Below are 44,413 nucleotides of genomic sequence, written 5' to 3' on the forward strand. Positions count from 1 at the left end.
GACCCGGGTCCTGGAGCAGGCGCCCAGCGCTGCCCTGGCCGGCTTTGCCTCGGGCCTGTGGCGCTGGCCGAGCAAAATCCGCCAGGCCCTGACCCTGGCCACCCCGGCCTATCGCAGCAACGCCCATGTCCTGGAAGCCCTGGGCGAGCAACGGCTGGAAGCGGTGCGCATCCGCCAGGGCCAGCGCACCCTTGAACTGCCTTGCGAGCGCCTGGCCTGCGGCTTTGGCCTGGTGCCCAACACCCAGCTCGCCAGCCACCTGGGCTGCCAGCTGCAAGGGCAGGCCATCGCTGTCGATCACCAGCAACGCACCACGGTCCCCGGGGTCCTGGCGGCAGGTGAATGCACCGGGGTCGGCGGCAGCGAGCTGGCGCTGATCGAAGGCGAAATCGCCGGGCTGGTCGCCAGCGGCCAGGACGCCGCCGCAGCCGAGCTCAGTCAGCGGCGCCGGCATTGGCAGGCGTTTGCAGATCAGGTTCGCAACACCTTCACCTTGCGGCCCGAGGTGCTGCAACTGGCGCGTCCGGACACCCTGTTGTGTCGCTGCGAAGACGTGGCCTTTTCCGCCATCGCCGAGCAACCCGGCTGGACCGCCGCCAAGCTGCAATCGCGTTGCGGCATGGGGGCCTGCCAGGGCCGGGTCTGCGCCACGGCGGCGCAAGCCCTGTTCGGTTGGGAGCCGCCCCGGCCCCGCACGCCCCTGGTGCCGGCGCGTATCGGGACGCTGCTCAAGCGCTAAGCGAGCGGCACGCGGGTCGCCGCCCTTGCCACAGCCCGGTGCCTCGCCATAATGAGCAGCGGCTGAGAGCCAGGTCATTCAAGGAACGGCAGCATGATCGAACCCGCCACCCTGCACCGGCTGCCCGCAGCCCTGGCGCGCCAGCGCCCCGAAGACATCGAGAGCCTGCTGGGCAGCATGGCGCTGATTGCGCCGCTGCTCGACACCATTGCCAACGCGGTGTTTTTCATCAAGGACCTGCAGGCCCGCTACCTGATCGCCAACCTGACCCTGGCCCAGCGCTGCGGCTTCAAGAACATCGAGCCGCTGCTGGGCAAGACGTCCGCCGAGGTATTCCCGGCGGTGCTCGGCCCGGTCTATACCGAACAGGACCAACGGGTGCTGCGCCACGGCATCAGCATCAAGGGCCAACTGGAACTGCACCTGTACGGCAGCCGCGAACCCGGCTGGTGCCTGACCCATAAATTGCCACTGCACGGGCGCGCGGGGCAGATCATCGGCATGGCCGGCATCTCCCTCGACCTGCAGGCGGCCCACGACACCCACCCGGCCTATGAACGCCTGGCGGCAGTGGACCGCTACATCCGTGAGCACTACAGCGAAGCGATCCGCCTCGAGCAGTTGACCGAGATTGCCGACCTGTCGATTGCCCAGCTGGAACGCTACTGCAAGCGCATCTTCCACCTCACGCCACGGCAGATGATTCACAAGGCACGCCTGGAACACGCCTCGCGCCTGCTGCTGGGCCAGTTGCCCATCACCGAGGTGGCGCTGCAATGCGGCTACACCGACCACAGCGCGTTCAGCCGCCAGTTCAAGGCCCTGACCGGCATCAGCCCACGGCAGTTTCGCCACAACGCCACACGCTAGCCACCTGGCCCGAGTGACCTGTCACTCGCGGCAAAAGGTGGTGTATTCAAACAGGGTGGCAAAGCCTGCCCGACGATAGATCGACAAGCCGTCGATCGAAGCCTCAAGCACGCAACACCGCGCGCCCTCGACCTTGGCATACGCCAGGGCGTGCTGGATCAATGCACTGGCATAACCCCGATGCTGGTACTCGCGCTGGGTACCGATGTCGTCGAGCCGGGCCACCCCAGGCCCCAGGGACAAGGTCAGCGAACACACCGGCACTTGCTCGACATACAGGCTGAAATGGCGCAGTGAGCGACCCGCCGCCAGCGCCGCCCGATGCCGTGCCAGGTATTGGCCAATGCCCTCCTCGCCCGACTCGAAGGCACTCGCCACCGGCCGCGACCAATCCTCCAGGTGCTGGTCGGTGCAACGGATATCGACCTGGCCGGGCGCCGTCCCCGCCGCCTGCCAGGTCGTGAGGTCCAGGTGCATGCAGGTGGTCTGGTCGCTCGCCAGCAACTGCTGTTGCTGCAACTGCTCATGCACCTGCGCCACCAGCGTGTCACGCACCACCACGCAAAATGGCATCTGCGTGCGTTGCAGAAAGTCGATGCCCTGGGCCAACTGCGAGGCCAGCTCGGGGTCGGCCTGCTTCACCAGCAGCAGGTTCAGGCTGCTGGCCTCGACCCCCGTGCAGTAAGCGCTGAGGCTGCTGCCGAACTGTCGATACAACTGGGAAATGGCGACGAAGAAATCATCCTCCGCCTGGTGATAAAGCTCGATAACCGACGTATCCGCGCTGGACCTCATGCCTGCCTCCCTGAAACCGTCGCCCCATCAGCGGCGCGACAGGCCACACGGTAAGCCCGCAGCCAGCACGGTTCCAGCCTTGCCCTGTTTTATTGTGCGAAGAAGTATTTTCATCTGTAAGCGCAGTTCAACGCTGAACCCGAGAGTTGCCAATAGCCACCCGCCTCACCCCTGACGCCCGTTGCAGGCGTCAGGAGCAATGCCGGCGTTATTCGTAATAGCCGATGGTCTTTTTCAGGGAGTCCGAATACTCGTAGATATCATCGATGGAGTTGAGCGGATGGCGGGTTTCATTTTTGTCTTGGTCGAAGATCCCGATGTACTTTTGTGAGCGATTGAAGTGCAGGCGGCAGATGGGTTTGCGGTTGTTGTCATCGAGCAATATGCCGAAGTAGCTCTGGGTATCTCGCTGCACAATACGCTTGGCATCGACCACTGAACGCACGACCGCACGCACGATGTGGTAACCCTCCAGTTCCTCCAAGGTGGTAAATACCTTGTCCTCGATCTGGTCGAGCTCCTCTTCCTCCGTGCCCCCAGCAGCCTTCCCGGTAGTGGTCATAACAGCAATCGGCGGCTGAATCGCGCCACTCATTGCCGACTTGAGCCGATCATTGATCTGGTCATTGAGAAATTGCCCCAGGGCCTTTCTCGTCAGCTCATAAAACTGCTCGCGAACCTTCTGGGTGATCACCCCGTCATAGACTCGCGAAGCAAAGACTTTGACAAAGTCGTCGTCGGGTTTGCTGACCTGCGAAGCGATGACCTTTTTAATCTGACTGACATACTTCAACTCACCCGCTGCATTGATGATCGACTCGACATCAAAGGCTGACTTGGTGAGTTTTGTCAGCTCCGGCACCGCGTATTCATCGATATCCAGAAGGTCGAGTTCGAGGAAAGGTTTCTCGTCCATCTTGTTCGGCGCATCCAGGTCCGTAAAAAACTTGTAGACCTGGCCGTTGGTCAAAATGGATATCCGCGCACTGGTCACGTGAAAGTAGCGAAAGAGTTGCGAGGCATGATTGATATGCAACGGCTCGCCGATTTTTTTGCACTCGATCAGGATCTGGACTTCGCCTTCCTTCATAACGGCGTAATCGATTTTTTCGCCTTTTTTGGTCCCGATGTCACACACGAACTCAGGGGTCACTTCCGTAGGATCGAATACGTCATACCCCAGCACCGTACTGATGAAAGGCATGACAAAGGCATTTTTTGTCGCCTCCTCAGTTTGAATGGCGGCTGCTTGCAAACGCACCTTGGCAGCGAGACTGGCTAACTTTTCGAAGAATTCCATGGGCGACCTCTTACCTTTTCCGATCCGTGTATGAACATGCTGGCAATTCGCCGGCCAATTGATACTAGACACAAACCATCACAAAGAAAGATTTCCCCTCATATAGCGCTGCACCTCACGGCTCGCTCGGCCTCGCACCGTTAAAAGAAATTCCACCACCGCGCTGCGGTCAGAAGCTCAGGTCCACTCTGATCATTCTGATAAGGAATCCGCTCATGAAGTTTTCCAAGATCTCGCAATCGTTATCGATGTGGGCCGGGAGCCCGAAGACGTTTCTGGTGGCGGTCGGCCTGATTGTGCTGTGGGGGTTGAGTGGGCCGATTTTCCATTTCAATGACACCTGGCAGCTGATCATCAACACCTCGACCACCATCATCACCTTCCTGATGGTGTTCCTGATCCAGAACACCCAGAACCGCGACAACGACATTTTGCATATCAAGATCGATGAGTTGCTGCGCGCCACCCAGGATGCGCACAACGCGGTGCTGAGCCTGGATGGGCTGGACCTCAAGCAGTTGGAGAAACTGCGCAGCCAGTACAAGGAAATCGGCCGTGGCGATTCCCTGAACCTCGACGCCTCGGGCGCCGAAGACGGGCGCAAGACCGATTTGAATCAGTGCTGAATTCGCCCCGGGGCTGGCCAGCGGCCGGCCCCGAAGCGCTTGGGCTCAGGGCAGTGGATTGCTGCCGGTGACGCCGAACACCTTAGCGGTGATGGTGATGTAGCTCGACTCCTGGGACGCCAGCGGCCCGTAGAGCGGCGCGCACTCTGCCGGTTGGCCGGGGCGTCATGCCCTGGTCGATGCCGGAGGCGGTTTGTGGCTGATCGGGGAATTTGCACTGGGGGCCTGGAACAGGCCGCGGGTGAGCAACTGGCGCGGCTCACCCGCAGGGCTCAGGAAATCAACGGCTGGCTTGCAGGGCCCGGGCCATTTGCAGGTGGTTTTCCAGCTTGGGCAGGGTTTCCTCGGCAAACGCCTGGAGCTCGGGCACCTCGCTGGTCTGAGCCTGTTGCTGGATCTGCTCGATGGCTTCTTCAGTGGCCTTGACCTGGCTGGCAGCGTAGGCGGCATCGAAGGCCTCGCCCTCGGGAACCTGCGGCATCATGGTTTTGGCCTTGCTCAGCACTTCTTCGCGGGGCGCCACCGGCAGGTCCAGTTGCTTGGCGATCTTGGCCAGGTGCTGGTTGGCCGTGGTGCGGTCGTTGATCACCACGATGGTGTAGTCCTTGACCTCCTTGGACGAGGTCTTCTGGTGCGCCATGCGGCTGGCTTCAATGTCGGCGATGCCCTTGGCCGAGGCGTCGTCGATAAATGCGGCTGGCGACTGCGCGAAGGCGCTGGTCGCGCCCAGGCTCAGCAGCAGTGCCAGGCTGGCAGTGCGTAATGGGTTGGCCATGCGGCTCATGGTTTCGCCCTCCTTACTCAGGGATGAACACCTCAGGGTGTGATAACGCGACTCGGTAGTGCCGCCTGTAGGCATATGAAAATTCGCAGCGACAAAGGTTTAGAAAAATCCCCCTGCCGCGACGAACGGTGCCTGGCCACGCCAGCCAATACCCGCCGAATACCGCGCGAAACGCGGACGCAGGGTGGGCCTCAGGCGTAGATGCCTGCCACCTCGGGTAGAGAGCAATCACGCCCGGGAGTGGGCCTTGCGCGCCCGTTTGGCCCGGTACATCGCGTCGTCGGCGTGCTTGAACAGTGGCTGCTCTTCCAGGCCGTGCTCGGGGTACAGGCCGATGCCGATGCTGGGGCGGATGCTCAGCGAGTGGCCGTCCAGGCGCAGTGGGTCGCCCAGCACCTGGCAGATCTTGTCGGCCACGGTGTCGGCGTCTGTGGCCGCCTGCATGCTTTCCAGCAGAATCACGAACTCGTCGCCGCCGATCCGCGCCACGGTATCGCACTCACGCACGCAGCCCTTGAGCCGGCTGGCAACGGCCTGCAGCAGCATGTCGCCGACGGCATGGCCGTAGGTGTCGTTGACCTGCTTGAACTGGTCGAGGTCGATGTACAGCAGGGCCATGCGCCCCGATTCGCGCCGGGCCCGGGCCAGTGAATGGCGCAGGCGCTCCTTGAGCAGCTCGCGGTTCGGCAACTGGGTCAACTGGTCGTACTCGGCCATGTATTGCAGGCGGGCCTGCAACTGCTGGCGTTCGATGGCGGTGGTCAGTTGGGCGCAGACGTACTGCAGCAGCTCCTGGTCCTGCTCGGTATAGCGTTCGCCCGGCGCGCTCCTGACCACCAGCGCGCCGATGGTGCCTTTCTGCGAGTTGAGCGGCACCCCGAGCCAGCACGGGCTGTCCGGCCCTGGCATGGGCGGGAAAGACGCCGGCAGCGGCTCGCCGGAGTCCGGGGTCAGGCGCAACGGCAGGCCGCTGCGGATCACTTCGGCACACACCAGGCCGATGAAACTGCCCGTGCGTTCCGGCTGCTGCTCGCTGGGGTCGACATGGTAGGCAAAGCTCATGGCCTGGGAATGCGGGTCCTGCAGGGCCACTGAAAAATTCAGTGCCGGCAGCCATTCACCAATGATCCGATGCACCCGCTGGAACAGGCCGAGCAGGTCTTCGGCGCCCTGAGCCGCTTCGGAAATCGCATACAGCGCCGCCTGCCTGGACTCGGCCAGCTTGCGCTCGGTGATATCCCGGGCCACGGCAATGCGCAGTTGATCGACCTCCGACCAGCGCGCCGACCAGAGAATATGGGCGATGCGCCCATCCTTGCGCAGGTAGCGGTTTTCGAAATTGGGCATCGGCACCCCGGCCATGATCTCCCGCGCGGCCTGCAGGGTGCGCGCGCGATCCGCCGGGTGCACCAGTTCGATCATGGCCGTGCCGACCAGCTCTTCGGGGGTGTAGCCGAAAATCCGCTCGCAGGCGGCACTGACAAAGACGAAGCGGCCGTTGCTGTCCACCGCACATACGGCATCCAGCAACAGGTCGATAAAGCTGGCCAGAGGCGCTGAATTCTTGGTTGCCATCAGGGAAAGAGACTGCCTTGCAAATGAAACGCCGAGTATCAATCCCTGGGCCTGGTCAAACGGCATCGGCCGCTGACGCCTCGCTGCTGCAGCCTTGCAGCGCGGTTATCCCTTGTTGCTGATCAGCCCCGGCACCGCATGCACCAGGGCATTGATCGCGAAGCCGATGAACATTACTCCGCAAACCCGCGTAATAGCCAGCTCATGGCGCTGGTACAGGGTGCGTATCTGACGGGCGCCGACCACCCCGATCAGGATCGCGTAGGCCACCACACCGCCCAGGAAACTCAGCAGAATCAGCCACGGCAGCATCGACCAGGTCAAGAGCTCGGCGCGGCTGGAGAGCAGCGCGGTAAAGGTCGCCACGGCCACCGGGTAGGCCTTGGGGTTGGTCAGGCCGAATAGAATGCCGTGCCAGAACGGTTGCCGCGCCGCGCCCTGGGGCGCGTCGCTGCCGGCGCTGCGGGTGCGGATCGCACGCAGGCCGAGCCAGAACAGGTACAGGCCGCTGAGCACGCCCAGTACGTCAAAGGCACTGCTGCCGATCTCACGGGCACCGACAATGGCGACCAGCGCGGTGCTGCACCAGACCACATCCCCCAGCAGATGACCGCAGAGAAACCCGGCCCCGGCCCGTCGCCCGCGGGCGGCGCCAATGCCGAACACCGCCAGCACGCCCGGGCCGGGGGTGATGCCATAGATAAAGCCGGAAGCGAGTACGGCCAGCAACAGTGATGCAGTCATCGACAAAACTCCACAATGTGCCCCACAGACAATGCCTGGCACAGAATCAAGGGGGGATTCTGCACGAAGCCTGGCGCTGATCACCAGCCGGTTCGATCAAAAGACCCGCTCCGTCCAGCAGAGCGCAACGCCCTCCTCCGCGACGCGGGCTGGGGGCATCAACCCGGCCTCGGCGTCGAGCACCAGCACGGCCGCGAACTGGTCGCGGATCGGGCAGGCATCGCTCATGGGTTCACCGCAGCCCTCAGCGCCAGGCCTTCAGCCCCGGGGGCACGCGGTAGCGCTGGCCGTCATAACGCAAGGTGGTGCTGGCGGTGCGGGTGTGGCTGGAGGCCGTGGTGCAGTCGTCGCCCTGCTCAAGGGCTTCGCTGTCGGTGGTCACGGTGGTGACGATCAGGTCGGCGTACCCCTGGCTGCGGGTCTGGGCCACGGCCACGGTACTTTTGCTGTCGGAGAAATGGCCGTTGCAGCGGGTATCCCATTCGCCACTGGAAGACTCCACCACCAGCTTCTCCAGGACCGGGCGCAGGGTCTTGCCCTCGCGCACGTACAGGCTCAGCCAGGTTTCGCCATCGGGGTTGGCGCGGGAGGTGCCATTGAAGAAACTGCGGATGCCAAAGGCCCGCACCTGCTCGCTCAAGCGGTAGCGCGCCGTGTCGATGCCCAGGCCACGGAAGGTGCTGGTGTCGGAAAGAATCGCCCCAGGCAGGGAGTAAGACGCCTGGACGCTGCCGTCGCTGCTGGACACCAGCGCCAGCTGCAGCTCATAGCGGCCGGGCTCTTCGGGCGGCAAGGCCTGTTGCGGATGCTCCAACCGCGCCTGCCCGGTGATCCGGGTGCCGGGATAGGCCGGCCAGTCCTTGCACACCTCGTACAGCACCTCGGCCCCGGAATAGACACTGGCGCTGCATTCGGCGGCAGCCTGGACGGCGACGCCCCACAAGCCCAGGGCGATCACGCCACGCAGGCAAAACCGCTTCATGTGCATCCACGCTTCCCGAGAGTGTTCATTCATCACGCAGGCCCTGGGGCACTACGTAGCGTTGGCCGTCGTAACGCAAGGTGACCTGGCTGACCTGCGGCGGGCTGTTTTGTTCCAGGCACTGCTCACCGCGCTGGGTGGCCTGGCGCTTGACCAGCGTGGTCTTGACGATCAGGTCGGCGAAACCGTGGCTGCGGGTGGTGGCCATGGCCAGGGTGCGTTTGCGGGTGCTGAATTGGCCCTGGCAGCGACCTTCGCTTTCACCGCCGTACTGATACACGTTGAGGTCGCTTAGCAGCGGGCGCAGGGCTTGTCCCTGGACCACGAACAACGAGAGGTTTTCGCTGGCGAACGGGTTGTACATCGATTCGTGGCTGAAGTGGCTGCGAATACCGAAGGCGCGAACGCCTTCGCCCACCTGATAACGCGCGGTGTCCACGGCCAACCCATCGAAGGCCACGGCATCGGAGCTGATGGCCTGTTGCTGCGTGTATGAGGCCTTGACCTGCTGGCTGCCGGTATCGACCAGGGTCACGAGCAGGTCGAACATCCCGGCCTGCGCATCGCCCGTGGCGTTATCGGGCGCGCTGGCCAGGGCGCGGATCTGCACCCCGGCCTGGGCCGGCCAGTCCTTGCACGCCGCATACCCCAGGGTGCCCGGTGGCAGCGCTGGTTCCTGGCATTGCGCGTGACTCTGGCCGGCCAACAGCAGCAGGCCGCTGGCGACCAGGCCTGTCAGTAAAGGGGGGTTGAAGATCATTGCCTGCTCCCTGCGTTAACCCAAAAAAGCCCGTTTCGGCGGCGCACTATCGCCGCTCAGCCGGTTGCTTTCAATGGTGCGAGCCAGGGAGTGTGAGGGCAGGCCGGCCCCTGAGGTTCAGGGGCCGGCCCGGGGTGCAGGGTCAGCGGGTCAGAAGGCGCTGCGGAAGATCTCTTCGATCTGCCGTTGGTCCGCCGCCCGTGGGTTGGTCAGGCCGCAGGCGTCTTTCAGGGCGTTGGCGGCGAGGATCGGGATGTCCGGCAGCTTGGCCCCCAACTCACGCAGACCGGCCGGGATCTCCACGTCGCGGGCCAGGCTGCGAATCGCGGCGATGGCCGCCTGGGCGCCCTCTTCCGGGCTGAAACCGCGAATGTCGGCGCCCATGGCGTGGGCCACATCGGTCAGGCGTTCGGCACAGACCGAGGCGTTGAAACTCTGCACATGGGGCAGCAACACCGCATTGCACACACCGTGAGGCAGGTCATAGAAACCGCCCAACTGGTGCGCCATGGCATGCACGAAACCCAGGGAGGCATTGTTGAAGGCCATGCCGGCGAGGAACTGGGCGTACGCCATGTTCTCCCGGGCCGTGAGGTCGGAGCCGTCGTGCACCGCCTGGCGCAGGTTGTTGCTGATCATGTCGATGGCTTTCAACGCGCAGGCGTCGGTGATCGGGTTGGCCGCGGTCGACACATAGGCTTCGATCGCGTGGGTCAGGGCGTCCATGCCGGTGGCGGCAGTCAGGCCCTTGGGCATGGCGACCATCAGCGCCGGGTCGTTGACCGACAGCAGCGGCGTGACGTTGCGGTCGACGATGGCCATTTTCACGTGGCGCGCTTCGTCGGTGATGATGCAGAAGCGCGTCATCTCGCTGGCAGTGCCGGCGGTGGTGTTGATGGCGATCAGCGGCAGCTGCGGCTTGGCCGACTGGTCGACGCCCTCGTAGTCGCGGATATGCCCGCCGTTGGTGGCGCACAGGGCAATGCCCTTGGCGCAGTCATGGGGCGAACCGCCGCCCAGGGAAATCACGAAATCGCAGTTGCCTTCGCGCAGGCGCAGCAGGCCCTGCTCGACGTTATCAATGCTCGGGTTGGGCTTGGCGCCGTCGAACACCAGCGAGTCGATGTCCTGCATCGCCAGCTTCTCGGCGATCATGCTCGCCACCCCGGCTTTGGCCAGGCCGGCATCGGTGACGATCAGTGCCTTGCGAAAGCCGTAGTTGCGAATCGCGTTCATGGCCTCGTCGAGACAGCCAATGCCCATGATGTTGACCGCTGGAATAAAAAACGTGCTGCTCATGGAAAATCCTCTTGGCTGGGCCGAACCGCGAAACGCCAATTCAGCAAATGCCTACAGGATCGACCCATCGGTCACTGTCGATCTTGACCTGGCTCAACAGTCGGTCGTGATAAAGTCGGCGCCCTGTGCCTTGAGACGACGAACCGCGATGATGGATTTCCAGGAATTTGACGCCAACCTTGAAGACTGGGAGGCCTTGCGCGCCAGCACGCCGATTGCCGGGCTGCTGATCGGCAATGGTGCCAGCCGTGCGGTCTGGGAAGATTTCGCCTATGACTCGCTGTTCGAAAACGCGCGCACCGTCGAAGAAAAACCCCTGAGCCAGTCCGAACTGAGTGTGTTCGACGCCCTGCAGACCCGCAGCTTCGAACAGGTGCTCGGTGCCCTGAAGACCACCAGCCGGGTCAACAAGGCCCTGGCCGTGAGTTCGGCAGCGCCGCGCAATCGCTACTACGCGATCAAGGAAGCGCTGATCAACACCGTGCACGCGGTGCACATCCCCTGGCGCCTGGTGCAGCCGGCGAGCCTGGCCTTGATCAACCAGGAACTGCGCCGCTACCGCACGGTGTTCACCACCAATTACGACCTGCTCAACTACTGGGCGATCCAGCATGACCACCCGGGTATCGACGACCTGTTCCACGGCAGCGAACCGATGTTCGATGTGCGCGATACCGCCAGCAGCGACACGCGCTTTTTGTACCTGCACGGCGGCCTGCACCTGGTGCGCAACGTCGATGGCAGCGCACGCAAACTGACCTCCACCGAGGGCACGCTGCTGGGCAGCTTCGCCATCAACAACACCATCAAGACCCTGGATGACGTGCCGCTGTTCGTTACCGAAGGGCCGCTGGCCGACAAGCTCAAGACCATTCGCAGCAGCGATTACCTGTCGTTCTGCTACGAGCAACTGCTGGGCCACGGCGACGCGTTGTGCATCTTCGGCCACAACCTCGGCCCCCAGGACAACCACCTGGTGCAAGCCATCCGCCAATCCGGAAGCAAGACCCTGGCGATCTCGATCCACCCGCGCAGCAAGGCCTTTATCCAGCACCAGAAACGCCACTACGCCACGCTGTTCGACGGCATGGACGTGACGCTGCGTTTCTTCGATGCCAAGAGCCATGCACTGGGCAATCCGAAACTGTCGGTGCCTGTCGAACGTTGATTGCGTAACCCGCGGATAACCCTGTAGCCGCTGCCGCAGGCTCGGGCCGCGTTCGGACGCTAGCCCTCACAGACGCCACGGGGTGTCAGGCGAATGGAGGTCGTTGCGGATGGCCAGCGCAGCCTTGCAGGCTCGGCAGCGGGCAGCGGCTACAGCTCTCATTGACGGTGTTGTGTGTGTGATGCGGATGGCTACTGCTCGCCGCTGTGCACCACCACCAGCAACTGCGCCTGGACCTCGCCCACCGAGCGGATGCGGTGGGGTTTTTGGGCGTTGAAGTGCAGGGCGTCGCCGCGATTGAGCAGCACCCGTTCGTTCATGAAATCGACTTCGACCTGGCCTTCGTGGACGAACAGAAACTCCTCCCCCAGGTGCTCCTTGAAGGTCTTGTCGCTGAATTCCCTGGCCGGGTAAATGATGAACGGCAGCAGGCTGCGCTCGCTGACCTGATGGGCCAGCACCGCGTACCCCGGCTGGTCGCCGGCCGCCAGGGACTGGCGCTGGTCGCTGCGTACCAGGCTGTAGCTGTCGAGGCTGACGGCGTCTTCGGCGAACAGTTCCTCGACCTTGACGTTCAACGCCTTGGCCAATTTCAGCGCCGCGGCAATCGATGGAGTGTTCAGCCCGCGCTCGACCTTGGACAGGTAACTCTTGGTCATCCCGGATTTTTCAGCCAGGGCCTCCAGGGTTACGCCAAGTTTTTTTCTGAGTAATTTCAAACGGATAGACATGTAGAGCGGTTAATCCATTGAGGAGGCGACGATTTGTGCTTGCCAATGACACAAAGTGTCATATAGCCTCTTTAGTGTCATTTGCTTTAACCCAACGACCTTGCGAGCAGCGGGGGCTGGCAAATCCGACGTCCAATAGACTCAGTAAAGGACACCGATATGGCCAAGACATTAGCACTACCCAAAGAGCAACTGGTCAAGCAGGCACTGACCCAGATGCAAAACACCCTGGCGGATAATACGTGGACCGACCGGCAAAAGCTGGCCCTGACCTGCCGCATCCTGTTCGAGAACGGCCACGACTCCGGCCTGGCCGGGCAGATCACCGCCCGCGGCCCGCAACCCGGGACCTACTACACCCAGCAATTGGGCCTGGGTTTCGACGAAATCACCGCCAGTAACCTGTTGCTGGTCAACGAAGACCTGGAAGTCCTCGAAGGCCACGGCATGCCCAACCCGGCCAACCGCTTCCACAGCTGGGTGTACCGAGCGCGGCCGGATGTGAACTGCATCATCCACACGCACCCGACCCACGTCGCGGCGCTGTCGATGCTGGAAGTGCCGCTCGAGGTGTCGCACATGGACCTCTGCCCGCTGTATGAAGATTGCGCGTTTCTCGAAGCCTGGCCGGGGGTGCCGGTGGGCAACGAGGAAGGCGAAATCATCGCCTCGGCCCTGGGCGACAAGCGCGCCATCCTGCTCTCGCACCATGGCCAGCTGTCCAGCGGCGCGAGCATCGAGGAGGCCTGTGTGATCGCTCAGTTGATCGAGCGTGCGGCCAAATTGCAGCTGCTGGCCATGGCCGCCGGCAGCATCAAGCCGATCCTTCCGGAACTGGGGCGCGAAGCCCATGACTGGATTTCCCGGCCCAAACGCCACGCCGCCGCCTTCAACTATTACGCTCGGCAGAACCTCAAGCAGCACGCCGATTGCCTGAACTGAAACCACCCGGACACTCAAGGAGCGACCCCATGTCGACCCCACGCATTCACGGCATCATCGGCTACACCATCACCCCCTTCAGCGCCAACGGCGAGCAACTGGACCTGGACGCCCTGGGGCGCTCCATCGACCGCCTGATCGACAGCGGCGTGCACGCCATCGCGCCCCTGGGCAGCACCGGCGAAGGCGCCTACCTGAGCGACGCCGAGTGGGACCAGGTCAGCGAGTTCAGCATCCGCCACGTGGCCAAGCGCGTCCCGACCATCGTCAGCGTGTCCGACCTGACCACCGCCAAGGCCGTGCGTCGCGCGCGCTTTGCCGAGCGCCACGGTGCCGATGTGGTGATGGTGCTGCCGGCGTCGTACTGGAAGCTCAGCGCGGCGGAAATCCTCGCCCACTACCAGGCCATCGGCGCCAGCATCGGCGTGCCGATCATGCTCTACAACAACCCGGCCACCAGCGGCACCGACCTGCCGGTGGAGCTGATCCTGAAAATCTTCCACGCCGTGGAAAACGTGACCATGGTCAAGGAGAGCACCGGCGACATCCAGCGCATGCACCAGTTGCACTTGCTCGGTGAAGGCCAGGTGCCGTTCTACAACGGTTGCAACCCCCTGGCCCTGGAAGCCTTCGCCGCCGGTGCCGCCGGCTGGTGCACCGCCGCGCCAAACCTGATCCCCGAGCTCAACCTGGCGCTGTACCAGGCGGTGCTGGCCAACGACCTGAACCAGGCCCGCGCGCTGTTTTACCGTCAGTTGCCGTTGCTCGACTTCATCCTCAAGGGCGGCCTGCCGACCACCATCAAGGCCGGCCTGGACCTGACCGGGCTGCCCGTCGGCGAGCCGCGCCGGCCGCTGTTTGCCCTGGACGATGCCGGGCGCCACCAGTTGCAGCAGTTGCTCAATACCCTGGGTTGAACCCAGGCCAAAAAAAGCCCGGGCGCATCATGCGCTCGGGCTTTTGCCTGGGCGATGGCCAGCCAGGGCTCAGTGGCTGTTCAACGCCGCCGCGGGCTTCGGCTTGAAGATCGGGTCCTTGAGCATCTGCGCGATAAAGTCATCGGTGATGCGCTGCACGTGCGGGTACTGCCCGCCATCGAGGTTGACCCAGCCGCGCCAGGAGCTGGTGTGATTGCTGATCTGGTATCTGGCCAGCGGCTGGTCGCCACGGCTGACATGGAAAACCACCTGGCTGTCCCAGGTGGCCGGGGCCGGCACGATAAACAGGGTCAGGGCACTGAGCAGGCCCAGGGGGATATTCTGCCAGCCGAAGTAATCACTGTTGGCCGCCACGATCACGTTGTAGCCCTCGGCGCTGTGGCCATCGAGCACTTGCTCGAAGGTGCCACGGCGCCGCAGCTCATTGCGGATCAGCGCACCGGGGATGGGGCCGATCACGCTGACATTGATCGGCGGCAGCGACTGGCGATAATCGACCTCGGCCGGCTTGAGGCTATGAGTGGTCTGGCAACCGCCGAGGGCCAGCATCAGCCCCCCCCACAAGCAAAACGTACGGCGCATCACAGGTCTCCCGACAGCATGGCTTTAAGCATCGAGGCCTTGGGCCCCTGCTCCTTGACGATCAACGGCGTGGCTGCTTCCATTTTCTCCAGGTCGACCCGTTGCAGGCTCGGCACCTGCGGGTACTTGGCGCGCACCAGGGCGGCGTCGCGCTCCAGATGATCGCTGTGCAGGAAGATGCATTTGGCGCCACCGGCCGACAGGCACCCGGCGCGGAAATCACCGACGTAATAGGCCTTGCCGGCTTCCAGCTCCAGGGGAATGGAGAAGTCTTCACGGCTCCAGGAGGTGGCGTTGCCGCGGTCGAAATGCAGGTTGTAGATCTCATAGCGCCCGGGCTTGAGCGGCATCACGAACAGGCTGCCGATGCCGTGCCAGGTCTCGCGCACATCACGTGGGGTGCGGGCGTAGAACTGGTTGTACAGACGCGCGGTGGCGAAACCGTCGCCACCCCGTGGGCGGATCAGCAGCATCTGCTCGTTGGCGGTGTACACCGCCTGCGGCCAGATACCGACCACCCCCACCACATAAGCCACGCCCGACTGCGGGTCGGGGCTCATGCTGTCGGCAATTTTGGTGGGAGACAGGCTGTAGCAGCCGCTCAGGGCCAGCAGCGCGGCGAGTAAGACGAGAGGGCGAATCATGAGGTCGCAGGTCCCTTGGACGATGATCGATAACGTCAGCCAGGGCACCAGGCATCCCCACTTCCCTGTGACGGGCGCGGAGGATAAAGCAAGCGATAGCATTTCGCCATAATTCGGTCGTCAAACCCCTGACGGTTTATCCCGAAGAGGGCCAGGCTGCGCCGCCCCAGGGAGCGGCGAGCCTATACGGACGCGGCCTACAGCGCCGGCGCGGTCTTGTCCTTGATCGGCCCGACGGGGCCATTGGCCTTGACGCTGGCAATGCCTTTTTCCAGCGCCGCGCTGGAGGAATAGGCCTCGCCGTTGCCGATGACCTGGTGGTTGGCGGCCTTGAGGTTGAAGTACGGATGGCCATCCTTGGTGGTCTTGCGTTCGTAGCGTTCATCCAGTGCGCTGTTGGTGCGTACCGCAGCGATGCCATTTTCGGCGGCACTGCGGGTGGTATACAGCTCGCTGGTGAGCAGGGTTTCGGCATTGGCCGCCTTCAAGACAAAACGGAACTGGCCATTGCTGCTTTTGCTCAACTCGTACCATCCGGACATAAACGTGCTCCTTGGGTGTGATAGGCAGTGAAGGTGCCTTGAGAGTAAAGACCCTGGCCAAACTTTAGCCACCCGCCCTCAACCACCGCTCGCGCCCTCCTCCACCACGCCCAGGCCCTGGGGTTGACGCTGGCGCAGCAGCACACTGACCGCCGCCCACACCGCCAGGGTCACGCCGGCCAGAAACAGCATCACCGCGCGGTAGCCGTTGAGAAAGGCAGCGTGCCCATCGTCCACCGGGGTCGCGGAGAAGTGGTGATACAGGCCCACCCCCAACGCCAGGCCCAGGCCGCCGCCGACGTTGTGCAGGGTCATCAGCGAACCCATGGCCACTGAGCCGACCTCCTGGGGCACCGAGGAAATCCCCAGTACCGTCGACGGCCCGAGGATGCTCGCCCAGCCCAGGCCCATGATCACAAAGGCGGCCAACAGGTACGGCAGCGAGGTCTGGCCATCGAAACCGGCCTGCAACAGCGCCGACAGCACAAACAACAGCAACCCGGTCTTGATCAGCAGCGCCGGGCCCTTGCGGTCCACCAGGCGCCCCACCAGGGGCGAGAGCACGGCCACGCCGAGGGTGGTGGGCAGCAACAGCCAGCCGCTGGCCTGCACGCTTTCGCCACGGATCAGCGCCAGGTACAGCGGCATCACAAAGAACGCCACGCAATAGAACACCGCCAGGCCAAAGCTCGCCAGGACCCCGGCAACAAAGCGCCGGTTGGCGAACAATTTGAGGTCGATGATCGGCGCCGCGACCCGTTGTTCCACCGCCACAAAGGCCGCCAGGGCCAACACGGCAACGGCGATCAGCGCCAGGGTGGTCGACGAGCCCCAGCCCCAGGCCGCGCCCTGGACGATCACCAGCACCAGGCTCGGCAAGCCGATCAGCAACAGCAGCGCCCCCAGCCAATCCAGGCGAGCCCCGCTGGCGGGTGCCCGCGATTCGTCGACGCTGACGCTGCAAATGGCCAGGCTCAGGAGCACGAACGGCACGTTGATCAGGAAGATCCACTGCCAGCCAAAGGCGCTGGTGATGACGCCGCCCAGCACCGGCCCGATGGCCAGGCCCACGCCGTTGACCCCGAACAGCACGCCAAACGCCTTGCCCTGCTCGGCGCTGTCGAAGGTGCTGGAGACAATCGCCCCCGAGGCGGTGTAAAGCACCGCGCAAGCCAGGCCCTGGACGATCCGGGCGACGATCAGGCCGTCGATCCGGCTGGCCAACCCGGCCGCCAATGACGCCAGGCCAAACACTGTGAGGCCGATAAACAGCACGCGCTTGCGCCCATGCAGATCAGCCAGGCGCCCCACCAGCACCATGAAACTGGAGAGGGCGAGGATAAAACCGTTGATCACCCATTGCAGGCTGTCGACCGAGGCACCGAGGTCGGTTTGCAGTGCCGGCAGCGCGGTGTTGACGATGGTGAAATCGACGCACCCGAGAAAACTGGCAATGCTCACTCCGAGCAGTGCCCACCATTTGCGTTGCTGTTGCGCAAAAACGCTCATGGAAACTCCTTAGCGAAAAATCATGAAAATCTGCTGCCGCTGCGGCCGGCTGCGCGGGCCCCGGGCGGGACGATGTGCGGTTGGGCCGGGATCTCGGCAGCGGCTACAGATAGCGGGTTGGGGCTAGATGGCGATGGCTCCACTGGACCAGTTGGGGTGGATGACGCCGGGCAAGGTGAAGGGGATCGGTATCCCGCGTTTCTTGAACTTGAGCGGCAGCCAGCGCACCCGATCCGGGCTGTGGGGTTCGATCAACAGGTCACGGCTGGTGGCCATGGCGGCGGTCATCTGCTGCGGGTACAGCACGTAGTCATACCCCTCGGCCGCCCACAACGGCAGGATGATCGGGATTTCCTCGAGGATGTATTCGCGGCACTGGGCGGCCGCGCGCTCGATGTCGGCGTGTTCGTCCCGCAGGCGCAGGCGATCGGTAAACACCGCGATGGTGCTTTCAATCGCTTCGCGCAGTTCGTGGCGCTCGTGGTAGACCAGGTTCAGTTGCTGGCGCAGTTCGGCGTAGTGGTCGCTGGCCAGTTCCTGGTTCCAGCGGGTGATCTGGTACGGCACCCGCAGGCCATCGAGGATGCTCTGGTTGCGCGCCAGCCAGGCATCGCCGTCGCGGATCGAGGCCGACAGCGCCTCGCCCGGGGATTTGCCGTGCTTGTTGTGGCGCTGCAAGGTGTCGGCCACCACCACTTTGACGTGGCTGAAGCCGGACTGATTGATCAGGTGGATGGTCGAACGCAGCTTCTGGTCCTCGTGGTATTCCTGGCCGACGCTGACCGCCAGCACCACCCGCTTGCCTTCGAACTCATGTTCTTCGCCGCCCTTGTTGAAGTAGGCCTTGAGGTTGATTTCCTGCACGTTGCTCATGGGGTTAGCTCCAGTAGGCCAAAGGCTGGTGTTCGCCGTAAAAACCGATAAAGACGCCGAGGGTGATCCGGGTGCTGCTGGCCGAAGGGCGGACCGCGTGGATCAGCCGTGGGTTGAGCAGGATCAGGTCGCCCGGCTCCGGCTTGATCACAAAATCCGGGGGTGGCAGCAGGTGGCGTTCGATGCCGTAGGCGCGCTCGCCGCGCAGGCGGTTGTATTCCTCCTCGTCGGGCTCGATGCCCCAGATCTCCAGCTCGCCGCCGTCTTCGGGTATCTCCAGGTAAATGTTGGTCGACAGCTGGCTCAGCAGCGGCTGGCTATGGCCCTCGGGCGCATTGCGCTCGAGGTTGTCGGTGTGCGGCGTCAGGTCCACGCCGCTGCCCTGGAAGCGGGCGATGCCGACGAAGCATTTCTGCCCGTCCACCTGCAACAGGTGCGCGCCCTGGGGCCAGACTTCGTCCAGCAGCAGGCGCAATTCGTCGATGGGCGAGGCCAGCGGGCGGAACACCTGGCGGATCTTGCGGATATTGCCCAGCGCCTGGGCGTGGTACTCGGCGCGGCTCTGCTCGTCCTGGATTTCGATGTAGGCCTTGCCGATGCGCACGAATTCCTTTTGTTCGCTGAAGGCGCTGCGCAGCTCGTGCTGGTACAGATGATCGCGCGCCACCTGCAAGGTATCCGGCGGGCAGAAACCTTTGAGCTGCACCCCATAAGAGCGCTTCTCCACGACATCGAGGATATGCCGTGCTTCAAGTTGATCGGCCGTAATGACTGTAAACATGCAAGCTCCCTTATTCCCTGGAAGTAGTGCGAAGAGAACAACGTACTATTTTGTTGCAAAGCCACCTTAGTCAGCCAAAAGTCCGTTGTGAAATACCCTTTACCTCTATTATCCAAACTTAAAAATGTATTGAAAAAATAGCGCAAAAGGCCCTGCAACGGCCTTTACAGGCCGAGCAACAACGTACGTTTAAATACACTAAGAGCGCATGACCGAATAACTTTAATCGCCGTACATAACAGCAAGACTCCCGAGTTAAATTAATGAAAACTTCATCTTCTTAGTTCACGTCATTGAAGCGATCATCAAAGTAGGCCGGGGCATCGAACGTGCTCTGGATAATGCCCTCCTCGCGATACAGATCAGCGGTGTGCTGCACGTCCTCGATCACCGCCGGGCCGATGGCGATCCGTTGCGGTCGTGAATAACGATTGGAACGTTCGTGGATTTCCACCGGCAGGCCGCTGTACACCGCCTGGATCCGGGAGAACGCTTCCTGGTGCTGGTCGGCCCAGACATAGGCCCGCGCCAGGCGCCGCAGGAAATCGTCGATCTGCGGCGCCTTGTCCTGGATCGCCTGATCGCTGGCCACCAGCAACATATGCCCGGCGAACAAGCCCTCGCCGCTGATCAGCACCCGGGTCCCGCCCGCTATCTGCACCATGCTGGTGTAGGGGTCCCAGGTCGACCAGGCATCGGCCTGACCGTTGGCCAGCACGCTGCGCGAGTCACCGGGCTGGAGGAAAATAAACTGCGCATCGCTGCCATGCAGGCCCACCGAACGCAGCGCCGCCAGGGCCAGGAAATGGCCGATGGAACCGCGGGTGGTGGTGATGCGCCGGCCCTTGAGGCTGGCGGCGTCGGTCAGGGGCGAATCCTGGTTGACCACGATCGCCACCGCGGTCGGCGTGACCTTGAGCTTGATCACCCCCACGGTCTTCATCGCCGCCCCGGCCGCCGCCGCAAACACAAAGGGCGCATCGCCCAGGGCGCCGATGTCCACCGCCCCCGCCGACAGCGCCTCGGCGGTCGGGGCCGCAGCGGCAAAGGAGGCGAATTCGATCGGGTACGGCACCTGCTCCAGCTCGCCGGCGGCCTGCAGCAGAATCTTCAGCGACTGCTTCTGGCTGGAGACCCGCAACCGGTTGTCGGCCTGGGCTGCGGTGGCCAGCACACACAGGATCAGCAACAGCATCCCGTAGCCACTGCCGAGCCTGCGAGGCTGCGCTGACCCGCCCAGGCACCGCAAAGCAGTACGCACACCCCACGGCATACCCACCCCTTAAAACGCCAGGCTGACGCGGCTGTAGTAATAACCACCGCCCAGCCCATATGGCGAAAACATCCCGTACTCATAGGTCCCGGCCCACGCCTTGAGGCCGATCTTGTCCGGGTATTCGTCGAACAGGTTGTTCGCCCCCAGGGCCACGGTGAGGTTCTTGGTCACGTCGTAGGCCACATCGATATCGGTGATCCACTTGGCGCTGTAGGTACGGTCGTTGGCCGGAATGTTCGAGCCTTCGGTGTACTCGCCAAAACGCGTCAATTGCAGGTTGGTGGTCCAGTCGCCGACCTTGTAGTTGGTCGACAGGATCCACTTGTCCTTGGGCGTGGACTTGGTCAGGTCGATCTGCTGCTGGCGGTCGAACAGCACATAGTTCGAACCCAGCCGCGCCAGGGCCGCCGGGGTGTCGGCCAGATCACGGATGGTGGTCTTGTTGTGGTTGTAGGCAACGCTCCACTTCGCCGTGCCGTACTCCCCGAACGACTGGCTGTAGTCGGCCACCAGGTCCACACCCTTGGTCCGGGTGTCGGCGGCATTGGTGTAGTACTGCCCTGCCAGGTTCGGCGACAGGCCGTTTTCCACCAGGATCTGCGAGACCTGGGTGCCTTGCAGCAGGCCGGTCTGGAGAATCCGCTTGTCGATGTCGATCAGGTAGAAGTCGGCGGTCAAACGCAGGCGCTCGGCCGGTTCGGCGGTAAAGCCCAGGCTGTAGTTGCGCGAGGTTTCCGGCTCCAGGTCGCGGGCCCCCAGGGCCACGGCTTCCGCCGAGTTGGGGCGCATCTGCTTGGTCCGCACCGAGGTGGTGGTGCCGCCCGCGCCGAACTGGGTCACGGTGCTGGTGGTGGAGAACACGCTCTGGGCCAGGGACGGCGCGCGGAAGCCGTTGCTCACCGCCGCCCGCACCGCATACCCGGGGATGAACTCGTAACGGGTGGTGAGCTTGCCGCTGGTGGTGTCGCCGACCCCGAGGTTGTACTTCTCGTAGCGCCCGGCTGCGCCGACGTACCAGTTGGGGGTGATGTTGAGGCCGAAATCGACATAGGCCGCTTCGCTGTGACGCTCCAGGCTGTAGGCGTCCTCCGGGGTGGTGCCGTTGACCGAGAACAGCCCCGGGTCCGGGCGCACCCCGGCGAACGGCCCGACATTGGGCACATAGCTGCCGTAGTTGTAGGAGTTGGGTTCACCGCTTTCGAGGGCGTACTTCTCCCGCCGGTATTCCAGGCCGAAGGAGGTTTCCAGCGGGCTGCTCCAGCCGATGTCCAGGGCCCGGGAGAAGTCCAGGTTGTTGGTCCACTGGTCGAACACCAGGTTGCCGAGGTGGAAATCATGCTGGCCGTAGGGGCCGTTGGAAATGTTCAGGTTGTTGGCGGTATCCAGCACGCCGCGGTCCTTGCCGTAGGTGCTCGACAGGTCCCAGTCCCAGCCGCCGGCCAGGCCCTTGGCGCCGCCGGCCACCTGGAAGTCGGTCTCGTGGATCTCGCGCCGCGCCTGGCCGCCATTGGGGTATGGCGCGTTCGGCACACCGGCCAGGCTGGTGATGTCGGTGGGCCTGCGGTGGCCCAGGTCCTTGTTGCTGTTGCGGTAGCTCAGGGTCGAGAACGAATACAGCTTGAGGTCGTCCTGCAACGGCAGTTCGGCGTTGTAGGCGACGCTGGTGGTGCGGTCGCGGCCCAGGCCGTACTCGGTGCCCCAGCCCTGGCGGTTGCTTTCACGGGGGTCGGGGGAACCATCGGCCTGGTTGAAATACAGCTGGCCGGTGGCGGCGCTGGAGCGCTCGTAGGGTTCCTGGATCTTGGCGTCCCACGACAGGTTGAAGAAGCCGCCGTTCTCCCCCAGCTTGTTGCCCCAGTTGAAGGCTTCGTGGCCGGTGGTGCCGTCGCCGTCGTAGTACTGGCCCAGGCTGGTGTCGGAAGTCAGGCCCTCGGCATTGCGCTTGAGGATGATGTTGATCACCCCGGCAATCGCGTCCGAACCGTATTGCGCCGCTGCGCCGTCGCGCAGCACTTCGATGCGCTCGATGGCGGCGGTGGGAATCAGGTCCAGGTCCACCGGCACCGAGGCGTTGCCGACCCGCGCGCCGTTGTTGATCAGGGCCGAGTTGTGCCGGCGCTTGCCGTTGATCAGCACCAGCACCTGGTCGCCGCCCAGGCCGCGCATGCTCACGCCGCGCACCAGGAACGCGGTGCCGCCGCCGTTGATGGTCGGCACGTTGAACGACGGCAGCAGCCGCGCGAGCATTTCCTTGAGGCCGTTCTGGCCGATGGTGCGCAGCTGTTCGCTGTCGATCACATCGATCGGCGCCGGGCTGTCGGTGACGGTGCGCTGCTGGCTGCCGCGAACCCCGGTGACCACGACGGTGCCGAGGGTTTCATCGGCCGCCAGGACGCTGGGCGGCAAGGTCAGGCCGAGCAAGCCAAAGCTGAGCGGCGCCACGCCGACGAGGGTTTTGTGCAAGTTGGAACGCATGGCTGAAGATCCTTTTGAGCGGCGCTTAGTGCGACCTGGCGGCGACGGTTTCGACTTCGATCAAGGCCCCGGGCAATACCAGCCCGGCTACCTGCACCGTGGTTCGCGCCGGTTTCAGCGGCTGCTTTTCTGTGCCGAAGAACTCGCGAAAGGCCCGTTGCAGGCCATCGAAATCCAGCCTGCCGCCCAGGGCCGGGTCGCCCACCAGGTAGATCCGCAGTTGCACCACATCGCCCAGCTTCAGGCCCTTGCCGGCCAGGATCGACTCGACCTTGCGCAGCACTTCGCGGGTCTGGCTTTCGGTATTGCCGGCGGCGCGGATCTGCTCCTTGCCGGCCTTGGGATCGACCGGGTCCGGCAGCAGGCCGGAGAGGTAGGTCACTTCGGTGCCGGCGGGCAAGGTCACCGATTGCAGGATCGGCGAATTCGGATAGGTCGACGGCACACGCTCGATGGACGCGGCCCAACTGCTGCTCGCGGCAAAAACGATCCCCAACCCCAACAAGGCTTTTTTAAAAGGCATGTACAGACGCTCCAAGGTTATTTAATGCCAGCCTCGGAGGTCCGCTACCTGGCAAATCAGTGACTGCTGTTTTGATGAAAGCGCGGCTTTTTCAGGCCGTTTGCTTGAGTGGCGAGCTTTGCGCCCGCTCGAATAAATGGCGCACGACGCGCCGCGCGGCGCCGGCAGCGGCTTCCTGCCAGATGCCGATGCCGCTGTGGGCCAGGCCGTCGCTGGTCAGGTAGACCCGGCCCTGGGCCTGGTTCAGCAACTGGTAATCGGGCTCGGCCACGGCGTGGTTGATCCAGGGCCCGAGGTTGTAGGGGATCTTGCTCCAGGCAATCGCCAGGGGCTTGCGCAGTTCATGGCTGTGGCCGGGGTGCAGCAGCTCCACGGCCTGGCGGGAAATCTCGATCTGCTCGGCCAGGCTTCGCTCGCCGAACTTGCGCGCGGTTTCGCCGTTGTTGTAAGCCGCCACCAGCACCCCTTCGGCCTGGTTGAAGCCGCCGCTGGGGTACCACAGGCCGGAGGCTTCCTGATTGATAAAGGACAGCCCGCCGTAGATCTGGTAGTCGCTTTCCCAGAAGCGCCGCGACTGCCAGGCCACCTTGTTCGCGTAGCCAAACTGCACCTGAGCGATGGCCTGGCGCACCGAGGTGCTGAGGTTGTTCTCGACCTTGGCCAGCAACGGCAGCGGCAGGGAACTGATCACATAGTCAGCACGCAGGCTCTGCTGGCGGCCGCTGCGCCGGTCCAGATACGCCACGTCGACACCCTCGGCCTGGTTGTGGATGCCAAGCACTTCGGCGCCCAGGCGCAACTGGCCCTGCAACTGCCGGGCAAAGGCTTCGGGGATGCGGTCCATGCCGCCTACCGGCTGGAACATGGTGGGCGAGAATTCGGGGTATTCGTCGATCATCAGCGCAGTGGTCAGCGCCGGATTGAGCAGGGTCTGCAACGGCAGCGGGTCATTCTTCTGCGCCAACTGGTCACCGGCACCGGGCCAGACCTTGTAGCCGGAACGGGCCGAGCCCAGGTATTCGAGCTTGTCGGAGAGGTCGCCCCAGGTCTTGAGAAAACTCAGCAGATTGCTGCGGTCGGCGGGGCTGAGTTCCTGGTCCAGGGCATTGCGATTGACCGCCTTGGCCAGCAGCTCGGAGAAGTGCCCACGGCTGTCATTGACCGCCTGGCGAATCTGCAGCGCCGGCTGGTTCAGGTCCGGCCGCACCAGGGCGTTGCGGCTGGTGTTGACCAGCACTTCCAGCTCCACCCCCAGTTCGCGGCAATAGCCGAGCATCAATTGGTGGTGGCTGGGCAGGCGCCCGGGGCCGGCATTGAGGTAGAAACCGTCGGCGAAATCCGCCACCTGCACGCTGCCATCGGTGTACTCGACCCGATCGCCGCGACGCACCGTCCAGTTGCGCCCGCCCACCCGCTCCCGGGCTTCGAGCAGGGTCACCTTGAACCCGGCTTTCTTCAGCTCGTAGGCGCTGACCAGGCCCCCGATACCGGCGCCGATCACCACCACGCTGGCACCGTGGCCGACACTGGCCGTCGGCAGTGCGGCGTAGTTCTCTTCAGCAGCCTGCGCCCCAGCGCCCACCCCGAGCATGCCCATCACCGCGCTGGCGGCCTGCAAGCCACCGACGGCGGCCACTCGGGCGATCAATTGTCTTCTGGTCAACGGCATGCAAGGGCTCCCTGCCTGGCGGATGGATAGTGCATTCGGTTATAGCCCAGCGCTACGATCAGTCACTTGGGTCTATGGGAAGCCATCCTAGGGGGCACACTTTAATAAGAGAAATACATTTTAAGCATATGCAAATATTACTTTGCTTCATATTTAGCCGAGAGAATTCTGCGCCGCGCGCATAGAGCCGGGCTGACCCGCGAGTCACCCTCGCCAGCGGGCCTTCGCCTAGCGCGCAGCCTTGCCCTGAGCCGCCGCCAAAACCCGCAACAGGTTGCCGCCCCAGATATTGACCAGGTCCTGCTCGCCGTACCCCGCCGCCAGCAGGCGCTCGGTGATCCGCGGCAATTGGGTGACATCCGCCAGGCCCTCGACCCCACCGCCACCGTCCCAGTCGGCGCCGATGCCGACATGCTCGGGGCCTGCCACCTGCAGGATATGCAGCAAGTGCTGCATGTAGTCGTCAAGGCTGGCCTGGGGTTGCGGGTAGCGTGCCTCGACCTCGCGGATGCGCGCGGCGAGGTCGGCCACCTGCTCCGGGCTCATGCTTGCCGCCAGGCGAAACTCGCGGTACAGCGGCCCCAGGGCCTTGTCGCGCTCGGGGCTGGGCGGGCGCTGGATCAGGTCGCTGCCGAAGCTGTTGACCTGCACCACCCCACCCTTGGCCGCCAGCTCTCGCAGGCGTCGGTCGTCGAGGTTGCGCGGGTGAGGGGTGATCGCCCGACTGCTGGAGTGAGAAGCGATGATCGGCGCCGTGGACAGCGCCAGCACCTGGTCGAACACCTGATCCGATGCATGGGACACATCCAGCAGGATCCCCAGGCGGTTGGCCTCCGCCACCAGCTCGCGTCCTGCCGGGCTGAGGCCGCGCCATTGCGGCAGGGCCGTGGCCGAGTCGGCGAAGTCGTTATTGGCCGAATGCACCAGGCCGAGCATGCGCAGGCCCAGCCGCTGGTAGGTCTGCAAGCGCTGGGGATCGGCGGCCAGGGGCTCGGCGTTTTCCATGCTGATAAACACCACCCGCTGCCCACGGGCGACGATCGCCGGTACATCTTCGGCGCGCAGGGCCAGGGCGAACTCCGCCGGGTGCGCGGCGATCAGGTCGCGGATCCGCGTGATCACCGCCAGCCCGTGCTCGCTGGCCAGGGTCCGGCCTTCGGCGGTCAGCGGCCCCTGGGGCGTGAACACGGCCCAGAAGCCGCCGTCCAGGCCGCCTTCGCGCATCCGGGGCAGGTCGACCTGGGACAAATCGGCGGCGTAACTGTGGCGCTGGGTGATGTCCCAACCCGGGCGCGCGAGTTGCATCGGGGTGTCGAGGTGGCTGTCGAGGACGGTCAGGCGTTGATGCAGTTGCAGCGGGGTTTCAGCGGCCAGGGCCAGGGGGCTGGCCAGCGCGAGCCATAAAAGAGAGTGGGCAAACATCGAGGCCTCCGTGGCCTTGGGGGAGGTGGATGGACGTAGGTCGACCAATAACGCCGCGTATCTACCCTGCTTATGCCGGCGCTTGAAAGGGACAGCGCAGCCTCGCGGGCTCGGTAGCGGCTACAGGTCGTTGGCACGCGGCTACAGATGGCGAGGGGTCAGCTCCAGCGGAAGCTGCGGTCCCACAGGCCGGAGACGTCCAGCGCCTGGGGCAGGACGCCGGCTTCGAAGAACAGGTCGGCCACGTCTTGCTGCGATTTGACCGCCGCATCGTCCACCGGCTGCAAAATCCGTGGCCCGCTCTGGGCCCGGTACTGGGCCAGGAACACTTCACGCGGCATGCCGAGGATCTTCGCGCTCTTGCTCGCCCACTCCTCCGGGTGGCTGGCGATCCATTGCCAGGCGCGGTACTCGCGCAGGATGTAATCGGTGATTGCCGCGTGCTTGAGCGGGTCGGCGATGCTCGCCTGGTTCGCCGCAATCACGTAGTTGCCGGACAAATACCCCTGCCCGGTCTTGAGCACCCGGGCCTCGGCGCGCAACTCGGCGAGCTGGATGAAATAGCCAAAGCTGACCCAGGCATCCAGCGCGCCATGTTGCAGCGCGGCAAAGCCGTCCTGGGGAGTCAGGGCCAGGGGGATGATGTCGTCGAACCCCAGCCCCTGTTCCTTCAGGGCCTTAAGCAGGAAATAGTGCGAGCTGGTGGAGCGGATATAGCCGATGCGCTTGCCTTTGAGCTCGGCCACCGACTGCACCGTCGACCCCTTGGGCACCAGGAAAGCCTGGTTGTTGACGTCGCCGGTGAGCACCGCGATCAACTTGACCGGGGCGTGGTTCTTGATGCCGAAGATCGGCGGGATCTCACTCATCGGCGAGATATCCAGCGTGCCGCTGACCAGCGCCTCGAAGCTCAGGTTGCCGCCCGTGAACTCGGCGTACTTGACCTTGTACGGCGGGGTTTCGATGCCGGCCTCAGGGAAAAAGGTCGGCGCCGCGCCCTTGTAGGTGGCCACGTTCAGGGTCACGCCACTGAGGTCCGGGGCCGCCAGGCTCAAGCGCGGCATGCCGCCGGCGACACTGGCCAGGCCGGCCAGGGCCGATAGTTGGAGAAAACGACGACGCTGCATGGGCACATCCTTAATCGAGAAAGTCCGGCTCATCACGCAGGATCCGCGCGTGATAAGGCTGAAAACTGAACCAGCCACCAAATTCGGTGCCGACCTGGCGTGCGGTGTGGCGCGCCACGTCAGGCGGGATCGGTCGCGGCGTACCGGCCGCCTCGGCCAACAGCTGGGTGTGGGCGGCGTTGTCCATGGCGATAAAGCGCCAGGCCGCGGCCTCCACGGTCTGGCCCACGGTCAGCAGGCCATGGTTTTGCAGGATCAAGGCCGGGTGCTGGCCCAGGGTCTGGGCAATGCGCGCGCCTTCGCTGCTGTCGAGCACCACCCCGGAAAACTGGTCGAACAGCGCGTGCTTTTCATAAAAGGCGCAGGCGTCCTGGGTCAGCGGATCCAGCAGGCGCCCCAGGCTCGACCAGGCCTTGCCGTACAGCGAATGAGCGTGGGCTGCGGCCACCACTTCCGGGCGTGCTTCGTGCAGCGCGGCATGGATGGCAAAGGCCGCCAGGTTCAGCGCGCCCTCGCCTTCGACAATCTCGCCCACCGGGTTGACCAGCAGCAGGTCGGACACCCGGATATGCCCGAAATACACCCCCACCGGGTTGACCCAGAAATGATCCGGCCGCCCCGGGTCGCGCACGGTGATATGCCCCGCGCCGCCCATGTCGAAACCGTGCCGGGCAAATACCCGGAACGCCGCCGCCAGGCTTTGCTTGCGCTGCACCCGCTCCAGCTCGACCGTCGCCTGCTGCGGCGGCTGCTGCCAACGCAACACCGTGTGCCCCTGGCGCGGCAAGTCATACACCGCCGGGCGCCTATATGCCGTCATGAACACCTTCCCCCTGCAAAAAACCCCACGCACCTCGTAGCCGCTGACGAGCTGCGCGAGGCTGCGCTGGCCCGGTTGGCCACTGACGATCCACAGTTGCCCCGCTCAATACCCACGCCCCACCTCCACCTGATTCTCCAACGCCAGCCCCTGCTCAAAACGCTGGATATTACGCACCAGCAACTGCGCGATATTCAGATAGACCTGAGGCGAATTGGCCGAGGTATGGGGCGACAGGCGCACCCGTGGATGGCGATAAAAGGCATGCCCGGCCGGCAACGGCTCAGGGTCGGCCACGTCCAGACTGGCCAGCGCGACCGCCCCCGAATCCAGGGCCGCCAGCAACGGCGCCTGCTGGATCAAGGCCCCGCGCGCAATATTGATCAGGTGCAAACCCGGCTTGGCCGAGGCCAGGACCCGGGCATCGATGATGTGCCGCGTCTGCTCGGTCAGCGGCACCGCCAGCACCAGGTGATCGGCCCGGGCGAACAGCGCCTGCAGATCAGCCACCGCCTCCACCCCCGGCACCTCGAACGGCCGCGTCGATTGACGCAGGGCCAGCACTTGCATGCCCAGCGCCTGGGCCTTGGGTGCCAGGCTCTGGGCGATGCTGCCGAAGCCGAACAGGCCCAGGGTGCTGCCCGCCACCGCCGCCAGCGGGCGTTGCTGCCAGTGCTCGGCAGCCTCGATCCAGACCTGGGGCAATTGCTTGGCCGCTGCGAAAATCGCCGCCAGGGCAAACTCGGCGATGGTCTCGGCAGTGCTGCCCCGGGCGCTGGCCACTGGCAGGCTGTCGAACAGCCAGCGGGGAAAATAATCCAGGCCCGAGGTCACCAGTTGCACAAACTGCAAGCCGAAGGGCCAGCCCGCTGGCGGCTCGGCGGCATCGCGAAAATCGCCATGGGGCGCCGCCAGCAAGACCCGCACATCCGCCGGCAAGGCCTGGGGCAGCCCCCGGGGCAACGCCAGCACCTCGACATCCGGCAGCAGTTCCCGCAGGCGGGCATTGAAGGCCGCGTCCAGCTGGCTGGCGATGCGGGTCATGCCTGGGCTCCCCGGGCGGGCAAGGCAAACGCGGCGCGTCCGGCGGCGCTGAGGATCGCGTCGTTCTGCGGGGTGTGAATCCGGCTGCAGAGCACGTCGCGGTAATGGCGCTCGATCGGGTTGCCCCGGGCCAGCCCCGGATTGCCGATGGCTTCAATACCCAGCTCGACGGCGCTGATGGCGTTGCTGGTGACCAGGTACTTGATCTGGGTCGCCTCACCCGGGGCGATCCGCCCCTCGGCGGCGGCGTCCAGCAGCACCCGGTTGTTCAATAGCAGGGCGTCGATCCGCCCGATCAATTCCTGAAACCGCGGCAGGCTCGCCAGCGGTGCGCCGAGGTTGGCCGGTGTCCGTTCGGCAAGCCAGGTCACCAGCCAATCGCGCGCGGCGCGGGCCACCCCGTCGTAGATCGACGACAGCAGCACCGCCAGCCACAGCACCCCATTGCTGTCGAGCTCGGACGGGCGCGGCACGTGGGCCGGCTGGATGTCCACCGCCTGCTCCAGAGGCACGAACACCTCATCGAAAATCACGTCGTGGCTGCCAGTGGCGCGCATGCCCAGGTGATCCCAGGTTTCTTCGACGCTGATCCCCGGGGTCTCGCGGTGCACCAGCCAGGTGCCCACCTGCGGCTCGGCGTCGTCGCTGCGGGCCCAGACCGAGAGCCAGGTCAGGCCGGGGATCCCGGTGGAATAAATCTTGCGCCCGCTGATGCGCCAGCCGCCTTCAACGCGGCGTGCCAGGGTTCCGGGCAAGCCGCCACGGGCTGGGGTGCCCAGGTCCGGCTCGACCCGCAGGGCATTGATCAGCGCCCCCGACTCCACCGCCTCCCGCGCCACGCGCTGGCGCAGGTGCAGGGGCCAGGCCTGGTTATGTTGCAGGCGCGTGTGTTGCAGGTATTGCATCACCAGCACCAGGGCGGTGGACGGCTCGCCCCGGGCCACGGCGCTGATGACCCGCCGTGCCTGGGCCAGGCTGGCCTCGCTGCCGCCCAGCTGGCGCGGCACGGTCAGGGCCAGCAAGCCATGTTCATGCAGGCGCTGCAGGTTGGCGTGGGGAAACTCGCTGTGCCGGTCATAGTGCGCGGCACTGGCGGCAAACTCGCTGGACAGGTTGTGCAGCAGTTCGGCGAATTCTGGCGAGTCGAGGGTGGCATGGGATAACGCCACCGGCGGCGCTGCCTGCGGGCGCTGGGCCACGGAAGAAAGGCTCATGGCTGGCTCCTGCGCGAGCGCTGCCGATTCACGGAACCTGGCAGGAATACGGACAAGACTGAGTAATGGGGGGCTTGCGCGGGCATCTCGACTTCCCTTTTTCGACGCGTTGAGCCCCATGCTAACTACATAAAAAACCCTCGTGAAATTCGTTTTGGTTCTAACTTAATATACAAAAAATGCATTTATCCTAATTTTAGATATGCAATAAGCAGATGAATAAACCAGCATCCGAGGGCCACGAACCAGCGTGGCCGGGCACGGCGGCCATGGGTTCCGGCAGCACCTTGAAAATCATCTATATTCATTCTTTTTTAGCATAATAAATCACTGGAAAAATACCCAAAAAGAATAATACCTTCTAGCGCACAGTGGTCGTTCGCCTCGAACTTTCCAGCTTCCACGGAGGGAGCCCATGCCCCACAACGCATTAACCGCCCGCCCCGCCCCGGCCAACCTGGGACGCCTGCGGCTGTTCGTCCAGCAGTTGGCGCAACTGCTTGAACAGCAGCCTCCCGAGGCGCAGATCCTCGACCACGGTGCCCAGCTGCTGCGCGCGCTGGTCAGCCATGACGATTGGCTGCCCGAAGCCTTCGCCCAGCCGGACCCCGAGCGCTACCAGCAGTTTTTGTTGCACGCCGATGCGCTGCAGCGCTTTTCCATCGTCAGTTTTGTCTGGGGCCCGGGGCAGCGCACGCCGATTCACGATCACCGGGTCTGGGGGCTGATCGGCATGCTGCGCGGTGCCGAATACTCCCAGGGCTTCGCGCGCCAGGCCGATGGCCGCCTGCAAGCGGCGGGCGAAGCGCTGCGCCTGGAACCCGGGCAAGTGGAAGCGGTGTCGCCCCAGGTCGGCGATATCCATCAGGTGGCCAATGCCCATGCCGACCAGGTGTCCATCAGCATCCACGTGTACGGGGCCAATATCGGCGCGGTAAAACGCGCGGTGTATGACCTGGACGGCACTGAAAAACCCTTTATCTCCGGCTACTCCAACAGCCTTTTGCCAAACTTCTGGGACCTGTCGAAGGAGCCCCCGCAATGACCGATTTCCCCACCCGCAGCCACGCCCAGATCCGCCAGGCCCTGCTCGAGCGCCAGGAACTGGCGCTGCTCGACGTCCGTGAAGAAGCCCCGTTCGCCGAAGCCCACCCGTTGTTCGCGGCCAATATCCCGCTGTCGAAACTGGAGCTGGAGGTGTACGCGCGCATCCCGCGCAGCAATACGCCGATCACCGTCTACGACCAGGGTGAAGGCCTGGCGCAGTTGGCCGCGCAACGCCTGCGGGCCCTGGGTTACCACGATGTGGCGCTACTCGAGGGCGGCCTCGACGGCTGGCACGCGGCGGGCGGCGAGCTGTTCAAGGACGTCAATGTGCCGAGCAAATCCTTCGGCGAACTGGTGGACGCGCAGCGCCACACGCCGTCGCTGGCGGCCGAGGAAGTCCAGGCCCTGCTCGACGCCAAGGCCGACCTGGTGGTGCTCGATGCGCGGCGTTTCGACGAATACCAGACCATGAGCATCCCCGGCAGCACCAGCGTCCCCGGCGCCGAATTGCTGCTGCGGGTGCGCGAACTGGCGCCCGACCCGCAGACCCGAGTCATCGTCAATTGCGCCGGGCGGACCCGCAGCATCATCGGCACCCAATCCCTGGTCAACGGCGGCATCCCCAACCCGGTGGCGGCCCTGCGCAACGGCACCATCGGCTGGACCCTGGCCGGGCAGCGCCTGGAACACGGGCAGCAGCGCCGCTTCAAGGCCGCCACCCCGGGCAACCAGGCCCTGGCGCAACAGTCGGCACGGGCCGTGGCCGACCAGGCCGAGGTGGCGCGCATCGACCGTACCCAGTTGCACCAGTGGCAAGCCGACGGCCAGCGCACCACCTACCTGTTCGATGTGCGCACCCCGGAGGAATATGCCGACGGCCATTTACCCGGCGCCCGCTCCACCCCCGGCGGCCAACTGGTACAGGAGACCGACCACGTCGCCAGCGTGCGCGGCGCGCGGCTGGTGCTGGTGGATGACGACGGCGTGCGCGCCAATATGAGCGCTTCATGGCTGGCGCAAATGGGTTGGCAGGTGGCGGTGCTCGATGGCCTGCAAGCGGCCGACTTCAGTGAAACCGGGGCCTGGCAGGCGCCCTTGCCCGCCGTGCCGGTGGCCGAAGAAATCAGCCCGCAGACCCTGGCCCAGTGGCTGGAAACACCCGGGACCCTGGTGCTCGACTTCACCGCCAGCGCGAACTACGTGCAGCGCCACATTCCCGGGGCCTGGTGGGCCCTGCGCAGCCAACTGGCCGAGTCCCTGGCCGGCATCGATGCGCCGCAGCGCTTTGTCCTGACCTGTGGCAGCAGCCTGCTGGCGCGCTTCGTGGTGCCCGAGCTGCAAGCCCTGACCCGGCGCCCGGTGTTTGTGCTCAAGGGCGGCACCACGGCCTGGATCGCCGCCGGCCTGCCCGTGGAAGAAAGCCGCCAGCACCTGGCCGCGCCACGCATCGACCGCTATCGCCGGCCCTACGAGGGCACCGACAACCCGCGCGAAGCCATGCAGGGTTACCTGGATTGGGAATACGGGCTGGTGGCGCAATTGGCGCGTGATGCGACCCATGGCTTTTTTGTGATCTGAGACCAACGCTGTGCCCAGCCGGTCGCTTGACCGGCTGTTCAGCGCACCTTCGCGAGCCGCCCGCCCATGGCTCGACGCCTGTATGGCGGGCAGCCCTGATAAAAAATGACAAATAATAATAGTTCTCGATATCATTCGCGACTTTCGCGTCCTTGCGTCGTCCAGAAGGGTATCCATGTCTCGTCTCAAGCCCGACCCCGTGTCGGCTGACACCGTTCGCGGGTTTTATGCGGACATCCTGCATTTCCTGCGCAAGCGCACGGACAACGCCAGCGATGCGGCGGACATGACCCAGGACGTGTTCACCCAATGGCTGGACTACCGCGACCAGGCCAAAGTCGAACAACCCCGTGCCTTTCTGTTTCAGATGGCACGCAACCTGCTGCGCGATCACTGGCGACGCCAGCAGGTTCGCCATGGCGTGCACGGCGAGATCGGCAGCGACAGCGAGCCGCTGGCCGATGAACACAACGAACCACTGCCCGCCGCCCAACGCCTGCAGAGACTGGAACAGTTGAAAGACGTCCTGGCAGAACTCTCGCCGCGCCGGCGAGAAGCCCTTATGCTGCACCGCTTCGAAGGCCTGAGTCAGGCGCAGATCGCCGAGCGCATGGGGATTTCATTGAGCATGGTGGAAAAACACATCGCCTCTGCCCTATTGCACTGCAAGCAGCGCCTTCAACCAGCACACGGCAAGGAGCAGCCCGAATGACCCGCCTTCCCGGCACACACAGTGACATCGACAGCGACAGCATCGATGCCCAGGCCGCCAGTTGGTTTGCACGCAACCGCAACGACCCCGACCGCGACACCCGTCGCAGCTTCGAAGCCTGGGTTGCGCAGCCGCTGCATGCGCGGGCCTATGCCGAGTTCGAGCAACTGTGGGCCGACCTTGCCGAGCTCCAGCAACTCAACCGCCCGGTGCCGTTGCCGGTGCGCAAGACGCCGCTCTGGCGCCCGGCGCTGGCCGTGGCCGCGGCCCTGCTGTGCGCGGTGCTGGCGCTCAACCTGGGCACGCCGCAGTTGGCGTACACCCAGGAAGTCGCGGCCCAGGACAAGGGCAGTCGCACCCTGAACCTGCCCGATGGCAGTACCTTGTATGTCAACGCCAACACCCGCTTGCGCATCGATTTCAGCGCCCACCAGCGGGAGATCTACCTCGACCAAGGCCAGCTGTACCTGGAGGTCGCCCCCGACAAGGAACGCCCGTTATGGGTGCACGCCGGCGAGGCCAAGGTGCGCGTGGTCGGCACCGCGTTCGATGTGCGGCGTGGGCAGCGACAACTGGTGGTCAGCGTCGCCCACGGCCAGGTGGCGTTCACGCCGGACGGCAACCCGGCCGACAACACCCTGCTCGGCGCCCGGCAACAGGCCACCTATGACCTGGCCAAGGGCACCCTGCAACGCCAGACCCTGGCCAGCGATGACGTGGCCGACTGGCGCAACGGGCGCCTGGCGTTTCGCAACCGCGAGCTGATCGGCCTGGTGGACGAACTCAACCTCTACCGCCGCCAGCCGGTGCAATTGGCAGACGGCGCCCTGGGCGCATTCAAGGTCTCGGGCAACCTCGACATCAACGATCCGGACGCCCTGATCAAAGCCCTGCCAGCGCTGATACCGGTGCGCACCGTGGCCCTGGCCGATGGCAAGATCCGCATCGAAGCCCGTCCCTGAAACTCATATGCGAATATTTTGCATTCGCATATGAGGTTTTTTTCCAGCGCCGCGTCTTCTTCCCGTCTGCGCCGTCATTGCGGTGCTTTTGGCCTTTGTTGCCATACCGGGGGGAAGTCATGTTTCGCGTGCATCAGCATCTTCAGTTCGTTTGTTCCCGTCCAACTCTGCTGGCGGTTTGCATGGCGTTCAGCCTGCAGGCCCAGGCCGAGTCGATCCATTTCCAGCTGCCGGCACAGGCACTGGCCAGCTCGCTGAGCCAGATCGCGCAACAGGCGAAGATCCAGTTGCTGTTCGACGAAGAGCTGCTGCGCAACATCAAGGCCCCGGCCCTCAACGGCGACTACAGCGCCGAGGCGGCGATTGGCGCGCTGCTCAAGAACAGCGCCTTCAGCCTGGTCAAGGTCGACAACACCTACGTCGTGCGCCCGGCTGAAAACGACAGCAGCACCAGCGGTTCGGCGTTGCAGCTGGGGGCCATGAGCGTGATCGGCAATGGCCAGGAAGTGGACGCGGCCACCGTCGGCCGCTCGACCCTGAACCAGGAAGAAATGGACCGCCACCTGGCCAACAACATCCCGAGCCTGATCAACACCCTGCCCGGCGTGACCCTCGGCGGTTCGCTCAAGCCCGGCGGCCAGACCGTCAACATCTGGGGCCTGGGGGATGCCGAAGACGTTCCCATGAGCGTCGACGGTGCGACCAAGAGCGGCTTCGAACGTTATCAGCAGGGTTCGATCTTCATCGAGCCGGAAATGATCAAGCGCGTCGAAGTGGAAAAGGGCCCGCACTCGCCCCAGACCGGCAACGGCGGCTTTGGCGGCACCATCCGCATGGAAACCAAGGACGCCCCGGACCTGTTGCAGGAAGGCCGCGATGTCGGGGCCATGGTCAAGTACGGCTACAGCAGCAACAGCCATGAACAGGCCTACACCTCGGCCGTGTATGGCCGCACCGAGGACCGGCGGTTCGACGTGCTGGCCTACTGGACCAAGCGCGACGGCGACGACATGAAAATGGCCAGCGCCCAGCCCGACCCGCGCAACGTCTACCCGGTCAACCCCAAGCGCCTGCCCAACACCGCCCAGGACCTGGAAGGCGAGCTGTACAAACTCAATATGCAACTGACCGACGAGCACCGCCTGGGCTTTACCTACATGCGCTCCGACAGCGATATCTTCGCGCCGTTTTCGGCCAAGAGTTACCCGTCGCCGCCGAGCCAGTCCGACATCAATCGCTTCGGTTATGACGGTGCCACCAAGCGTTACCTGGCCCAGCGCAACACGGTCGATACCACCTGGCAGACCAAGTACCAATACACCCCGCTGGACAACCCGTGGATCGACCTGGAGCTCAAGTACTCCAACTCCAAGACCGAGCAGACCGACGAACGCGGCCCGACCGCCTTCTATCAGCCGACCTCGGGCGGACGCAAGATCACCGTGGGTTATGAAGACAAGATCCTCGAGTTGAAGAACGTCAGCCGCTTCGAAACCGGCCCGCTGCAACATGCATTGACCAATGGCGTGCAGATCCGCAAGCACACCCGCGAAGTCGACATGTGGATGCCCGGCAGCACCTATGAGGTGGCCCAGTACAACTACGGCCATTACCAGCCGGGCTTCATGCCCCATGGCAAGGTCGACAACAACGCCTTCTACATCCAGGACGCGGTGAGCCTGGGCAACTTCACCCTGACCCCGTCCCTGCGCTACGACTATGTACGCAACCGCGGCGAGAAAAACGACGCGCCGCTGTACAACAGCCCAGATCCCAAGGCCGGCCACGACTACAGCGACAAGACCTACACCGGCTGGTCGCCGCGCCTGTCGGCCTTCTGGACGGTGACCCCGGAGGTTGCCCTGTTCGCCGACTACAGCAAGACCTGGCGCGCACCGGTGATCGACGAACAGTATGAAGTCCAGTCCCCGAGCTCGACCCGCTCGGCCACCAGCCGCAACCTCGACCCGGAGCGGATCACCGCCCTGCGTGCGGGTAACGTCACCAGCTTCTCGAAGATCCTCACCGACTCCGATGCGGCGCAAATCCGCACCACGCTTTATCACAACACCATCAAAGACGAGATCATGAAAAACCTCGGGATCGGTTGCCCGGAGCAATTGATCAAGGGCCAGAGCATCAGCCAGGTGTGCAGCGGCTCGCCGATCTCGGTGTACCGCAACATCGGCGACCTGACCATCAAGGGCATTGATATCGAAAGCTTCTACGACTCGACCTATGTGTTCGGTTCGCTGTCGTACTCCTGGATCACCGGCAAGCACGAGGGCGCCTACACCAACCCCTGGGGGCCAAATGTCTGGGCGCGGGATATTCCGCCGAGCAAATGGGTGGCGACCCTGGGCTTTAAAATCCCGCAGTGGGATGCGCAAGTGGGCTGGCAGGGAATGTGGATGCGCCAGACCGACCGCGTGCCGAGCGACAAGTACGCCAAGGGCCCAGCCAGTGTCCTGGGCGACACCAGCTGGGACCAGTACGAGAATGATCGCTTCAACGTGCAGGGCCTGTTCGCCAGCTGGAAACCGCAGCAGGCGTACCTCAAGGGCACCGAGGTCAACTTCACCCTGGACAACATGTTCAACCGCGACTACCGCCCACCACTGAGCGGCGAAAACGCCACCAGCCTGGGCCGCAACGCCAAGGTCAGCGTGACAAGGTTCTTCTGAACAGGCGTAGCCGCTGCCGCCAGGCCCGGCTACAGCTGCGGGTGCGCGGGGTTTCGGGAAAGGAGGATCACCCCTTCCCGCGGCCTGCGCTTTTGCTCCCCGCGCGCAGGAAATCGCCCCAGCGGCGCACCAGGTAGTTGTGCTCGTCCATCACCGAATTCCACACCGCGATATGCCCCATGCGCTGCTCGTAGGAGCCGCCGTCACGGGTTTCGCCGATTTCGATCAAGGGCTCGCCATCGCTGCCCGGCAATTGCTCCCGGGCCGGCTTGCCGGCGTACCAGTAATCCCATTCGGCACTGCTCAGGTGGTCGCGGCTGCGGGCCGGGTTGCCGATGTAATAGCCCTGGCGCGCCATCACCGCGCCGGGCCAGCCCGACAACCACCAGTTGAGGTAGGCGTAGGCCGCATCCAGCACCGGGCCCTGGGCATGGCGCGACAACGACAACCCGCCAAACCACGCGCGGTACCCTTCGCGCGGCACCGCCAGGCGGTATTTGACCCCGGCCCGATGCAGGCGCATCAGGGTCGGTGACCACAGGCTCTGGATATCGATGCACGGGCTGAGCATCAATTGCGCGGCTTCTTCATCGTCCGACCAGAACGCCGCAAAATGCCCCTCGCGCTGCTTGCGCACGAGGATCTGCGCCAGGCTGTCGATCTCCTCGATGCTCAGGTTGCCGATGTCCTTGAACGACGCCAAGCCACTGCCCTGAATCGCCAGGGCCGCGTCCAGCGCACCAATCGCCGCGTCGCTTTGCAGGGCGATACGCCCGCTCCAGGCCGGGTCCAGCAACCAGCCCCAACTCTCATTGGCGCGGCTCAAACCGGCCGGCAAACGCTCCGGACGGTAGGCAAAACTGTCGGCATTGTGGGTCAGCGGCAACATGCTGATGCGCTCGCTGACCGCACTGCCGAGGCTGCCGTCATGCTGCACGAACAGCCGTTCGCTGGGCACGCTGCCACTGCCCAGGCGGTCGCTGGCCGACAGCCGTCCGCGCTTGGGCAGGTCGTTGATTTCATGCCACAGGGCAATGCGCCGGGTGTCGATCGGCTGGATCGCCCGCGCCGGCCAGACAAAGTCGACGTTGTGAAACCACTGGTCATACAGGTCGTAGCTGTCGGGCTGCATCACCGCGATGCGCTGCGCCTGCTCGACGTCGTGCACCTGGTACACCAGACGGATGCCCAGGTCCTGCTCGGCGCGGACCCGCAGCGATTCCAGCAAGGTCACCGAGGTGCCCAGGACCCGCAATGTGATCGGTTGCGTGCCACGCATCAGGCAGGTTCCCCGGGGGCCGGGGCAAAACTGCGGGCAAACACCTCGAAGGAACGGCGCAGTTGGGCCGGGTCCAGCCCACGCAAAATAAACACCAGCCGCGAATGCCGATCGCTGCCGGGCCAACGGGCAAGGTGCACGGGAGCGTGCAGGCAATGCTGCACACCATGGATGACGATAGGGGCTTGGCTGGCGTTCACGTTGAGCAATCCTTTGACGCGCAGAATACGTTCGCCGTGGCATCTTAGCAGCATCGACAGCCAGACCCCGAAGCCGACCCAATCCAGGGGCTGTTCGAACTCCAGGCAGCACACCTGCGCCGCGCCATGCTGCGCCGTTGCAGGCGGCGGCCGCTGCAACTGCCAGCGCGCAACCTCGACTTCAGGCTCTGCGCTGCGCACGCCCTCGCCCAGCAACAGTTGCTCGCCGCTGTGCACCGCATGGCTGTCGAGCATCGGCGCGCCGGGGTTCAGTACCTGCAAGCGCTCGCGCAACCGGGCCACCAACGCCGGCTCGGTGCAGTCGGTCTTGCTCAGCAACAGGCGATCGGCCGCGGCCACCTGGGCCAGCCATTCCGGGTGAATCCGTTCTTGCAGCTGGGCATGGCTGGCGTCCACCAGGGTCACCACCAGGCCGATATGAAAGCGCCCGCGCAGTTGCGGATCGTTATTCAAGGTGGCGAGAATCGGCGCCGGATCGGCCAGGCCGGTGGTCTCCAGAATCACCCGGCGAAAGGCCGGGATCTCGCCGCGATTGCGGCGCGCCAGAAGGCCGAGCAACGCGTCCTTGAGCTCGCCGCGAATCGAGCAGCAGATGCAGCCGCTGGGCAGCAGCACGGTGTCGGGCGCCACCTCCTCCACCAGCAGATGATCGATGCCGACGTCGCCGAATTCGTTGATCAGCAGCGCCGTGTCACCCAGGCTTTCGCCCTGCAACAGGCGGTTGAGCAAGGTGGTCTTGCCGCTGCCGAGAAAACCGGTGATCACGTTCAGGGCGATGCTCATCGGCCGTGCTCCAGGTGCTGTAACAGGCCGGGATCCAAGGGGTCCAGCGGGCGGCCGAGCATGGCTTCGGCCTGGCCCCAGAGCTGCTCCAGGCCGCTGGCCAGTTCCTGGCGGCCGGTGGCGCCGAGCAGCAGGTAGGCCGAGCCCTGGAAGTCCTCGACCTTGAGCCGCCAGGGCGCCAGCACCCGGTTGATCGCAGCGATCCGCCGCAAGCGTTCGCGGCGCCGGGGCAGTTCGCCGCCCAGGGGGTCGCTCCAGTGCACGTCCTCGCCCAACAAACCGCACAAACCACACATGTTCAGGCCTCCTTCAGGGCATGACGTCACCGGAGTTCGGGCCCAGGGTCTGGCCGACAAACAGGTTGCCCCCCGGCTCGCTGGCCAGCAGCACCGCGACCGGCGCCACTTCATCGGCCAGGCCGAAACGCCCGAGGGGCAACTCGGCGGCCTTGGCGGTTTTCCAGGCGCTGCTGATGCCGGCCACCAGCGGCGTCTCGATCGGCCCCGGGGCAATGGCGTTGACCAGCACATTGTCCTTGGCCACTTCCAGGGCCAGGGACTTGGTAAAACCGATCACCCCGGCCTTGGCTGCGGCGTAGTGAGTCAGCTCGGCGCCGCCCTTGATCCCCAGTTGCGAGGCGACGTTGATGATCCGCCCCCAGCGCTGGGCCAGCATGTGTGGCAAGGCGCGCTGGCTGGCGACAAAGACGCTGGTGAGGTCGACCCGCAGCATGTCGTTCCACATCTCGATGCTGAGGTCGACGCAGCGTGCCTGGGTCAGCATGCCGGCGTTGTTCACCAGGATATCGATGCCGCCAAACTGCGCGACACAGGCATCGACCCCGGCCTGGGCGCCTTCGACGCTGCCGACATCGGCCACGCACTCGAACACCTGCGCCCCCAGGTCCCGGCAGGCCTGGGCGCTTTCGGCCAGGCGCGCGGGGTCGCGATCAGCCAGCAACAACCGTGCACCGGCCACCGCATAAGCCCGGGCGATGGCCGCCCCGATACCACTGCCGGCCCCGGTGATCACGGCGCGGCGATTGGACAGTTGAGACATGGGAAACTCCTGTAGCAAAAATTCTGTGGCCGCTGCCGCGAGGCTGAGCGCGCCTGGAAAAACACCACTTATTTGCCCGACACTCCTACGGCGACCGTTAGGGCCAGCGCAGCCTGGCGGCAGCGGCGACAGGTGTCGGATGGCCGGTCAGTCAGGCCAGCGCACGGTCAAGCCGCCGTCGATGATGATGCTTTGCCCGGTCAGGTAGCTGGCTTCGTCGCTGGTGAGGAAACGCACCAGCGACGCCACTTCATCGGCGCGCCCGACCCGCCCCAGGGGGATGGCCTTGGCGGCTTTGGCCAGGCCTTCCGGGCCCAGGGAGTTTTGGCTGTCCAGGGACTGCGGGGTTTCGATCAGCCCCGGGATCACCGCGTTGCAACGGATGCCGCGCCCTGCCAGCTCCACCGCCAGCGAACGGCACAAGCCCGGCACACCGGCCTTGGCCGCCGCGTAGTGAGCGTGGTCCTGCCAGCCATAGACGCCGCCGGCAATCGACGAGATCGCCACCAGCGCACCGCCCTCGCCCATGTGCCGAACCGCTGCGCGAAAGGTGCGCATGACCCCGGTCAGGTCGACGTCGAGCATGGCGTTCCAGGCCTGGTCGGTCATCTCCAGCAACGGCGCGCGGCGCAGCAGGCCGGCGTTGGCCACCGCGTAATCAAGGCGACCGAAGGTCTGCACCGCCTGCTCGGCCAGCGCGTCCACCGACTGGCTGTCCGTGACATCCAGCGGCAGCATCAGGCACTGGCCGCCGGCCTCTTCAACCAGGGTCCGGGTGATCTGCGGGTCATGGGGGTCGGCCGGGAAATACCCGCCGACCACCGCCACCCCGCGCTGGGCATACGCCACTGCCAGGGCCTGGCCGATGCCGCTGGCGGCCCCGGTGATCAATGCGACTTTCTGAGTCATGGGAGTCTTTTTCCTTATTTCACGGTTTCAGGACGCACATGGCGCGCGGCGAACATCAGCGCACCCGAGAGGAAGCAAGGCAGTGCGCCGAAGTACAGGGCCGAGGTCTGCCAATCGCCACCGGCCGACAGCACCTGGGTCGCGCCAAAGCCCGCCACCACCGCGCCGATCGGGCCCATGGCGTGGATGATCGCGCCGCCGGTGGCGCGGATGCTGGTGGGGAAGCTTTCACTGATGAAAAACAGCGCCGCCGAGTACGGGCCGATCAAAAAGAACAGGCCCAGGCTGTACAGCCCCACCACCGTCGGCATGTTGCTCGGGCCGTAGAGCATGCCGGCGAACGACAGGCCGCCGAGCATCCAGCCCAGGCCGATAACGTTGCGCCGGCCGATCTTGTCGCCCATCCAGCCGTGGCTCAGGTAACCGCAGTAGCCCACCAGGTTGGACAGCACGAGGATGATCAGCGAGTTCTCGAACGAGATGTGATGCACGCTGACGATCACCGAAGTGCCGAGCACGCTGAACACCTGGATCGCCGCCCAGTTGAGCAGGATCGCCGCGCCGATCACCAGGGTCGCGCGGCGCGAGGTGCCGCGGAATGCCGCCTTGAGCCCGGCCTTGCTGTGTTCGTCGTAGTCCACGCCGTAGGTGCTGGCCACCGCTTGCGCTTCGCTGACCGCGCCGCTTTTGCGCAACTGGGTGATGCGTTGATGGATCTGGAACTGCGGGCTCTCCTTGAGCTTGCGCGCCATGATCGCGATGACGATGGCCGGGATCGCGGCGAAGATAAAGCAGCCCTGCCAGCCAATGATCGGCAGCAGCACCGCGGTCAAACCGGCGGCGATCAAGGCCCCGACCGGCCAGCCGCCCTGCACCAGGCTGTAGATAAAGCCCCGGCGCTTGGCCAGCTTCGGGTCATCCGAGGCGGCGTACAGCTCGCTGAGGTAGGTGGCGTTGACCGTCTCCTCGGCATACCCCAGGCCGCCCAGGGAACGGATCAGGATCAGCGGCGACTTGCCCCATGAACCGCCAATGGCGGTCAAGGCCGAGCACAGGGCCGAGCCGGCGACAGTGAAGATAATCCCGGTGCGCCGCCCCAGTTTGTCCACCAGCGGGCCGATGGCCAGGGCCACCACCGCGGTGCCAACCGCAACCCAGGTGGCGATCTCGGCCTGCTCGACCTCGCCCCAGCCAAAATGCCGGCCGATTTCCGGGAGCAAGGTGCCAAACAGAATGAAGTCGTACACCGCAAACACCCAGGCGAAAAACGCGATCCAGGTGGCAAAGCGCACTTGGGCCGGGGTCAACTGCTGGGGTTTCCAGCCAGTCAGGTCGAGCTTGTTGTAGATAGACATGGATCGCGCCTCAAGTAAGTTGCGGTGATCAGCGGTTACGGGGGTTACGGCGGATAAAGTCGTCGGCGATCTCGTCGAAGGTGACGAAGCGCACGCCGGCATGGCTCTGGATGTGTTCGATCAGGCGTTCGAGCATCAGCAGCACTTGCGGGCGGCCGGAAACGTCGGGGTGGATGGTCATGGTGAACACCGCGTGTTCGTGCTCGCGGTAGACCCAGTCGAACTGGTCGCGCCACATTTCTTCGAGGTGCCGTGGGTTGACGAAGCCGTGGCTGTTGGGGGCTTTTTTGATAAACATCATTGGCGGCAGGTCGTCGAGGTACCAGTTGGCCGGGATCTCCACCAAGTCGGTTTCCTGGCCGCGCACCAGGGGCTTCATCCAGGTGTCGGGGTGCTGGCTGTAGTCGATCTTGGTCCAGCTGTCGCCGACCCGCACGTAGTACGGATGGAAGTCGTTGTGCATCAGGCTGTGGTCGTACTTGATGCCCTTTTTCAGCAGCAGTTCGTTGGTCACCTTGCTGAACTCCCACCAGGGCGCGACATAGCCGGTGGGGCGTTTGCCGGTGACCTGGGTGATCAGCTCGATGGACTTGTCGAGGACGATTTCTTCCTGCTCGGCGGTCATCGCAATCGGGTTTTCATGGCTGTAGCCATGCACACCGATTTCATGGCCGGCGTCGGCCACGGCCTTCATCTGCTCGGGGAAGGTTTCCATCGAGTGCCCGGGAATAAACCAGGTGGTGCGCAGGCCGTAGCGCTCGAACAGCTTGAGCAGGCGTGGCGCGCCGATCTCGCCGGCGAACAGCCCGCGGGAGATATCGTCCGGGGAATCTTCACCGCCGTAGGAGCCGAGCCAGCCGGCCACCGCGTCCACGTCGACACCAAATGCACAGAGAATTTCTTTAGCCATGAGCGGCCTCCAATTGTTGCGGGTTGTTGGAAAGGGCAAAGGGAATTTCAGGAATCGAGCAGCGCGGCCTCCACCGACAACGCGGCGCGCAGCAGGCGCGCGTCCTCGCCCTGGGGCAGGCTGAGCAGCACGCCCGTGGGCAGGCCCTGGGCATCGCGGC

43 protein-coding genes and 1 pseudogene are annotated in these 44,413 nt (G+C 64.5%); 11 read left to right on the forward strand and 33 right to left on the reverse strand.

Annotated features, from left to right (window positions below):
- Positions 1-739 (forward strand): FAD-dependent oxidoreductase (locus CF161_RS14970; protein WP_020297433.1); only part of this gene is annotated, 739 nt, incomplete at its 5' end.
- A 93-nt stretch (positions 740-832) separates the two neighbouring features.
- Entirely contained in the window at positions 833-1,609 is a 777-nt protein-coding gene (locus CF161_RS14975; protein ID WP_020297434.1) for an AraC family transcriptional regulator, read from the forward strand.
- Positions 1,610-1,630: 21 nt separating this feature from the next.
- Here the strand turns inward: CF161_RS14975 and CF161_RS14980 are convergent, their stop codons facing one another.
- Together CF161_RS14980 and CF161_RS14985 are read right to left on the reverse strand one after the other, a co-directional pair.
- Entirely contained in the window at positions 1,631-2,404 is a 774-nt protein-coding gene (locus CF161_RS14980; RefSeq protein ID WP_020297435.1) for a GNAT family N-acetyltransferase, read from the reverse strand.
- A gap of 208 nt (positions 2,405-2,612) precedes the next feature.
- The gene (locus CF161_RS14985) at positions 2,613-3,704 is read right to left on the reverse strand and encodes a type I restriction endonuclease (RefSeq protein WP_020297436.1); all 1,092 of its coding nucleotides are present in this window, start codon (positions 3,702-3,704) and stop codon (positions 2,613-2,615) included.
- A 215-nt stretch (positions 3,705-3,919) separates the two neighbouring features.
- On the opposite strand from CF161_RS14985, the gene CF161_RS14990 reads away from it, so the two are divergent.
- Positions 3,920-4,330 carry a low affinity iron permease family protein gene (locus CF161_RS14990; RefSeq protein WP_020297437.1) on the forward strand — a complete coding sequence of 137 codons (411 nt, stop codon included), beginning with the start codon at positions 3,920-3,922 and terminating at the stop codon, positions 4,328-4,330.
- Between the two features lie 45 nt (positions 4,331-4,375).
- Here CF161_RS14990 and CF161_RS32840 read toward each other — a convergent pair.
- From CF161_RS32840 to yiaY, 8 genes and pseudogenes are all read right to left on the reverse strand, one after another.
- Positions 4,376-4,495: pseudogene (locus CF161_RS32840) on the reverse strand (NAD(P)-dependent dehydrogenase); the annotation flags it as partial.
- A gap of 115 nt (positions 4,496-4,610) precedes the next feature.
- A complete protein-coding gene (locus CF161_RS14995; protein ID WP_020297438.1) occupies positions 4,611-5,114 on the reverse strand; it encodes a DUF4142 domain-containing protein in 504 nt (167 codons plus the stop codon).
- Positions 5,115-5,342: 228 nt separating this feature from the next.
- A complete protein-coding gene (locus CF161_RS15000; protein ID WP_020297439.1) occupies positions 5,343-6,689 on the reverse strand; it encodes a GGDEF domain-containing protein in 1,347 nt (448 codons plus the stop codon).
- A gap of 105 nt (positions 6,690-6,794) precedes the next feature.
- Positions 6,795-7,433: a LysE family translocator gene (locus tag CF161_RS15005; RefSeq protein WP_020297440.1), complete on the reverse strand. Its 639-nt coding sequence runs from the start codon at positions 7,431-7,433 to the stop codon at positions 6,795-6,797.
- A 96-nt stretch (positions 7,434-7,529) separates the two neighbouring features.
- Positions 7,530-7,661 (reverse strand): hypothetical protein, encoded by a 132-nt coding sequence (locus tag CF161_RS33410; protein WP_020297441.1) that lies wholly within the window; start codon positions 7,659-7,661, stop codon positions 7,530-7,532.
- Between the two features lie 16 nt (positions 7,662-7,677).
- Positions 7,678-8,448 carry a hypothetical protein gene (locus CF161_RS15010; protein ID WP_156882690.1) on the reverse strand — a complete coding sequence of 257 codons (771 nt, stop codon included), beginning with the start codon at positions 8,446-8,448 and terminating at the stop codon, positions 7,678-7,680.
- Positions 8,441-9,175, reverse strand: coding sequence for a hypothetical protein (locus CF161_RS15015; protein ID WP_020297443.1), 735 nt, complete (start codon positions 9,173-9,175; stop codon positions 8,441-8,443). Before CF161_RS15015 ends, CF161_RS15010 begins: the two co-directional genes overlap by 8 nt.
- Positions 9,176-9,325: 150 nt before the next feature.
- Positions 9,326-10,474 (reverse strand): L-threonine dehydrogenase, encoded by a 1,149-nt coding sequence (gene yiaY / locus CF161_RS15020; protein WP_020297444.1) that lies wholly within the window; start codon positions 10,472-10,474, stop codon positions 9,326-9,328.
- 148 nt (positions 10,475-10,622) lie between these two features.
- Between yiaY and CF161_RS15025 the strand changes: the two genes are divergently transcribed.
- Positions 10,623-11,642: a DUF4917 family protein gene (locus CF161_RS15025; RefSeq protein WP_020297445.1), complete on the forward strand. Its 1,020-nt coding sequence runs from the start codon at positions 10,623-10,625 to the stop codon at positions 11,640-11,642.
- Positions 11,643-11,833: 191 nt separating this feature from the next.
- Here CF161_RS15025 and CF161_RS15030 read toward each other — a convergent pair whose 3' ends face one another.
- Complete coding sequence (locus tag CF161_RS15030; RefSeq protein WP_020297446.1) at positions 11,834-12,373, reverse strand: helix-turn-helix domain-containing protein; 540 nt, start codon at positions 12,371-12,373, stop codon at positions 11,834-11,836.
- A gap of 159 nt (positions 12,374-12,532) precedes the next feature.
- On the opposite strand from CF161_RS15030, the gene CF161_RS15035 reads away from it, so the two are divergent.
- Together CF161_RS15035 and CF161_RS15040 are read left to right on the forward strand one after the other, a co-directional pair.
- Positions 12,533-13,315, forward strand: a complete 783-nt coding sequence (locus CF161_RS15035) for an aldolase (RefSeq protein ID WP_020297447.1) — start codon at positions 12,533-12,535, stop codon at positions 13,313-13,315.
- 29 nt (positions 13,316-13,344) lie between these two features.
- Positions 13,345-14,232 (forward strand): dihydrodipicolinate synthase family protein, encoded by an 888-nt coding sequence (locus tag CF161_RS15040; protein ID WP_020297448.1) that lies wholly within the window; start codon positions 13,345-13,347, stop codon positions 14,230-14,232.
- A gap of 69 nt (positions 14,233-14,301) precedes the next feature.
- On the opposite strand, the gene CF161_RS15045 is transcribed toward CF161_RS15040, so the two are convergent.
- The 15 genes from CF161_RS15045 to CF161_RS15115 form a co-directional block, all read right to left on the reverse strand.
- A complete protein-coding gene (locus CF161_RS15045; RefSeq protein ID WP_020297449.1) occupies positions 14,302-14,835 on the reverse strand; it encodes a hypothetical protein in 534 nt (177 codons plus the stop codon).
- A complete protein-coding gene (locus CF161_RS15050; RefSeq protein ID WP_020297450.1) occupies positions 14,835-15,479 on the reverse strand; it encodes a hypothetical protein in 645 nt (214 codons plus the stop codon). Before CF161_RS15050 ends, CF161_RS15045 begins: the two co-directional genes overlap by 1 nt.
- 197 nt (positions 15,480-15,676) lie before the next feature.
- The gene (locus CF161_RS15055) at positions 15,677-16,021 is read right to left on the reverse strand and encodes a YegP family protein (protein WP_020297451.1); all 345 of its coding nucleotides are present in this window, start codon (positions 16,019-16,021) and stop codon (positions 15,677-15,679) included.
- Between the two features lie 78 nt (positions 16,022-16,099).
- Positions 16,100-17,530 (reverse strand): MFS transporter, encoded by a 1,431-nt coding sequence (locus tag CF161_RS15060; protein ID WP_020297452.1) that lies wholly within the window; start codon positions 17,528-17,530, stop codon positions 16,100-16,102.
- Between the two features lie 123 nt (positions 17,531-17,653).
- Complete coding sequence (locus CF161_RS15065; RefSeq protein WP_020297453.1) at positions 17,654-18,403, reverse strand: tRNA-dependent cyclodipeptide synthase; 750 nt, start codon at positions 18,401-18,403, stop codon at positions 17,654-17,656.
- Between the two features lie 4 nt (positions 18,404-18,407).
- Complete coding sequence (locus CF161_RS15070; protein WP_020297454.1) at positions 18,408-19,184, reverse strand: 2OG-Fe(II) oxygenase; 777 nt, start codon at positions 19,182-19,184, stop codon at positions 18,408-18,410.
- 280 nt (positions 19,185-19,464) lie between these two features.
- Entirely contained in the window at positions 19,465-20,379 is a 915-nt protein-coding gene (locus tag CF161_RS15075) for an aliphatic sulfonate ABC transporter substrate-binding protein (RefSeq protein WP_020297455.1), read from the reverse strand.
- A gap of 87 nt (positions 20,380-20,466) precedes the next feature.
- Positions 20,467-22,935: a TonB-dependent siderophore receptor gene (locus tag CF161_RS15080; RefSeq protein ID WP_020297456.1), complete on the reverse strand. Its 2,469-nt coding sequence runs from the start codon at positions 22,933-22,935 to the stop codon at positions 20,467-20,469.
- Positions 22,936-22,960: 25 nt separating this feature from the next.
- The gene (locus CF161_RS15085; RefSeq protein WP_020297457.1) at positions 22,961-23,458 is read right to left on the reverse strand and encodes a RidA family protein; all 498 of its coding nucleotides are present in this window, start codon (positions 23,456-23,458) and stop codon (positions 22,961-22,963) included.
- A gap of 91 nt (positions 23,459-23,549) precedes the next feature.
- The gene (locus CF161_RS15090; protein ID WP_043229517.1) at positions 23,550-25,127 is read right to left on the reverse strand and encodes an FAD-dependent oxidoreductase; all 1,578 of its coding nucleotides are present in this window, start codon (positions 25,125-25,127) and stop codon (positions 23,550-23,552) included.
- A gap of 228 nt (positions 25,128-25,355) precedes the next feature.
- Complete coding sequence (locus CF161_RS15095) at positions 25,356-26,549, reverse strand: dipeptidase (protein ID WP_020297459.1); 1,194 nt, start codon at positions 26,547-26,549, stop codon at positions 25,356-25,358.
- A 158-nt stretch (positions 26,550-26,707) separates the two neighbouring features.
- Positions 26,708-27,676: an ABC transporter substrate-binding protein gene (locus tag CF161_RS15100; protein WP_020297460.1), complete on the reverse strand. Its 969-nt coding sequence runs from the start codon at positions 27,674-27,676 to the stop codon at positions 26,708-26,710.
- A 10-nt stretch (positions 27,677-27,686) separates the two neighbouring features.
- Positions 27,687-28,496: a class II aldolase/adducin family protein gene (locus tag CF161_RS15105; protein WP_043229519.1), complete on the reverse strand. Its 810-nt coding sequence runs from the start codon at positions 28,494-28,496 to the stop codon at positions 27,687-27,689.
- Between the two features lie 105 nt (positions 28,497-28,601).
- Positions 28,602-29,540, reverse strand: a complete 939-nt coding sequence (locus tag CF161_RS15110; protein ID WP_020297462.1) for a D-isomer specific 2-hydroxyacid dehydrogenase family protein — start codon at positions 29,538-29,540, stop codon at positions 28,602-28,604.
- On the reverse strand, positions 29,537-30,754 hold the full coding sequence (locus CF161_RS15115) for an acyl-CoA dehydrogenase family protein (RefSeq protein ID WP_020297463.1): 1,218 nt from the start codon (positions 30,752-30,754) through the stop codon (positions 29,537-29,539). Before CF161_RS15115 ends, CF161_RS15110 begins: the two co-directional genes overlap by 4 nt.
- Before the next feature lie 415 nt (positions 30,755-31,169).
- Between CF161_RS15115 and CF161_RS15120 the strand changes: the two genes are divergently transcribed.
- The 5 genes from CF161_RS15120 to CF161_RS15140 all read left to right on the forward strand — a co-directional run bounded on the left by CF161_RS15120 (position 31,170) and on the right by CF161_RS15140 (position 37,737).
- Positions 31,170-31,799 (forward strand): hypothetical protein, encoded by a 630-nt coding sequence (locus CF161_RS15120; protein ID WP_020297465.1) that lies wholly within the window; start codon positions 31,170-31,172, stop codon positions 31,797-31,799.
- Positions 31,796-33,379, forward strand: a complete 1,584-nt coding sequence (locus CF161_RS15125) for a rhodanese-related sulfurtransferase (RefSeq protein ID WP_020297466.1) — start codon at positions 31,796-31,798, stop codon at positions 33,377-33,379. Before CF161_RS15120 ends, CF161_RS15125 begins: the two co-directional genes overlap by 4 nt.
- Positions 33,380-33,554: 175 nt before the next feature.
- A complete protein-coding gene (locus CF161_RS15130; RefSeq protein WP_020297467.1) occupies positions 33,555-34,091 on the forward strand; it encodes an RNA polymerase sigma factor in 537 nt (178 codons plus the stop codon).
- Entirely contained in the window at positions 34,088-35,053 is a 966-nt protein-coding gene (locus CF161_RS15135; RefSeq protein WP_020297468.1) for a FecR domain-containing protein, read from the forward strand. Before CF161_RS15130 ends, CF161_RS15135 begins: the two co-directional genes overlap by 4 nt.
- A 119-nt stretch (positions 35,054-35,172) precedes the next feature.
- Positions 35,173-37,737: a TonB-dependent receptor gene (locus CF161_RS15140; RefSeq protein WP_043229523.1), complete on the forward strand. Its 2,565-nt coding sequence runs from the start codon at positions 35,173-35,175 to the stop codon at positions 37,735-37,737.
- 67 nt (positions 37,738-37,804) lie between these two features.
- Here the strand turns inward: CF161_RS15140 and CF161_RS15145 are convergent, their stop codons facing one another.
- From CF161_RS15145 to CF161_RS15175, 7 genes are all read right to left on the reverse strand, one after another.
- Positions 37,805-39,016 carry a PotD/PotF family extracellular solute-binding protein gene (locus tag CF161_RS15145; RefSeq protein ID WP_020297470.1) on the reverse strand — a complete coding sequence of 404 codons (1,212 nt, stop codon included), beginning with the start codon at positions 39,014-39,016 and terminating at the stop codon, positions 37,805-37,807.
- Positions 39,016-40,020, reverse strand: a complete 1,005-nt coding sequence (locus CF161_RS15150) for a GTP-binding protein (RefSeq protein WP_020297471.1) — start codon at positions 40,018-40,020, stop codon at positions 39,016-39,018. The genes CF161_RS15145 and CF161_RS15150 overlap by 1 nt, the downstream gene beginning before the upstream one ends.
- On the reverse strand, positions 40,017-40,316 hold the full coding sequence (locus CF161_RS15155; protein ID WP_020297472.1) for a hypothetical protein: 300 nt from the start codon (positions 40,314-40,316) through the stop codon (positions 40,017-40,019). Before CF161_RS15155 ends, CF161_RS15150 begins: the two co-directional genes overlap by 4 nt.
- Before the next feature lie 13 nt (positions 40,317-40,329).
- Positions 40,330-41,079 (reverse strand): SDR family NAD(P)-dependent oxidoreductase, encoded by a 750-nt coding sequence (locus tag CF161_RS15160; RefSeq protein ID WP_020297473.1) that lies wholly within the window; start codon positions 41,077-41,079, stop codon positions 40,330-40,332.
- 147 nt (positions 41,080-41,226) lie between these two features.
- The gene (locus CF161_RS15165) at positions 41,227-41,988 is read right to left on the reverse strand and encodes an SDR family NAD(P)-dependent oxidoreductase (RefSeq protein ID WP_020297474.1); all 762 of its coding nucleotides are present in this window, start codon (positions 41,986-41,988) and stop codon (positions 41,227-41,229) included.
- A 14-nt stretch (positions 41,989-42,002) separates the two neighbouring features.
- Positions 42,003-43,343 carry an MFS transporter gene (locus CF161_RS15170; protein WP_020297475.1) on the reverse strand — a complete coding sequence of 447 codons (1,341 nt, stop codon included), beginning with the start codon at positions 43,341-43,343 and terminating at the stop codon, positions 42,003-42,005.
- 28 nt (positions 43,344-43,371) lie between these two features.
- A complete protein-coding gene (locus CF161_RS15175; protein WP_020297476.1) occupies positions 43,372-44,253 on the reverse strand; it encodes a polysaccharide deacetylase in 882 nt (293 codons plus the stop codon).
- Positions 44,254-44,413 lie beyond the last annotated feature (160 nt).

This window comes from Pseudomonas sp. CF161 (assembly GCF_000416215.1).
Lineage (GTDB): Bacteria > Pseudomonadota > Gammaproteobacteria > Pseudomonadales > Pseudomonadaceae > Aquipseudomonas.

What these genes read in the sequence shown, in the direction of transcription:
- CF161_RS15090 (WP_043229517.1), bottom strand. Translation starts at nt 25,127, where the DNA reads ATGCCGTTGACCAGAAGACAATTGATCGCCCGAGTGGCCGCCGTCGGT.
- CF161_RS15095 (WP_020297459.1), bottom strand. Translation starts at nt 26,549, where the DNA reads ATGTTTGCCCACTCTCTTTTATGGCTCGCGCTGGCCAGCCCCCTGGCC.
- CF161_RS15035 (WP_020297447.1), top strand. Translation starts at nt 12,533, where the DNA reads ATGGCCAAGACATTAGCACTACCCAAAGAGCAACTGGTCAAGCAGGCA.
- CF161_RS15145 (WP_020297470.1), bottom strand. Translation starts at nt 39,016, where the DNA reads ATGCGTGGCACGCAACCGATCACATTGCGGGTCCTGGGCACCTCGGTG.
- CF161_RS14995 (WP_020297438.1), bottom strand. Translation starts at nt 5,114, where the DNA reads ATGAGCCGCATGGCCAACCCATTACGCACTGCCAGCCTGGCACTGCTG.
- CF161_RS15170 (WP_020297475.1), bottom strand. Translation starts at nt 43,343, where the DNA reads ATGTCTATCTACAACAAGCTCGACCTGACTGGCTGGAAACCCCAGCAG.
- CF161_RS15155 (WP_020297472.1), bottom strand. Translation starts at nt 40,316, where the DNA reads ATGTGTGGTTTGTGCGGTTTGTTGGGCGAGGACGTGCACTGGAGCGAC.
- CF161_RS14985 (WP_020297436.1), bottom strand. Translation starts at nt 3,704, where the DNA reads ATGGAATTCTTCGAAAAGTTAGCCAGTCTCGCTGCCAAGGTGCGTTTG.
- CF161_RS15135 (WP_020297468.1), top strand. Translation starts at nt 34,088, where the DNA reads ATGACCCGCCTTCCCGGCACACACAGTGACATCGACAGCGACAGCATC.
- CF161_RS15070 (WP_020297454.1), bottom strand. Translation starts at nt 19,184, where the DNA reads ATGTTTACAGTCATTACGGCCGATCAACTTGAAGCACGGCATATCCTC.
- CF161_RS15045 (WP_020297449.1), bottom strand. Translation starts at nt 14,835, where the DNA reads ATGCGCCGTACGTTTTGCTTGTGGGGGGGGCTGATGCTGGCCCTCGGC.
- CF161_RS33410 (WP_020297441.1), bottom strand. Translation starts at nt 7,661, where the DNA reads ATGAGCGATGCCTGCCCGATCCGCGACCAGTTCGCGGCCGTGCTGGTG.
- CF161_RS15100 (WP_020297460.1), bottom strand. Translation starts at nt 27,676, where the DNA reads ATGCAGCGTCGTCGTTTTCTCCAACTATCGGCCCTGGCCGGCCTGGCC.
- CF161_RS15040 (WP_020297448.1), top strand. Translation starts at nt 13,345, where the DNA reads ATGTCGACCCCACGCATTCACGGCATCATCGGCTACACCATCACCCCC.
- CF161_RS15075 (WP_020297455.1), bottom strand. Translation starts at nt 20,379, where the DNA reads ATGCTGTTGCTGATCCTGTGTGTGCTGGCCACCGCAGCCCAGGCCGAC.
- CF161_RS15110 (WP_020297462.1), bottom strand. Translation starts at nt 29,540, where the DNA reads ATGACCCGCATCGCCAGCCAGCTGGACGCGGCCTTCAATGCCCGCCTG.
- CF161_RS14975 (WP_020297434.1), top strand. Translation starts at nt 833, where the DNA reads ATGATCGAACCCGCCACCCTGCACCGGCTGCCCGCAGCCCTGGCGCGC.
- CF161_RS15150 (WP_020297471.1), bottom strand. Translation starts at nt 40,020, where the DNA reads ATGAGCATCGCCCTGAACGTGATCACCGGTTTTCTCGGCAGCGGCAAG.
- CF161_RS15025 (WP_020297445.1), top strand. Translation starts at nt 10,623, where the DNA reads ATGATGGATTTCCAGGAATTTGACGCCAACCTTGAAGACTGGGAGGCC.
- CF161_RS15010 (WP_156882690.1), bottom strand. Translation starts at nt 8,448, where the DNA reads ATGAATGAACACTCTCGGGAAGCGTGGATGCACATGAAGCGGTTTTGC.
- CF161_RS15125 (WP_020297466.1), top strand. Translation starts at nt 31,796, where the DNA reads ATGACCGATTTCCCCACCCGCAGCCACGCCCAGATCCGCCAGGCCCTG.
- CF161_RS15120 (WP_020297465.1), top strand. Translation starts at nt 31,170, where the DNA reads ATGCCCCACAACGCATTAACCGCCCGCCCCGCCCCGGCCAACCTGGGA.
- CF161_RS15015 (WP_020297443.1), bottom strand. Translation starts at nt 9,175, where the DNA reads ATGATCTTCAACCCCCCTTTACTGACAGGCCTGGTCGCCAGCGGCCTG.
- CF161_RS15140 (WP_043229523.1), top strand. Translation starts at nt 35,173, where the DNA reads ATGTTTCGCGTGCATCAGCATCTTCAGTTCGTTTGTTCCCGTCCAACT.
- CF161_RS14980 (WP_020297435.1), bottom strand. Translation starts at nt 2,404, where the DNA reads ATGAGGTCCAGCGCGGATACGTCGGTTATCGAGCTTTATCACCAGGCG.
- CF161_RS15115 (WP_020297463.1), bottom strand. Translation starts at nt 30,754, where the DNA reads ATGAGCCTTTCTTCCGTGGCCCAGCGCCCGCAGGCAGCGCCGCCGGTG.
- CF161_RS14990 (WP_020297437.1), top strand. Translation starts at nt 3,920, where the DNA reads ATGAAGTTTTCCAAGATCTCGCAATCGTTATCGATGTGGGCCGGGAGC.
- CF161_RS15050 (WP_020297450.1), bottom strand. Translation starts at nt 15,479, where the DNA reads ATGATTCGCCCTCTCGTCTTACTCGCCGCGCTGCTGGCCCTGAGCGGC.
- CF161_RS15000 (WP_020297439.1), bottom strand. Translation starts at nt 6,689, where the DNA reads ATGGCAACCAAGAATTCAGCGCCTCTGGCCAGCTTTATCGACCTGTTG.
- CF161_RS15105 (WP_043229519.1), bottom strand. Translation starts at nt 28,496, where the DNA reads ATGACGGCATATAGGCGCCCGGCGGTGTATGACTTGCCGCGCCAGGGG.
- CF161_RS15130 (WP_020297467.1), top strand. Translation starts at nt 33,555, where the DNA reads ATGTCTCGTCTCAAGCCCGACCCCGTGTCGGCTGACACCGTTCGCGGG.
- CF161_RS15175 (WP_020297476.1), bottom strand. Translation starts at nt 44,253, where the DNA reads ATGGCTAAAGAAATTCTCTGTGCATTTGGTGTCGACGTGGACGCGGTG.
- CF161_RS15065 (WP_020297453.1), bottom strand. Translation starts at nt 18,403, where the DNA reads ATGAGCAACGTGCAGGAAATCAACCTCAAGGCCTACTTCAACAAGGGC.
- CF161_RS15005 (WP_020297440.1), bottom strand. Translation starts at nt 7,433, where the DNA reads ATGACTGCATCACTGTTGCTGGCCGTACTCGCTTCCGGCTTTATCTAT.
- yiaY (WP_020297444.1), bottom strand. Translation starts at nt 10,474, where the DNA reads ATGAGCAGCACGTTTTTTATTCCAGCGGTCAACATCATGGGCATTGGC.
- CF161_RS15055 (WP_020297451.1), bottom strand. Translation starts at nt 16,021, where the DNA reads ATGTCCGGATGGTACGAGTTGAGCAAAAGCAGCAATGGCCAGTTCCGT.
- CF161_RS15085 (WP_020297457.1), bottom strand. Translation starts at nt 23,458, where the DNA reads ATGCCTTTTAAAAAAGCCTTGTTGGGGTTGGGGATCGTTTTTGCCGCG.
- CF161_RS15060 (WP_020297452.1), bottom strand. Translation starts at nt 17,530, where the DNA reads ATGAGCGTTTTTGCGCAACAGCAACGCAAATGGTGGGCACTGCTCGGA.
- CF161_RS15080 (WP_020297456.1), bottom strand. Translation starts at nt 22,935, where the DNA reads ATGCGTTCCAACTTGCACAAAACCCTCGTCGGCGTGGCGCCGCTCAGC.
- CF161_RS15165 (WP_020297474.1), bottom strand. Translation starts at nt 41,988, where the DNA reads ATGACTCAGAAAGTCGCATTGATCACCGGGGCCGCCAGCGGCATCGGC.
- CF161_RS15030 (WP_020297446.1), bottom strand. Translation starts at nt 12,373, where the DNA reads ATGTCTATCCGTTTGAAATTACTCAGAAAAAAACTTGGCGTAACCCTG.
- CF161_RS15160 (WP_020297473.1), bottom strand. Translation starts at nt 41,079, where the DNA reads ATGTCTCAACTGTCCAATCGCCGCGCCGTGATCACCGGGGCCGGCAGT.